Raw genomic sequence first — 57,671 nt, forward strand, 5'->3', positions numbered from 1 at the left:
AGGTAGTAAGGGCTACACTAAGGAGGAAGGGGGGGGCTCGGCGTGGCAGGGGAACCATTAAGGGCACTCAGGCAATAAGGGGGGCTACATTAAGATTGCTTTAAGAACCAATCCAAGGCCGCCGGGTTCCGAACCGCGTCGCGGTTCAGACTTTTGCTAACGTCCATTCCGAGGAGGATTTTCTTGACGGGGACTTCCATTTTTTTGCCGCTTAGCGTATACGGGATGTCTGGAGCCAGGATAATCTCATCGGGAACGTGTCGGGGGGAACACTGGGTTTTGAGTTCATGATTGATGGCTGTTTTGAGTTCGTCGGTCAATCCATCGGGGGCAACGACGTAAAGTGGCATGTGGTCAGAGCCGTCGGGGCGCTCGAGGTTGAGGACCAGGCTGTCGGCCAAGCCAGGAATTTGGTCGAGGACGCGGTAAATTTCGGCGGTGCCGATACGGACGCCTTTACGGTTGAGCGTTGCGTCTGACCGGCCCTGGATGATGAGTTGGCCGTCGGCTTCGATCTTGATCCAGTCGCCGTGGCGCCACTGGCCGGGGAAGTCGGCGAAGTAGCTGGCCCGGTAGCGTTCGTTTTCGGGGTCGTTCCAAAAGTAGATGGGCATGGAGGGCATGGGTTGGGTAATCACCATCTCCCCCAACTCCCCCTGCACCTGCGTCCCCGCCTCATCGAAAGCATGAAGCGCGCAACCGAGTGCCCGTCCCTGGATCATACCCCGCCGCACCGGCCGGGTCGGGATGCCACCCACAAAAGCCGTGCAAACATCCGTTCCACCGCTCATCGAACACAACCAGATATTTTCCTTGACGGATTCGTACACCCAGTCGAAAGCCTCCGGCGGGAGCGGCGCACCGGTACTACCGATGGACCGCAGCGCACTAAGGTCGGCGATGTTTTTCGGTTCCAGCCCCTGCTTCATACAGGCCGTGAGGTAAGGCGCGCTCGTACCAAAGTGGTGCATCGGAAGCTCCCCGGCAATCTCCCAGAGGCGGTCAAGTGAGGGGTAGCCCGGGCTGCCATCGAAGAGCACCGGGACGGCCCCCACCAGCATACTTGCCTGCAGAAAATTCCACATCATCCAACCCGTAGTGGTAAACCAGAAGAAATTTTCTCCGGCCTTCGCGTCATTGTGGAAGGCCATGTATTTCAGATGCTCCAGCAATACCCCGCCATGACTGTGGGTGATCGCTTTGGGCCGGCCCGTGGTACCTGAAGAGTACAGCACCCAGATCGGATGATCGAAGGGAACCGGGGTGAAGGTGATGCTTTTTCCGGCGCAGTCGCGGGTGCAAAGTTCGGAATAAAGTGCTGTGTTGGGGATCGTGGCCTCAGCATTGAGGTAGGGAACGAGGGCAACACTTTGCACCGTAGGCAGTGCCTTGCGCAACTGGCTGGCTACCGCCAGCCGGTCGTGTGGTTTACCGTTGTACCGATAACCGTCGCAAACGATCAGCACCTTGGGTTCAATTTGGGTGAAGCGCTCAATGACCGTTTCGACACCAAAATCCGGCGAGCAGCAGGACCATACTGCGCCGAGCCCGTTGGCAGCGAGGAAGCAAACAATTGCTTCGGGGATGTTGGGTAGGTAGGCTGCGACCCGGTCTCCCTGCCCTACTCCACGGGAAATCAACCAGTTCTGGACAGCGATCACCCGTTGCTCCAGATCGTTCCAACTCAGGTCAAGGTTCCCGGTTTCGTTGTAGAACCGGAGAGCGGGCCGATCGTCCGTTTTATTACGAAAGATGTGCTCGGCGTAATTGAGGGTGCCACCGGCAAACCACTTAGCAGTCGGCATTTCACCGGTCAGGGTTTCTGTTGGTTGATGGTAAAACTGAACCTCGAAGTATGCCACTATGGTTTCCCAAAATTTATCGGGATGCTCCGTCGACCATTCCCAAAGGGCGTGGTAATCTGGAAAAAACAAACCATGATTTACCTCTAGCCAGCGTTGGTAGGCGGCCAGGTTGGAGTTGTTTTGGAAGGCGGATGAGGGGGTCCAGAGTGTGGTGGTGGAGGGCATGATTGAAAGTGATTGGATTTAAATAAACTTTTTGTTTAAAATTAACTACATTTACCATATAATAATTTAAACGAAATACGCATCAACCTGGGTAAAGGTAGCGTCCCTGACGCAAGGCCTGGTTGGAACATTTTCAAAAACATAAATTACCTTACTATGGCCAGGTCCAAAGGTTATACCTTTCACTCCTCAAACTCAACCGCCCGCCGCAAATACCCCAAAAACGGAGCCATCTCCACAAACCCCCGTTCCACCGTATCCACAAAATCAGTCGCGACAATTTCTTCCTGGGTCAGCGGTCGGACGATGGTAAAGTTCTTGTGTCGAAGCAGCTCGATGTGTTTATGATCTGAGGAATAGCCCTGCGGACTGGTCTTCAAAGCTTCAGTATCGGGTTCCAGTCCACCAAAAAAATCCTGGAAGGATTTCTTCTTAACTATCCTCATCAGTTCGTCCCCGTCATAGTCGATGGACTCCCGCATCTTCTTCAGCGCATCGGGATCAGGCCGCCAAAGCCCGCCGTACAGGAAACTACCGCTGGGGCTGAGGTGAACGTAAAATGCCGGACGATTACGGCCTTTGTAGGGGTCAAAGCCAAAACTATCCTTATAGGTCGGCTTGTCCGGGTGAAACATATTATTATTGTTGATCCGCATGATCGTCTTTTTGGGCGGCAGCTTTTCTATTGTCGGATCGTGTTGCGCCAGGCGTTTAAGGTACCCGGCTACTTCTTCCAGCCAGATGTCCTTGGCTTCATGGTATTGCTGCCGGTTTTCGTCCATCCATTCTTTACTATTATTCTCGCGCAGGCCTCGGAGGAAATCGAATATTTTACGTTTGCTCATGCAGGCATAACGGTAAAAAGGGGCCAGCGTTCAACATTTTTTCGGGCGCGGACGCAGGTGCAGAGAAAAGTGCGAAAGGAGCAAGGAAGTAAGGGCCAGCTAAGATTAATTCATCATGAACTTCTTAAGCTCTATAGCAGCGACGCTAGCGCACTACTTCTAACTACGCTGTAGGCCTTCAACGGCCTCTCCTTCTCACATTCCATTATTCACTCATTCTCTCACCGTATCTTACCCGATATGAAGTCCTTCCTCCTCTACCTCTGGCGAATCGTTCTCTTCCTCGTCGCCTTTATCTTACTCTACGTTGCCTTTTCATTTTTACTTTCCTGGATCCCGGTCAACACGGATCAGCCGGAGGAGGATCAAAATAATCGGCTTTATGCCTTTTCCAATGGTGTACATCTGGATTTCGTCATTCCCGTCAACCTCCTCCCCACACAATTAAGCGCTCAGCTTCGCACCGGGCCAGACACCAAATTCGTCGGCATCGGCTGGGGAGACAAAGGTTTTTACCTAGACACTCCCACCTGGGCCGATCTCAGTGCCAAAGTTGCCATAAGGGCCATGTTCCTACCCAGCCCCACCGCGATGCACGTAACGGAACATCGGGTCGTAAACCGCACCTGGTCGCAACTGAACCTCAATGACGCGCAGCTGGAAGAATTATTCGTTTACATTATGGCATCCTTTCATACTGATGCTTCCGGTAAGATCACCGAGTTAGTGGGCGAAGGCTACACCCCGCTTGATCGGTTCTACGAAGCCAACGGAAACTACTCCTGCTTCAAAACCTGCAACACCTGGGTCAACATCGGCCTGCGGCGCATTGGCGTAAAAACTGCGATCTGGACACCGATGGACAAAGGTGTGCTTCGCTACCTGCCTACACTAGGAACAACTGCCCCCTCCCCCACTTCCTGATTCGCTAATTTGGACTATTTGGTTTACTGCCCAATAGTCCTACTTATCCTCAGACCCCGGAGGGATCAAACCGCTTTAACCCCGGATGGAGTAGTCGACGAAGTCGGCAACGTAATCCGGGAGCCACACACCACCCAGANCCCNGAGGGATCAAACCGCTTTAANCCCGGNTGNAGTAGTCGACGAAGTCGGCAACGTAATCCGGGAGCCACACACCACCCAGATCCCNGAGGGATCAAACCGCTTTAATCCCGGCTGAAGTAGTCGACGAAGTCGGCAACGTAATCCGGGAGCCACCCAGATCCCCGAGGGATCAAACCGCTTTAATCCCGGCTGAAGTAGTCGACGAAGCCGACAACGCAATCCGGGGGAAAGCCTACCGCTCATACTCCCCGGCAACCCATTCCTTCCCTTCCATGGCCGCCGCAGCCTCCGGTGCCACCCCACGTTTCCAGCGCCGGTGGGTCCACAACCAGGGGGTTGGGTCACGAAGAATTTCCTTTTCCAGGATGCGCGCAAACGTTTCCGTAATAAACCCAGGTTCGGTTTCACGTGGTGCATCCGTTACCGGGTGAAGTCTGGCGACGTAGTGACCCCGCTTATCCATCCGTAAACTCATGTAATATACCGGTCGGTTATAACGAACAGCATAGCGCTCCGGGCCCATCAGGAAGCTGGTCGTCCGGTGAAGGAAGCGCGTCCAGTGGACCTTTTTCCAGGAGTGGTTGCTGGGCGACTGATCGGCGATGAAGAAGTCGATAGCTGGCCGTACAGGGTCCTCTTCATAATACTGATCCACTACACGCCGAGACACCAGGTAAGTCCCAGTACGGCTACGGTTAGCGGAGGTGAGCTTATCCATCACCATGTTCTTCAGCGGGCTGTAAATCCCCATCACCGTTAACCCTGGGAACTGGGCAGGGAACGCCAACGCAGCCATTTCCCAGTTGGCATAATGTGCCCCATAACCAATGAAACTACGCCCCTCCCTGACGAGGTGGTCCACGATTTCCGGATTCTCCACCCGGCACCTGCGCGCGGCTTCCGCTTCGCTCATGGAGAACAACTTGATGGATTCTGCCAACGAGTCAAAGAAATAGCGATAGAACTTACGTACCTGCATCTCAACTTCAGCTTCACTCCATTCCGGAAAAGATCCTCTGATGTTGTCAACCACTACGCCTCTTCGGTACTTAAACACCCGATACCCCAGAAAATAAAACAACCGCCCAAGTCCGTACAAAACGGAGATGGGGAGCCAGCTCAACGGCAACAGGAGCAGATAATAAATCAGGTAAGCCATGAAACACGAAGGTAATACAGAAGATTAGTCCTCCTTAAGTAATTGCGTCAGCCGCACCCGAACCTCCCGCAGCCGGTCAATCATCTCGCCCTTATCCGAAGCTTTGTTCTTCCCGGTCGCAATTTCCTTCCGTGCCCCCTCGATAGTAAAGCCACGTTCCTTGAGTAAATACTCAATTTGTTCCAGCTGACGGATGTTATCCTTCGTAAACCGCCGCTCTCCCCGGCTATTTTTATTGGGTTTGATGTGAGCGAACTCATTTTCCCAAAACCGTAACTGCGAAGCATTTACACCGAGTCGCTCAGCCACTTCCCCAATGGAGTAGTACAACTTAAGATCGTCATCTGTTTTACCTTTGGCCATGGAATACTGCATTGTTTTTGCAGCCAAAAGGTAGGGTTTATTTCAGGGAGTACCGAACTTCCATTCCAAATGGTGCCTGAGCATGGAAATTGCCCCCCAAATTCTCCCACAAAAAGGCCCCGGCGGAGATCCGGCGGGTTAGCTGATATTGCAGGCCTAAAGTAACCGCCAGGTCAGGTGCTAATGCAATAAACTCCTGGTCGTGGCGCCTGCTCACCAAGCCCTCCTCGGCGGTTGCTCCTTCCGTAAAGTACGACTCATCAACCCCCAGATAATTCAGGTACCCAACCAAATGGATCCCAACGTAGGGTTTCACCCGACGGCGCCGAAGAAAAGTATACTGCAGCCCCAATTCTACCGGAACGATGGTTTCATTCTTTGCCGTTTTCACCTCTACTTCGTCAGCCATCAGCTCCCCATCTGGTCCAATCTGAAACGATTTACTGCGGAACACCCCAATGGAAGACCGAAACAAAAGACCGGAACTCGTTTGCCGGTTGACCCCTGCCTTAAGGTAAATCTGTTCCAACCGGTTTGAATTACCGCGTACGGCATCGGGCTCTACGTGGATAAGTCCTCCGCTGGGCCGTACGAAGAAGGTTCCAGAGCTGCCAACCGGAGCCACGTTGTAAGCTAATGTTCCGTCATAGTCCTCCCCAACGAAGCCGCTTACGGAGCCATGAAATTGCCATTCTGACCTTGCCCTTAATCGGCGAATTTTAAACAACCCCCGGTTTCCGGAAGCCACCGGCGGTAATGGTGTTGACCATTGCTCCGTTGGTGATACAAGGCTGAACAGAAGTGACGGCAACTCAACCGGCAGGTAAACTGATCGGTTAACGGCAGTAGAGGTCCCGGACTTTGGCTCAGGACCAACTTCTTCCCGATCTGCTGTATCAATGGCCGTTGATTCCGCCTCGTCAACACTGGTAACGGGTAATGTTATTCCACTTTGAAGATCAACCGTCACAGGTACTTCACTCTTTCCAGCTACTTTCCCCGTTAACTCGTTACTGCCCGAACGTTCCTCCCGCTGTTCTTCTGCGACCTTTTGTTCGGAAATATTTTCTTCGCGTTGCTCGACAAACGTCCTCTTACCTGCTGGTGCAATTATTTCATCCGGCTTCACAATATCGTAGGAGTCCGTTGTTTTACTGGTCCCGGTGCCTCTTTCCTCGTTCCGTTGCACCTCCCTTTGTTCAGGTATCCTGGATACTTTCTCCACATCAGCCACTTTATCCAAAGCCGACGCTTGCTGTGCCCCTGTAACTGCCTCTTGTTCTTCAGGCACGTTCATGCCTGGAGGCATGAGTACCGCAACGATAACCAGGAGGAGGATACCCATTCCACCGGCGCCCAATTTAACCCAGGCAGGTAGAACTGTCGAACCAACTCGTGGCTGCTCTCCGATAGGATCTTCGTTGAGTGCTGCATTAATCGATTCCCAGCCTCCGGGGGGAGGCGTCAGGTCAGGAATTTCCCGGCCACGGCTGGCGCGTAATTGTTTTTCGAGCTTATTCAAAATCGTAAGCTTCATTTAGTTGGTAAAAATCCTTGGCCAACTGCTTCAGTTTTTTCCGGGCCTTGGATAAATTAGATTTAGAAGTTCCTTCGCTAATACCAAGTTTTTCGCCAATCTCAGGGTGAGTGTACCCTTCCAGTACGTGTAAATTAAAAACCAAGCGATACGAAGGGGGTAACATTTGCAGCAGCCGGTAAATCTCCGCTTCTTCCAGCCGGTCGCTACCCAAATTACGGGAACGGCCTGCCTTATTCAAATACCGGTCTGTTATTTCTTCAGTAATCGGTTGCCGCTTCCGCTTCCGGATCAAGTCAATCGAGGTGTTGATGACAACCCTGCTCATGTAGGCGCGAATAGATCCGGTAGGCACCGTTTTTCGCAGTTGATAGAAAAGCTTTACGAATGAATCCTGGGTTATCTCCTCGGCCTCCTCCCGTTGCCCTGCATAATGGAGAGCAATACTCATCACGTAGGGATAGAGCCGCTTGTACAGACCACGCTGTGCCGCCACCTGCCCGGTTGAACAGGCAACCGCCATATCTTCCAAGGTGACAGTCTTGTCTGACATCGAGAATAATAAAGGATTCGTTATGAGCTCCAAACTACGGTCTTATTGTAACATCACGTAATTATTACTTGTACCGTTGCCCACAGTTTAAGGAACTGCCGCACAACATCCCCCTGCACCTGCGGCCCCGCCCACGTAACGCTCCTCTTCTGGTCATATTTCCGGTCAACCCGATCTGACAAATGTGTTAGTCCCCTCACTTGCTTATCTTGTCCGCAAGGGGAACCCAATTTTTATAGTTTATTATACATGCAAGGACTCTGGAGAAGGCTGGTAACGGCCGTTATTTTTGTAATCATTATGGCGGCCGGTCATTTCACCGGCCCCTACACCTTCGCCGCTTTATTCCTCATTATTGCAGCTGGCTGCCTCTGGGAATTCTTCGGTCTCACCCTTGATTTACACACCCGTAGAGATAAAATCCGAAAGGTGTTCGGTGTGGTATTGGGCCTCATGCCCGTAGCCTTAGTCACCGTACTAAAGCTACAGAACGTAAGTGATCCGGAGAATTTTATTTCAATTTCCGCCATCATTTTTTCCCCCCTCGTTTTCACCATCTTCATCTACGAGCTCTACAGCAATAGCAAAGAACCCTTTGCCAACATTGCGTTCATGATCCTTGGCCTCTTCTATATTGGCCTCCCTTTTGCCCTCGTGGACTTCATCGCATTCGATGGTCCTGAATTCCGGCACCGCATTGTTTTCGGACTACTGGTCCTTACCTGGGTCAACGACACCGGTGCCTACTTAACCGGGAGCCTGATCGGGAAAACGCCACTATTTCCACGCATTTCTCCGAAGAAAACCTGGGAAGGCAGCACCGGAGGACTTGTGACTACTCTTCTATTCGGATGGCTGCTCAGTTTCATCTTCGACGAAATTCCACTTGCTCAATGGCTTGGCCTCGCCGTTATCGTCGGCGTTTTTGGTGGTCTTGGCGACCTGGTGGAGAGCATGCTCAAACGCAGTGTCAACGTCAAGGACAGCGGTAACCTATTACCCGGCCACGGTGGTTTGCTTGATCGGTTCGACGCGTTTATTTTTGTCGTCCCCTTTGCCACGGCCTACTTACTTTACTTTCGGTAACTTAGAAGGAGAATAGGAGCTTTTTCCTTGACCATCTGGCCAGGCATATGGCGCGGACGCAGGTGCAAAAAAAGCTTTAAAGAGCACACTCTCCTTCCACAGCCTGTCTCCCTCGCCAATAACCTGACGTCTGAAACCTGACGTCTGAAACCTGCCCACTGAATCCAGATGCCTGACCACTGAATCCTGTCCCCCTGAAAACTATCTCCTCCCCCGATGATCTACTCCGCCTAGCGTCCGACGCTAAAACCCTGGAGGCTGGCCGGAAGCTCTTCTATAGCCGCCGCTGGCGGCTGGTTGGCGGCGACGGACAGTGGCTCTGGGGGGAGTTCGTCTACGGCCCCAACCCGCAGGGTAAAGCCATAGAATCTGCCGTTAAACTCACCACGGGGAAATACGTCTGCAGCTGCCGGGCACGGCAGCGCCCCTGTGCGCATGGCCTGGCGCTGGTGCTAATGCTCAAGAATGCGCAGGAACGTATTGCCGTAGCCCAACCACCTTCCTGGGTCCGGTCCGTACAGTTTCAGGCAGAGAAGTCGTCAAAACCAGTCATCGATAAAATTGCTGCCGACGACCGGCTGGAGGCCCGGTTACAGCTAATGACCGAAGGTGTCGGGGAATTGGAAGTTCGGTTGCTCGACATGGTCCGCCGGGGAATCGCCGACACCCTGGCCCAGGGACAGGACCAGTTTCTTGCCGCCGCGGCCCGCCTGATCGATACAAAACTTCCCGGCCCCGCCGGGAAACTCCGACGCCTGGCCAGCCTCGGTGCCGATGGCACCGAAGCCGAAGTCGCCCGGACCCTGGGCGATCTCCACCTCTTCGTCCGGGCCTGGAGGAACCGGGAACAACTTCCACCAGACCGACACCAGGAATTACTGCAATTTGCCGGCATCAACACCCGGAAAGAAGACATTCTCGCACGCCCCGGGCTAAAGGACCATTGGCTGGTTCTGGGACTTGTAGAAGGGCAGGAAGACAAACTTCGTTTTCGCCGCGCCTGGTTACGAGGTGAGCAAAGCCGTCGTTTCGCCTTACTACTCGACTATACCTTTGGCGACCGGCCATTTGAACGCACCTGGCCCCTTGCAGCATCCTTTACCGGAAAACTCCATTTCTACCCCGGCAGCTATCCGCAACGTGCAGTTTTCCCAACGCCAATCCCCGGCGGCCGGCCTTACGATGGCCTTAGAGGCTACACCGCCTTCTCAGATTTGCGCGAAAATTATAAAAAAGCCATTAGCGTTAATCCCTGGCTGTTTGCCTACCCCGTTTATCTGCAGCAGGTTCGTCCTGTAAAAGATGCCCGTCAAACATTCTTAGTTGACAGCAGTGGTGAGACGATGCCAGTTGGGGAGAACTTTCAGCATGTCTATACCCTACTCGCCATTAGCGGCGGTGGTCAGATGTCCCTATTTGCTGAGTTTGATGGGTACCAAATAACGCCGTTGAGCGTGGTTACTGGAATGGGGTTGGTTAGTCTTGCTACCTGATTTCAATGGCCGTCGCGGTGCCTGTTTCGAATCGCAGATTCTAATTAATGGATACCGTCTTCTCCCACAAAATACAAAGCCCCTCAACTTGAAAGTTGAAGGGCTTTATTTTTTTCTTAGCAGTTGTTACTCTACCGCAGCACTTCCACTTTCCGATTCACCACACCATCATCGGTAGTGATTGTCAGGGTGTAGATGCCATTGGGCAGGGTGCCAAGCGACAGTTCCCGATGATTGGTGTCGAGTCCTTGTTCGTTGCGGATCGTCCGGCCAGTAAGGTCGGTGAGTTGCAGGGAGTTAAACCGCTGCTGACCGTTGAGGTGTACCACCAACTGATCGGCCGTGGGGTTAGGGTAAGCAAGCAACTTCCCATCCAGGTAATCGGCTGCTTCCGCAGGAATGAAATCTCCTACTTCGGTGGCGGGAGTTTGTTTAATTTTAAGCTCGAAGGGGTTGACCTTAACAGCGTCAAGGTGGCCAGCAGAATTCATGGTCGTGGCTGCCTCTCCACCGAAGGAAGTTGTGATTGTAGTTCCCTCGTCCTCATCAGTGGTGCTTAAAGGGCTGTCTTTAAATCCGGCCAGGTCAATAATGACTGCATCCAGCCGACCAATTAGTCCGAATCCACTTGCGGCGTCACTACTGGTACGAGTAACTGCAGCATCAAGCCTTCCCTTTATAACATCATTAGTTTTTACAGAGAGAATAGGACTATCGTAGCTAATCCAGCTATCCTCCATGAAGGCAATATCGATTTGGTTTGGATCTACTACCGAGTTGTCGTACACAAAAGGCATTCTAAATCCGGCAAGATCAATAATGACAGCATCGTAACTACCCGCTAGAATTTCAAGAGAAATCATATCACCGGGTTCCGCAACAAGAGGGCCACGGAAGCTGATCTCGAAAGGAGCAAAATCTAATGGAGCAGAACGCAGGCGGTGCTGTAAACCAAGGTTTTCCATCACAACCTGGGTATCCAGGGAACTGATGATTTGGTCACCGTTCGCATCAATATGTTTGAGGTTTAGACCGTTGATGTCATCATCCCAGTCTTCACCATACTGAGCAGACCAACTCGCTGGGTCTGCCGAAAGGCGAGGTGTGCCAGTGCCGCCCATTGCAAGGCCAATTGGTAAAAGGTCTCCAACATCAACAACACCATCATTATTTGTATCACCGGGCCAGACACAATCTTCGTCAATGCAGGCATTCGGGTTCTCAGCCGTGATGTTTACAGAAAGTGTCACCTCTGAACTAAAGGCACAGTTACCGTTCTCGTCTATATTGAGGCAGTAACGCAGCGTCAGCTGGTCCGTTTGCCCGGCAGCCGCCGGATTTGGGGTGTAGCTTAATTTACCCGTAATTGGGTCAGCAATCACAATACCTTGAGTTGGCTGTTCAACGACGGACCATGCTGCCACTCCTCCTGGAGTAGTATAGGTCAAATCGATTGGAGTACCTGCAGGAGTAGTCAAAGTAGTTTCTTCGACTGCCGGTGCAAAATTAGATACGAAAACGTAAACAGTTTGTACTTCAGGTTCACCATCACAGCCAGGAGCCATGGAGGAGTAAGTGAACTTGTCCACACCAGACCAACCAGTTGGTGGCGTATAAATCACTTCCCCTTTGCGGGTTGTTTGTACAATGCTACCAAACTGTGGCGCACCGAAAGTGATGCAATCGGCAAACACATCGTAAAGGTCGTTGCGCAGTACATTGAGTTTGGCTCTATGTCCAATTGCGGTGTAGGCACGGTCTTCAAAAGCAAAATCATTCGTCTCTACATCCAGTACCGTAATGTGGTAAACGGTAGGAACTGAGGCTCCCGGAGAAGTGTAGGACAGGAATTCATCTCCCACGAAATCAGCATCTGGCTGGTAAGCCATTACCCCATTGACGGAGACCATAGAACCTGAAGTCGGTTCACCGGCAGGTATCGCATCCTCTGGAGCGAAGATGTATTGCGGCTCATCCCGTTTGGTAAACACCCGGATGGTGTCCGAAACGGTGCTTCCGGCTTCGGGGAGAACGATAACGGATACGGTGCCTAAGTCACAAACGCCGGCTGAAGAGCAGACTACGTAGTTCAGGTCCGTAAGTCCGGAGAATCCAGGTTCCGGCGTAAATACAATTTGGTTATCAATTACCTCAGCACTGCCGGCATTTACCGTAGGAGCAGAAGTAACCATCATGTAACCTACATTGGTAGAGTCATTGACGGTAACATCCACAGTTACCGGTAAACCGGCTCCGGTAGTTGCATAATCATGACGGGCTTTCATCTCTGCTTTAGCGACGGTAACATCGAACTCGGTAAAGGCAACGTTGACGGTAAAGGGGAAACTAACGAGCAGGAAATCATCGTCCCCAAGGTAATTAGCGTCCGGTGTATAAGTTAGAACATAGCTGGAGGGAGCACCTGAGTCTTCTTCGATGGTAACGTCACCATGTTCGGGAGAACGCCCCACTGCAGGTTGGAAACGAGACAGAAAATTGAAGGTGTACGATTCGTTTTCCAAAACAAAAACCTCCTCAACCCCCTGTGCAGACACCCCAAAAGAGATGGCCACCAAGCAGAACAGCAATACCAACTTGTGTAGCCGTAGATTCATGAGGTAGGGATTATTAAAATAGTTTGGACCGCAATATAACAAGAACGAACAACGTATAGCTAGCTTCTACTATTTTTTTACAATTTACAGGTGAAAAAATAAAACCATAACTCCTCACTTTGTTCACTGTAGGTTAAGTAGTTAAGTCGTAATTTTGTGAACAATGAATGAAAAATCCAATAAGTTAATTAGCCTTTTAGCCAGCCTGGACCGTGCACAACGGCGCGGATGTCGCAAACTGATCCAATCCCCATTCTTTTCAGCAAACGAAGATTTACTGCTCTTTTTTGAAGAAATAACTAAACGACTGGACCGTAAAAAAACACTAAATAAACAGGAAATATGGCAAGCGGTCCTTGGCAAAAAAAAGCCTTACAACGATACCCGGTTTCGCAAATACACCTCCGATCTTTTCAAATTGATCAAAGAGTACCTGATGCAGGAAACCTTGCAGCAAGAGCCCGAACTGCGCCGGTACCTCTATTTCTCAGCGCTGGAGAAACAGCGGTCAGAAAAACTGATCAAAGGCATTGAACGGAACTGGGACGACTTAATCTCAGCGTCCAACTCAAACGATTCGCTACGCTACCTCTACTTGCACCTCCTTGAGTTCAAAAAGCACTCGCTGCTCAACTTTGACCAACGACGAAATGAGCGATCAAACGTTGAAGAGATTAGCCGTGCGCTTGATATTTACTTCATTATTTCAAAGTTGAAAGACGCCGTAAATGCAGACAGCCGGAGCGATTTCGAAAAGCAGAATTACAGCCTTCTATTAGCGGATGAAGTTGTAAACCTTCTCGACACGCAAAGTGCTTATCTTGATGAACCACTGGTAACTACTTACTACTTGATGTACAAGATGATTACCCAGACGGACATGGACGACTACTACTACCAGTATAAGGCCATTGTCCTCGGACTGAATACGCAGTTGGTGGTTCAACCTGGTTACGCTTTCATCCACCCTGCGCTGAATTACTGCGTGATAAAGATGAACAAAGGGCAGCGGGAGTTTTTAAACGAATACCTTGATGTTTACAAGTTTGCGCTTGAGCATAACGCTGCCTTTGAAAACGATTCTATTGATCCCGGGGCTTTCAAAAATACTGTACAGATAGCCATGCTGTCGGGTGAATATAGTTGGGCCGAAAACTACGTTCACAGCTATCAGGACAAGCTTCCCGACGCAGATCGAGGGAATACGGTCAACTACAATCTGGCAATGATTTACTTCTACCAGAAAAAATTTGGCACCGCACAAGATTATCTGCGTGAGGTCGACTATCAAGACATCACCCTCAACCTCAACACGAAGATGATGTTGCTGGCCATTTACTATGAACTTGACGAAGACATGGTTCTCGATTCTTTCTTCGATTCTACCATCGCCTACCTCAACCGCCACAAAGAGTTAACCGAAAACCGGGACCAACTCTACCGAAACCTGGTCCTCTACACCCGTCGCCTCACCAGGCTGTTGCCCGGAGACCTGGCCGGCATTACCAAACTAAAAGCGGACCTGAAAACCGAGCAATACGTAGCCTCCAAAAGCTGGCTCGAGGAAAAGATTCAGGAATTCGAAAAGGTCTGATTTACCGGCTATTTGTGACTACCCAACCGGCGCGAAGAAATCAACTTAGCAGCATTTTAGCGCTTCGCCAGGCTGCGCCCCTTGTTGTTTCAGACCTCTCACGTGCTGCTCACAACGGCAAGGCAGTGCTATGTAAACCCAAACCGTGAAGGTTTGGGATGCAGTTGACCTGAGATCAATAGTTTTTGCTGGCGCTCAGCACCACTTAATTTCCCAAACCACTTCGAGATGAGTATAGTCGGTTACCGAACCGACACCGGTTCGCTAGGCTTCCTCGACCACGAATTGCTATCTCCTGCCCATGACCATCCTCCACTTCCCCCGAAGGTCCTGCCGTGCCTCCACCTTAGTAAAGCCCCGTTCTTTCAACAAATCCACCACCCGCTCATTGTTGAATTCGTTGGTTTCGAAAAACAAGTAGCCCTCCGGCAGAAGGGTGGCGGCCGCTATTTCAGTAATCTTCCGGTAAAACAACAAGGGATCCTCCTCTGGCACAAACAGTGCCAAATCAGGTTCATGGGCAAGGGTGGAAGCCCCCATCTGGTTTTTCTCTGACGGTGGGATGTAGGGCGGATTGGACACGATTACGTTGTAGTCGCCCTCGCCAAAAGACTGCGCTGAGGCCAACACATCTCCTTGATGAAAAACCAGGTCAAGTTCGAGTTTTTCGGCATTCTCCCGGGCAATGTTCAGGGCATCAGTGCTGACGTCATAGCCTTCAACTGTCCACTCCGGCCGTTTATGTTTGAGCGCCAGGGCGATACAGCCCGAACCGGTGCCGATGTCCATCACCCGCAGTTCCTGCCCCGGAGCCATTTTTTCCAGCATCCATTCCACCAGCTCTTCGGTTTCCGGGCGGGGAATCAATACGTCGGGCGTTACCCTAAGCTGCAGGCCGTAGAAGTCGGCGATTCCCGTGACGTACTGCACGGGTTCCCCGGCTTTTAGTTGATTGATGGTCGTCCAGGCAAGAATCTGCTCCTCCTGGCTCAATTGCCGGGGATAACTCCCCCGGCGGTAGCCGAAAACATCCTCCAGCACCAGGCGGGATACGGAGGCTGCTTCGCCGGGGCCTAGTTGGGGGCTCAATTCGTCGATTAGGTGTTGGGTGAGTTCTAGGGTGGTCATATTGGTCTCTTGGTCTGTTGGTCGTGTTGGTCTGTTGGTTGTATTGGTCTGTTGGTTGTATTGGTCTATTGGGTGGGTAAATGCAGTGACTTAACGCTCTAGCAGTTCCAAAAGACCAATAGTCCAATACAACCAACAGTCCAATAGCACTAAAAAGAGTTCTTCCACATCATACTCTCCATCGGCCGCACGGTCACCTTGTTATATTTAGCGTTGACCTTCTTGTTGTAGTAGTTCTCGATGTCGCCTTCCACGCCAAAGTAGATCAGCTGGCCGATGGGCATGCCGGCATAGACCCGCACGGGGTGCGTACAACTTATTTCGAGCGTCCAGTGGTTACAGAATCCGACGTCGCCTTTACCTGCAGTGGCGTGAATATCGATGCCGAGGCGGCCCACGGAACTTTTGCCTTCCAGGAACGGGACCGAACTGTGGGTCTCTGTGTACTCCAGGGTAACGCCGAGGTAAAGCGTGTTGGGGTGCAGGATTAAACCTTCTTCCGGAATTTCGTCGTGGAGGATCTCATTGTGCGCCTTTGCGTCCAGGATGTGGTCCTTATAGCGCGCAATGTACTTACCAAGATGTACGTCGTAGCTGTTCGTCCCGAGGTTCTTGCGGTCGAAGGGGGTGATGACAATTTCGCCACTGTCGATGGCGGTCAGGATTTTCTTATCGCTCCAAATCATGAGCGCGAAGGTAGGTTGATGGTTTGATTTGTGGGCACTTCCTGGCAGATTTCGGGCGGGGCCGCAGGTGCAGGGGAAGGGTTAAAGGGAGCAAAAGGGGAAGGGAACGGTCAAAATGCACAAAAAGTCCGTACCTCTAAGGGTGAGGGACTATGCCCCGAGAAGAAAGCATTGCTTTCTCAAAATTTCACTGTTGCCAGCAGCCCAAATCTTCTCGGGGCACAGTACCTTACCCTGAAAACCGAAAAACAGCCTCCTCCTTGCTCCCTCGAACCTCCCCCTGCACCTGCGGCCGCGCCCTATGAACATCCGGCTTGTATTTGAGTTTCAACCCTATCTGTCCCGGTTAGTCACCTAATTAGTAACTTGCCCGGGCTATTTATAACCACACACCAACCAAAACAACATGACGAAGTATCTGCTTGGCTGTATTTGCAGCCTGCTCCTGATGTTACCGTCCGGTCTGAACGCTCAAGGGAGCGCGGAGGATCGGCCACCGGTCACCAGGGCATTCTTTCTCAACAATGCCTTTGTGGTCCAGTCGCCCGGAAAGGTGATTGACCTGGGCGGCGTCCTTATTCGCGACGGACTCATCCAGGCCGTAGGTAAAGACCTGAAGGCCCCAGCCGATGCCAAGGTCCTCGAGGCCGATTCCATGTACATCTATGCTGGCTTCATCGACGGACTGTCCAATCTTGGTGTCCCGAAGCCCAAGGACGATGAAAACGCCAACCGGGGCCGAGGCCAAAGAGAATACAACCCTTCCTACGAACGGGCCGGCATCCAAACCGAGCGAAGCGTAACTAAAATGCTTTCTGCAGAAGACAAAGATTTGTCCGAAATGCGGGCCATTGGTTTCACCGCCGCCCACGTAGTTCCTCACGGAGACATGCTCCCGGGTCAGGGAGCCGTCATCCTGTTGGGCGGAAAAGATGCCGGTAAAATGGTCGTCAGCGAAGGCAGTTCTTTGTTCGCTCAATTTCAGGGAGCTTCTGGTGTTTACCCGAATACTGACATGGCCATCATGTCGAAGTTCCGCGAACTGTACCAACAAGCCCGGCAACACAAAATGCACGCGGCCAATTACGCCAAAAACGCACGCGGAATGAGCCGCCCTGCCCAGAACGACGTGCTGGAAGCCTTCGGCCCCAGCATCGACGGCGAACGGCCTATTTTCTTTGCCGTCGACGGTATAAAGGAAATGTACCGTGCCATCACGTTGAGCAAAGAACTTGGCTTTCCACTGGCCCTGGCCGACGTAACAATGGGCCAAAAAGCCATCCCGGCAATTAAGGCCTCAGGTGCAAGTGTTTTCCTTACCCTTGACCTTCCCAAAGCCCCAAAAGAGGATAAAAAGGAAGAAGAGACCGACGCTGAAAAATTAAAGCTGGAAGAACATCGTGCCGCCGCCATGAAAATGCACGAAGAGCAAGCCGCCATGCTTACCAAAGCAGGTATTCCTTTCGGCTTCTCAACCGTTAGCGCCAAAGCGAAGGAAGTTCGTGACAACCTGGGACGAATGATCAAAGCAGGACTCACCGAAGACCAGGCACTCACCGCCCTGACCACCGGGCCCGCTAAAATGCTCGGCTTATCTAACGTGATGGGTACCGTAGAAAAAGGGAAGATCGCTAACCTTTTGGTGACCGACCAGCCCTACTTCGCCGAAGGTGCCAACGTGCGTTACGTCTTCGTAGATGGTATGCCTTCTGAGTACGAAGTGAAGAAGAAAAAGAAAAAGAAGCCCGGTGACCCCGACGTCAAAGTCCTTGCCGCAGGCACGTGGAACCTCGAGATAGACGTCCCCATGGAACAGATGGCTTCTCCAACGCTGACAATCGTTGACGATGACGGCAGTTTAAGCGGCAGGCTCGTCAGCGGCATGGGTACCACCGAGATCAGTAGTATGAGCCTCGACGGCAATAACCTGACCTTTAGCTACACCACCGATGGTGGCGGGCAATCCGTCACCGTTTCCTTTGACCTTACGATTGACGGCGACAGCCTGGAAGGCTCCATGGCCGCTGGAAGCTTCGGCTCCTTCGATGTCGAGGGGGACCGGGGGCCCAAGTAGTCAGGATTCAGGATTCAGGATTCAGGATTCAGGATTCAGGATTCAGGATTCAGGATTCAGGAAATTAAAAATTTACCATTCATCCGTGGCTTAATCGCCTGGATTTAAAATAAAAATCAATGTTCAAGCAAAGCTTGATGCTGTTCTTGCTACTTACGGTGAGCGCGCTCGCCGCCCAGGTAGAGAAAGGCAGCATCCACATTAAAAACGGCACTGTTTTGACGGTGACCAACGGCATACTGGAAAATGCCGATGTCGTGATCGAGAACGGCATCATCAGCCGCATCGGCAAAGGCCTGAAGACGCCCTCCGGGGCCAAAGTGGTTGATGCGACGGGGCAATTCGTCATGCCGGGCATCATCGATGCCCACTCCCACATCGCACTGGATGCGGTAAACGAAAGCACTCACCCAATCACTGCAGAAGTGCAGACCGGGGATGTCCTTGATCCGCTCGACGTAGGTATCTACCGCGCACTGGCTGGTGGCGTAACGGCCACCCACGCCATGCACGGATCGGCTAACGCCATCGGCGGACAGTGCGAAACGATCAAACTTCGTTACGGTACCTACAACCCCAGCGACCTGAAAATGGAAGGTGCCCCACGCACCATCAAATTTGCCCTGGGGGAAAACCCCATGCGGGTACACGGTGAAGGTGGCGGACTGATGTCTCGTACCCGGATGGGCATTGAGCATACCTTCCGCCGGGCCTTCTCCGAAGCACAGCAATACCTCGCTGCGCAGGAAGCGTACACAAAAGAGAAAGCTTCCGATCCTACGGCAGTAGCTCCGATGTATGACCGGCGGTTGGAAGCCCTGGGTGACATCCTGAAGGGTGACATCATCATTCATTGCCATTCTTACCGGGCCGACGAAATCCTGATGCTGATGAATGTTTGTAAGGATTTCGGCATCAAAAAACTTGTATTCCAACACGTCAACGAAGGCTTCAAAGTAGCCCCAGAACTTGCTGAGTTCGGTGCAGGCGCTTCCGTTTTTGCTGACTGGTGGGCGTATAAGTTCGAGGTGTACTATTCCACGGCCTATAATGCAGCCATCCTGACCAGAAACGGCGTGGTAACCTCCATCAACTCCGACTCCGGTGATTACATCCGCCACCTGTTTCACCAGGCGGGAAAGACCCAACGCTACGGTAAGCTGACGGATAATGAAGCCCTCAGGCTGATCACCCTCAACCCCGCCATTCAGCTTGGCATCGACAGTAGGGTTGGTTCACTGGAAAAAGGGAAAGACGGCGACGTTGCCATCTTCAGTGCACACCCCCTATCCGTTTACGCCATTCCGCAAATGACCATCGTTGACGGTATCGTCCGGTTCGACATCAAGGAAGACAGCAACGACCAACGCCTTGATCCTGATCCTGAAAAAGTTGACATGATGATGCTCGACTACGACGAAGATCACCGGTGCATGGAAGGCACGGGTGAAGCGCTATTACACAACCACTAAAACCAGCACCATGCGTTTAATAAAAAATCCAATTCTGCTGGTCCTCGTCGTCCTTTTGACGACCGTTGCCAGCCTTTCCGCCCAGGTAGTGGGCAAAGCCTCCAAAGGGGCCTTTCTCTTGAAGAATGCCACCATTGAAACCGTTACGAAAGGGTCGGTAAAGGGCGACCTGCTGATCAAAGACGGCAAAATTGCCAATATCGGCCCTAACCTTTCCGCCGCCGGTGCGAAGGAGATCGACTGCACGGGTAAATTCATTTATCCCGGCTTCATCGATGGAGGCACCAACCTCGGTCTGGTCGAAGTAAGTTCCGTATCCCTCACACAGGATTCCCGCGAAGCGGGTGACGTGAAGCCCTTCCTGGAAGCGCTAACCGCCGTTAACCCCAGCTCCGTGGCCATTCCGGTTACCCGGGTGAGCGGGGTAACGACCGTAATCACCATGCCCGAAGGTGGCCTCATCCCCGGTAAGGCTGCCCTGATCAACCTGGTCGGCTATTCTCCCAATGAGATGTACGCTGGCTTTAAGGCCATGCGGATGAACTTCCCTTCCTCGGCGGCCCGCGGCCGCCGCGACAACCGGTCAGAAGAAGACCGGAAGAAAGAAGAGGAGAAGAAATTCAAGGAAATCACCGAACTGTGGGACGAAACGAAGCTTTTCGCAAAAATCAAGTCCGCCAGTGCAAAGGATGCCTCCATTGTCCAGGATTACAATCCGACACTGGAAGCCATGATTCCCGTAGTAGAAGGAAAGATGCCGCTGTTCATTGAAGTCAACCGATCCTCCGACATTCTGTCTGCCCTGAAGTGGGTCAAGAAGATGGGCGTAAAGGCCGTACTTACCGGTGTTTCGGAAGGCTGGCGGGTGGCAGACTCCATTGCTGCAGCAAAGATTCCCGTCATCACCGGCCCGGTCATCGACATGCCAGCACGGCAATCTGATCGCTATGATCGGCCTTACGCCAACGCGGGCCTTATGTCCAAAGCCGGAGTGACCGTTGCCATTCGTTCCAACGATACGGAGAACGTGCGCGACCTCCCTTTCCACGCCGGCTTCGCAGCCGCCTATGGCATGGGGCGTGAAGAAGCGCTGAGGGCCATCACCATCGTACCCGCTCAGATCATGGGCCTGGGTGACCGGCTCGGCTCCCTCGAAGCAGGCAAGGACGCCAACCTTTTCATCTGCGACGGTGATCCTATGGAAACCAAAACCCAGATTCAGCAGGTGTTCATCAGTGGTTGGGAAATCCCGATGAACAGCCGGCACTCGTTGTTGTACGATGAGTTTCTGGAGCGTAGCCCGGGGGTTAAGAATTAAGCGCTGCGCGCTAGTTGCAGCAGTCGCTAGCGCTCCGTTGCGGGGGTTGCAGTAGTTGCAGGGAAACGCATTAGCGTTATGCCTGCAACTACTGCAACCCCCGCAACTATTGCTTCAACTTCCAGGTCAAAATCCGTCGGTCATCCCCAGCGGTGATGAGGGTTTCCTCGTCCAGCCAAAGAAGGGTATTGACGGAGTTGACGTGCCCTCGATCACGGACGACTTCGCAGACCTTGAGCAACTCCCAGGTTTTGGCATCCCACAGTTTGACCGTTTTGTCGCGGCTGGCGGTGGCGAGGTAACGGCCGTCGGGGGAGAAAGCGAGGTCGTTGATGGTGGAGTTGTGTGCGTCCAGCGGAGACGGTAGATTTTTAGACAAGGCCAGATCGAAAAACTGTAGCCGGGCGTCCCTACCTCCAGAGACAATAAACGGATAACCCAAACCGGGCTGGAACGCAAGGCAAAACACGGAAGGCGCATTGGCCATTTGGCTATCAATCAATTCAAATGTACGTTGGTGAAGCGTGTAGATTTTACCATCACTGGCACCAACGGCAAGCAGGTCGCCAGCAGGGTAGCAGGTAATACTCCGCAACGAATTCTCGCTAACGGGCAAACTCTCTACCGTCCGCCCTGTCTTGGCGTTCCACCGGGTAAGCACGCCGTCTCCGCCAGCGGTAAAGACCTCCTCCCCTACCCTCAACACGGCAAAAACGCCTCTCGTGTGCTGCGCCACGTGGAGATTACGCTCTGGCTCCTCCGGGTAGAGCCAATGCACACCACCATCAAGTGAACCGGCAACCAGGCCGCCATCTTCAAGGGTATCAAAACTCAGGAATTTGCCACCCTCCACGTTGGCAACTGCGCGGCCAAAGTTTACGTCGTCCTTGTGCCAATGCACGAGCAGGCCATCTGCTGCTGCGGAATAAAAGCCATCCTGAGCTGGTTTCAGGGCATAGATGGCGGCATTGTGGCCAGTACGTTCTTCGGTTCGGGTCAGCATATACTGCGAACATATTAGGCAAGTTTCCGTTGCAATAGCTGAATGCTTTTCATTACCAAATGATTATGAAATATTTTTTCGCCGCCATTTTCTTTTGGATACTGGGATACGTCATTCCCAGCTTTCCGGTCTTTCTGCAGTACATCATCGGAGTGCTTGTAATACTATTCCTTAGTACCGTCCTGTTTTATTTGATTGATACGCGGGTCTATGCCCGAATGCTTCATGAACAGGGAGACGAAAGTATTCCAGATCAATTTCTTTAGCAGAAATTGATATCGACAGTGGCAAATGCATTAAATACTTTCCTTCCGTAATAGCAAGGCTTCGAGGCAAGGATTTCTCCCGTCCACCCAGAAAAGATTTCATGACCAGATCTTTCGGAGGACAACCCAGCTCCATTGTCGCGAATCAGCCGATGCGCGACCTGGTGGTTAATCCAGACATCTTCTCCCACACGTTCCGCTCAATTCCCAAAAGTCGGTACCTTTAGGCATTACCTCAGGCATCCTTTGCCGCTAAACGATTATATTCAAATTGCCAGTAGCCGTAGCTACTCACTACCAACACCTTAAATGTCCGTAATTCTCCACGAAGACTACCATCACCCCGGCGAGTGGGGCCTCTGGCACATTACGGAAACTGAAGATTGGTTAAAGGAAAACCTGGCCCTTTCTCCCGCTGAAACGGAGGCGATGAGCCTGATCAGAGGAGAAGGGCGCAGAAAAGAATTTCTGGCCGCACGCATGCTTTTGCACTACATGAGTGGAAGGAGCGTCAGGGGAGAGCTTGTCAAAGACGACGCTGGCAAACCACACTTACGGGACTCCCACTTCCACATTTCTATTAGCCATACCGTTAACTATGCCGCGGCGATTGCGCATCCGAACCTATGCGGTATCGACGTCCAGCGGATCGTTCCTCGTATCCGCCGAATGGCGGAAAAGTTTGTCGGCCCTGGTGAACGGGTTCAGCTAATCCCGGAACACGAGTTGCTTCAGCTGCACCTGATTTGGTCCGCAAAAGAAGCAATGTATAAGGCCTTCGGCCGACGCCAACTGGATTTTAAAGAGCATTTGGTGGTAGATCTCGGTCTCTTCTCTTTAGCAACGTCCACCGGAAGTGCGTTCCTGAAAAAAGGAAGTATCGAAATGCTGTTCGATCTTAATTTCCGGGTATTCGATGATTTTGTACTCGTCGGTTGTATCGAACGTGTTCCTCGATAGACTACAAAACCGGGCGATTGGTCTATTATTTTCTACTGCTTTAGTCTTGTCCCACCGGTAATATGCCGACCTAAGTTCACCCCTGCTTCGTATGGTGGTCCGCACCACATAACGTACCTTGCACCTGCGACCGCGCCCGGACTAAAATTACTATGCAACGCAGCCTTCCTATTTCCAATCTCGACATGCAGAAAAAAGATCTTCTTACGCTCTCGCGTGAAGAGCTACTGCTACTGGTCACTATTCTTTTGGAAGGGAATACCGCTGAGCCCTACCAGCTGGAAAGTATGCTGGGGCTTGCCTGCCGGGAGGTTCCTTCCATTGGCAAATGGCGCCGGGGCTCCGTTCAGCCGCTCGTCAACAGGCTGGAAAAAAACAATTTCCTCCAGGAGACTTATCGTTCGGTTACGGTTGCTACCACCTGGCGAATACCTCTTTTTTTTGCTGCCGACAACCTCCGCCCGGAAGAATTAAAGGCGCTCATTAAGATCATCAACGATAATAAGCGCTTTCCTGATGATGGCAGTCAAAATAATTCCTGGCACATTAGGTACGAAGATATCCATACCAGGATTTTACATAAAATCCTGTTGGACCGGGAGCACGATTTCCGCCGGCTTTATGCCCTCCTGACTAACCGCCGCCGATATTTCGAGCAGATTCAGGAGAAAGTCCTTAAAGAAGTTGACCGGTTAATCGCAACGCTGGATCAAAATTTCTGGGGCAGCCGAAATAGCTATTTCCAATGGCTCCATTTCAACAACCAGCAGTATAACTATACCGACTGGGAGGAACATACACCAGCACGCCTGCTGCCGCTGCTGCGGGTGCTCAACAAAAGTGATGATGCCCAGGACCTCCTTGAGGAGACCCGCTCCATCGCACTTTTAGGTCTTCATTACTTTCGACAACACCCCGGCGATTTTTCCTTCGACTCGGGCATTCGGGCCGTTATCCACTTGCTTAACGGTGAGGAGGCTTCCGCCGACCAGGCTTTTGCTAAAATGCCGGAGGTGGAAGATGAAGCGACGTTGGTCGACGTCATTGCCCTGGCGCGGAGCCTGGGCACCGGTCAGATAAATGAAAAGACACTCTTGCTCCGGTCAAGCAGGTTCAAAAAAAGTGCTTATCCAAAGCTAATCAATTGCTTCCTGTCCTTTGTGCGGGTGCGCACCGGAGATGCCCATGGAGGGGAAAAATTACTGGAACATCAGCTAAAACAGGGACTTTCTCATCCGCTGGAATGGATGGTGGCCTTGTGGTGCATAAACTGGACTGGCTTGAAGCCCCGGCAGTCTATGCTGGCCTCTCTTTTCCAGGACCTCGACAATGGCGATTTCGCCAATATTCCCTGGGTAAAAGCCGAGATATATCATTCTCTGCTTACCATTTTCCCGCATGCCCCCAATGCTGAGAACTGGCAGGCAGATATAGCAGACTTTTTGGATAATCAGGCGCGGACGCAGGTGCAAAAAACTGTTTTTCTGCAAAGTTTGCTGCCCGTCAAGGCCCCCTGGGAATACGCCTTGCGGTTACTTCAGCAAAGCAGCCTGGCAGAGCAGGAAGACGTTGAGGACGGGCCTGCCTACAGGACCATCTGGGTGGTGGACTTCACGGAAAGAGAAATCTTTTGTAAAGAACAAAAAGCCGGCGTCAGGGGCTGGACCAAGGGCCGTAAATTAAAATGGTACGAACTGATCAGCCCTAAGAATCCGGACGCCATGGACCCAGCCGACGGCAGGGCCATCAACGCCATTTCAACCTACGATGGTCGCCGTTTATCCGGCTCCTTAATTTATAATGACGACAGTCTTCGGATCGACTTCGGCCACATGCTTTACGAAATTGCCGAGCACCCCCGAATTTACCTCGATGACAAGAAGCGCATCCCCATTGAACTTAGTCGGGCAGAACCGGAACTGCAAATAACGGAGACCGCCGACGGGATGTTATTGCGGTTCGACCCGCCAGTAGAAGAGCATGGCTATGTATGGCGGAAAGAAACGCCCACCCGATACCGCATTTACCATCTGAGCGAGCGGCAAGGTAAAATCGCCTGGGCCATCGGTTCCGGCGTAGAAGTACCAGCTTCTGAACGAACCACCGTGGAAAACATGGTGGAGGACCTGCGACCAACAGTCGCCATCCAATCTACCTTTGACCTGATCAACGATGACCTGGAGCAGGTAGCGGGCAGTTCTTTACCCTGCTTCCACCTTCTACCCTTTGGCGAGGGCTATCAGGTGGCCATTTACGTTAAGCCTATCCCGGAAGAATCGATTTATTTCAAACCGGGAGACGGAATGCCCCGCACCGTGGTCGTCCTGGAAGAAGGACGAAAATTATTGCTACGGGACCTGAATGAGGAAATCGCCGAGGTAAACGCAGCGCTGGCTGCCTGTCCTACCTTAAACCGCATCGAGGGAAGCTTTCATGAATACATCATCGAGGATACGCAAACAGCCTTGCGTATTCTGCTGGAACTGCGCAGCCTGGTCAGCGAACAGCTGATCTCCATCGAACACCCCAAAGGAGAGAAGCTAAAGATTATAGCTACCGCTGGCTCCAACGAACTGGCCATTAAAGTGGGTAAGAACCGGGATTGGTTTGAGGTGGACGGAAAGCTTACCGTCGACGAAAACCGGGTCCTTGACCTGGAGATGCTGCTGGAGCAGGTACGAAACCGGAAAGACAATCCTTTCGTAGAACTGAACGAAGGCGAGTTTCTCGCACTGACGGATGAGCTCCGCGACCGTATCCTGGAGATGGAAGGGCTCCTGCACCAAAAAGGCAAAAAACTTCAACTCCCCACCCTGGCCGCCAGTGCCTTTGCTGAAATGGCCGACGGGCTGGAAGACATGGCGTTTGATGACGCCTGGAGCGAGAGCCTGGAGCGGATAAAATCGGCAGATAAAATCCGTCCACGGGTACCTAAAGATTTCAAAGCGGAACTCCGCGACTACCAGAAAGAGGGCTTCAAATGGCTGATGCGGCTGGCCGAATGGGGCGTAGGTGGTTGCCTCGCCGACGATATGGGTCTTGGTAAAACCATACAGGCACTGGCCATGCTCTGCGCCCGGTCTGACAAGGGGCCGGCACTGGTCATTGCCCCCGCCAGCGTAACGAGAAACTGGCAGGCGGAGACGGAACGCTTCGCGCCCGGGTTGATCCCGGTATTAATCGCCAGCCGGCAAGAAGCCGTGCAGTTACCGCAACTTGGCAAAGGTGACCTGGCCCTCGTCAGCTATGGCCTCCTATCCTTTATCGGGGACGAGTTGCAGGCCATTGATTGGGCTACCATCGTACTGGACGAAGCCCAGGCAATCAAGAACACGGCGACCAAGCGGGCCAAGATTGTCCAGAACCTAAGCGGAGATTTCAAACTGGCGACGACCGGTACACCGATCGAGAACCACCTCGGCGAACTGTGGAGCCTCTTCCGCTTCCTGAACCCGGGGCTGCTGAGTGGAAAATCTGCCTTCAACGAAAAATTCAATCGCCCCATCGCCCGGGACGGTGACGAGGATCGGCGCCGACAGCTGAAAAATCTCGTTAAGCCCTTCATCCTCCGGCGACGAAAAGATGAAGTGCTTACCGAGTTACCGCCGAAGACAGAAATCCAACTCAACGTAGACCTCAGTGAAGAGGAAAAAGCGCTTTACGAAGCCCTGCGCCGCCAGGCGCTGAAGGACATTGCTGCGGCCGACGAGCAGCAAAAACGCTTCACCGTATTAGCGCAACTGACAAAGCTCCGCCAGGCTGCCTGCCACCCCCGCCTTGTGCGCCCGACTTCAAAAATCGGCAGTGCCAAGCTGGAACTCGTAGGCGAAACACTGCTGGAAATTCTGGAGAACGGACACAAAGCCCTGATTTTCTCTCAGTTTGTGAAGCACCTTAAAATTGTGGAAAACTGGGTTAAAGGCCAGGGTATCGCCTACCAATACCTTGACGGCAGTACGCCGGGGAGCAAACGGGAAGAAGCCGTCAATGCCTTCCAGGCCGGGGAAGGAGAGGTTTTCCTCATCAGCCTCAAGGCCGGTGGCACGGGCCTGAACCTTACGGCGGCCGACTACGTCCTCCACCTCGACCCGTGGTGGAACCCGGCGGCCGAGGACCAGGCCAGCGACCGCGCTCACCGCATCGGCCAGCAGCGACCGGTCACGGTGTACCGCTTCGTCAGCCAGGGCACCATTGAGGAGCAAATCATTGCCCTCCACGCGGAGAAGCGGGATTTGGCGGACCAGATATTGAGTGGAACAGGGAATGCTGGGAAGCTGGGGGTTGCGGAGATATTGGGGTTGATCCGGGAGGCTTAATTTCATTGAACAAAGGTGTTGTATCGTTAGTCTCGGATTTTGAAAACTTAATTACCTATGAAACCTAAATATCACAGAGCAACGGTTATCGAGATAATCGACACCCGGAATATTAAGGTCTTGATTGAAGAAGGGGAGGAAATGACAGCCTCCGTTTCTGGTAAAATCCGAATGGGCTTACATAGTAAAATAAGAGTAGGAAATGAGGTTACCATCGAAGTAAGCCCTTACGATAATACACGTTGCCGACTTACGTACCAGAAAATCTTTGACTAATCGTCCTTAGAATTCCCCAATGAAACTAAGCTAACAGGTCACTTTACATTTTTTTTAAAATCTGAGTACCTAAATTTATGCGGATTGACTATCGGACTAGTCAATCCGCATGAATTTATAGCAAATTGACTAGTTCGGCGTATATTGCAATATGATAACCCGACATATTGAACAAGCCATCAAATCTCAGATAGGTAAATACCCTGTCATTACGATTACGGGGCCGAGGCAAAGTGGTAAGACCACATTGATTAAAACCCTTTTTTCAGACTTGCCATATTTTTCTGTTGAGAATCCTGACACCCGAGAGCAAATCGAAGATGATCCGAGAGGTTTTTTTCAACTATACGGTCATCGCTTAGTACTGGATGAAGTACAACGGTTACCTATATTGCTCTCCTATATTCAGGGGATCGTAGACGATGACAAAGAAGCATGCTTTGTACTGAGCGGTTCTCACAACATGCTCATGATGGAAAGTGTGAGCCAGACCTTAGCAGGTCGAACCACTATTTTCTACCTTCAACCACTGTCTTATGCCGAGATTAGAAAAGATTACCCTAACACTACCGCGTTAAACCAGATGTGGCGTGGGGGATACCCGAGAATATATGATCGGGATATAGACCCAACAGAATTCTACTTGGCTTATGCAGAGACTTATGTTCAGCGTGATGTCCGGGAAGTTAAGAATATAGGTAACCTTAGGTCCTTTTCGCGCTTCCTCGCAATTTGCGCCGGATATATTGGGCAAACCATAAATTACAGCACCTTGGCGGAAGCTGCTGATGTGAGTCGGGACACGGTAAAGTCCTGGTTGTCCGTACTAGAGACCTCTTACGTACTTTATCAGGTTTCGCCATACTTCAAAAATTTTAAAAAGCGCTTGATAAAATCGCCTAAACTTTATTTTCGGGATACAGGGTTGGCATGTTCGCTCCTGGGCATTAATTCCGCAGAAGAATTAAACACGTATTATCAAAAGGGGGCAATCTTCGAAAATTTTGTTTTCAATGAATTAGCAAAAGGTTTTTATAACGCCGGCCGTAGACCACCTTTTTACTTTTGGAGAGACCGAAGCCAGCATGAAGTAGACCTACTTTTGAACAGGGGGATATCAATCGACCCGGTGGAGATAAAGAGTAGTGCTACTTTCAGGATGGACTTCTTTAAACAGCTAGACTGGTTTCGCAAAGTGGCCGATATCCCGATTGGGGAAGCTACCGTCATCTATGGTGGGGAAGATGAGTGGCGCTCAGACTCCCGCCGGGTACTCAGCTGGAAAAACATAGACCAATTAGTAGCGCCTTAGAAAAAATCCTATCTCGAACACAAATCACCACAAAAAAGGGACTTGCTAAAAGTGCCTACTTGAACCAGGAAGCATACTTCAAATAAGCCGCCGCAATCCGCTCAATCGTATCCGCCCGTTGGGCGGGATCCAGGTCTTTGATTTTTTTAGCGGGAATACCGGCGTAAACGGAATTAGCCTCACAGCGCATCCCGGCGGGCACCACCGCTCCGGCTCCAATGATGACATTCGATTCTACCACCGCATCATCCATCACGATCGCTCCCATGCCGATTAGTACCGAATCATGGATGGTGCAACCGTGCACGATGGCCCGGTGGCCGATACTGACGTCGTTGCCAATGATGGTAGCTGCCCGCTCGTAAGTACAGTGGATACAGGCACCATCCTGAATGTTGACGCGGTCGCCGATAGTGATGGCATTGACGTCGGCCCGAACAACAGCGGTAAACCAGACCGAACAGTCATTGCCCATGGTCAATTCTCCGATGAGCGTTGCGTTCTCGGCGATGAAGCAATTTTCTCCGTAGGTGGGGGTGTGGCCGCGAACTGGGATTATTAATGGCATGGTCAATGGTCAATGGTCAATGGTCAATGGTCAATGGTCAATGGTCAATGGTCAATGGTCAATGGTCAAGAAAAGCGTCATAGCGTTGGGTTCCTAATTTCTATACTTGTTTTTGAAAAAAAGTCCCGCCAATAGTCCAAAATACCAATCAGGCAACCTCGTGCCCCGTAGCTGCCTCCAGAATCGCGAACCAGTCCTGCGTCTCCATGTCCAGAGCGAGGGCCAGGCGGGTATTGTCCAGGCGGCTGGTTTTGGTGGTTCCCACTACGGGAATGGCACCTACTGGGTGTTTGAGCAACCAGGCCAGGAGAATGACATCTTCACTGACGTTTCCATATTTCCGGGCGAGGGTTTTGACAACATCGCGGAGGCGAAGCACGCCGGTACCTTCGCTTTTGAAATATTTGCTTCCGCCAAGCGGGCTCCAGATCATGGGGCGGATCTTCGCGGTAATCAACTCATCAAAAGTACCGTCGTAAAAACATTTTGGATGTAATGGATGACACTCGACTTGATTGGTCACCAGTTTGGTGCAGCCTGCCAGGAGGTTGAACTGGCTCGGGGAGAAGTTACTAACGCCAAAAGCTCTGACCTTTCCATCTTGTTCAAGGCGGCTGAAGGCTTCGGCCACTTCGGAAGGATCCATCAGGGGGCTGGGACGATGAATGAGGAACAAATCGAGGTAATCCGTCCGAAGGTTTTGCAGACTCCGCTCAGCACTATTGATGATGTACTTCCTGCTCAGGTCGTAGCTTTTAATCATATTGTCCGGTCGGCGGTGGGTTTCCAGGCGGATACCGCATTTGGTCACCAGTTGCATTTGGGCGCGGACGCTGGTGCCGAGCCCGGTCAACGCTTCGCCAAAGGTGGATTCTGTGGAGTAATGGCCGTAGATGTCCGCATGATCGAAGGTGGTAATGCCGATATCCAAGCAATGCCGGATCATGTCAGACATCTGGTTCGGGGCATAATCAGCCCCCCACTCTCCCCAGGTCATCACGCCGGCTACAATCCGGGAGAGACTGGGCCCGTTGGGAGTAATATTTATTTGGTCGATGGTCATAGCGTAAAAGTAATTCACCGGCGGTTAAAATCCAGGGTACATGCAGTGTAGCTTAACTTTGTTCTGCTTAAGTTGGTCTTACCTGCATTCCACCACAGCGCCCGGGCATTAAAAAAACCTCCTCTGCCTAAAGCTTCCCTGGCAAAACGTATAATTAATGGATAAATTTATTTCTTTCTGCCTCTTATTTATCTGCTGTTCTTGCCTGTTGCAAGCACAAAACGTCCAGAAACGCCCCGTCTCCGCCGCGCCCTTCTTTATTGATGCGGACGTTGGTACTTTGTTGATAATCGATGATTATGGAGCCATCTTTGCACACTGGTCATTGGGGGCGGGCTACCGGATCAACCCGCGTAAGGCCATCGGGTTGGAATATCGCTGGGCGTACTCCAGCGCCAGTTACTATAACCCCGAATATGGGCGTGGTGTGGGCATAACCTATCGTTACACGAACAAGGGGCTCTTCGTCAAAACTGCCATTGGTTTGGAGTTGAACGCTAAAAAGGAGAACTACGAATCACCGATCATATACGATGCGGTGGGTGGCAGTTTCTACCACAACCTAACGTTGGGCTGCCGTTTCCGCAGCGGTATCTTCTTGGGGATTTCGGGAACCGGTTTTTTCAATCGGATTTTCAAACGATCAGAGTTTATTCTTGCCCCGGAGTACGCAGCGGAGTATGATGAAACCGGCGAGTTCCCATTTTTTGATGTCCGGCAGGCACCGGAGGGTGCGGGTAACTTTGTATCGCGCGGAGAGCGAACGTTTAATTTGTACGCGCCGACCCTCACGATCGGCTACGCCTTCCCGGGGCGGGGAAAGAAAAAAGACCAGAAGGTACAACCGGCTGGCAGTAAGGAGAAAAGATAAGCGGGCCATGCCCGACAGGGCTTTTCCCCTCGTAACCGCCAACCTCTCCGGACATGATTTCTAATACACCAGCTCGTGTGCCTTTCCTGTCCGGCTAATCATCCACTTTAGTGGCCGGTTAGTACCCTGTTGTGCTGTGGCGAATTTCCGGTCAACCATCATCAGGCCGATGCTGGCGATTATATTTGCGTCCAATCAAGTCATCGCCATGAAATACCTCCACCTGGCCGTCGCCGCCCTCTTCGCTCTTTGTGCCTATTGGCAATTAAACGACCCTGACTGGAATAAGTGGGTAGCGGCCTACGGAGTAGTGGTTTTCATTGCTCTTCGTACATTTTTTGGTGGCTTACGCCCCATTGTACCTTTATTACCAATGCTGGTGCTATTTGGCTGGTGGACGACCTACGTGCCCGAATTTGCCCAATGGATCAGCGACGGCATGCCCACCATCACCGGTTCCATGAAAGCCGAGTCTCCACACGTGGAGTTGACACGGGAATTTTTCGGACTATTGATTTGCTGGGGCACTTTGGCTGCTTATGCGTGGGGAGCGTGGAAAACTGGAAAACGTAAAGCCTAAGTAAATTCCTTTTTCAACCTTTCATCTTACTTCATGATCCGCTACCTCATTTTCCTTTGCTTATGTTTAGTTCCGTCTTTAGCTAAAACCCAATTCAACGCCAACTGGGTAACCCACCCCACCCTGAAAGGCAGCGAGCAAGCCGTGGTCCTCTTCCGCTCCACCTTCAACCTGGAGACCCTGCCAGATAGTTTCCCCATAGACATTACGGCGGACGCCCACTTCCGCCTCCACGTCAACGGAAAATGGGTCACCTGGGGGCCTCAATTAGGAGATATTCAACACTGGCGGTACGATCATCACGACTTACTCCCCCATCTCAAAACAGGCGAAAACATCATCGGGATAGAAGTTTTCAACTGGGGCCACTACCGCCTCTTTGGGATGGAGAGTGAACGGACCGCCCTACTAGTACAGGGCTATGGGCCGTCCGGATTCCTGACCACCCAACGCAATAGAAAAAACTACCAGTGCGCCCTCGATCCCGGCGTCCGGGGTAAACAAATTCGTTGGCGTTACGACGATCGGGACATCATCGGCGGTCTTTATGCCAACAACCCGACCGATAGCCTTTTAGCAACTGACCATCAGTGGAACTGGCAACAAGATGGTTTCCCCGCTGGCACGTGGTCTTATCCCTCTTTCGTAGAGTGGGGGCAACTCCGGAAAAACGGCGGTGCCTTCCTGTGGATGCTGGAACCACGCACCACGCCGCCGCAAAAACGTACCCCCCAGGCATTCAAGGCGCTGCGGCATTCCTCAAAAGGTGTTGGTCTGCCCAAGGGCTGGCACCTCGGTCGGCAGAACGTAGAACTTCCGGCTAACGGCGCCTACCGTTTTCTATTGGATATGGGCGAGGTCACCTTCGGCTTTCCTACCCTCCGCTGGAGTGGTGGTAAAGATGCCACCATCACCTATACCTGGGCAGAGAACCTCTTCAACCCCGATAAAACAAAGCCGCACCGCGACGAAGTGGAGGGTAAAATTGTCAAAGGTTACTTCGATACCGTCGTCGCAGATGGAGGTAAAAACCGCAGCTATATCCCCAGTTGGTACCGCACCCTGCGTTACCTCGAAATCCAGGTAACCGTAAAGGAGGAGCCTCTTCAACTCCGCGCGCCCACTTTCGACCGCGTCACCAGCAGCATCCCGCTGACGGCCAGCTGGGAGAGTGACGACCAGGCGCTGGACGACATTGTGGACATGAGCGTCCGGACGGTCGAAATCTGCACCCAGGACTATTACCTCAGCGATGCTTACTACGAAACGATGCAGTACATCGGCGACACCAAAATTCAGGCGCCGGTATGGGAACTCTACACCGGAGATCGGCGGCACACCCGCAACGCCCTGATGGATTTCCACCGTGGCCGAAACGAAAATGGCGTACTTAAATCTGCCTACCCCAACCGCTACCAATTCTATCATTCGACCTATTCCCTGGTTTGGGTAGATATGGTTTACGATTACTTTCAGCGGTCAGGAGACACAGCGTTTGTGCGTCAATTCCTACCGGGCATTACCCATACGCTGAGTTATTTTGACGCCCACTACAACCGAACGTCGGGTTATCTGGAGGGCATCCCCTATTGGCCGTTTATCGACTGGTACGTCGGGGCGGAGCAGATGGGAATTGCTCCTGGTTCCGATGCCGACGCCTCCACGCCCGTCAGCCTGCATTATGCACATGCCCTGGGCAGTGCGGCCTCTCTTTTTGAGGCATTAAATGCCAAAGGCAATCAGGCAAAAGATTGGAAAGAACAACAACGGGGCATGATTGCCACGCTCAGAAAACGCTGTTATAATTCGGGGCGTAAACTCCTGGCAGAGCGGCCAGATCAAAGCTACTACGACCAGCACAGCAGCATTTTGGGTATTTTGCTCAATGTCATTCCGGAAAAGGAACAAGAGCAAGCCCTCGAAGCTTTGCTGCGCGACGAAGACCTTGGCCAGGCGACCTATTACTATCGCTACTACCTTTTTACCGCGCTGGAAAAACTGGATCGGGCCGACCTGTTCCGGGAGGTCCTGCAACCCTGGCTCATTCTTCGTGATCAGGGGGCGACCACCCTGGTGGAACGTTTTGAAGACGTCCGCAAGCCTACCCGTTCTGAGGCCCATCCATGGGGGGCTTCGCCGGCACTTTTTGCTTATCGGTTGCTGGCTGGCATTGATACGGAACATCATAGTGACGGTATCCGTATGGCTCCGGCATTCGGCCACCTGAAGTACATGCAGGGCTATTGTCCGGTGCAAGGAAAGGATGCAGGGGTCGGTTTCGTGCTACGCCTGGATGGCGATAAATTAAGCGGAACGGTCAGGGCAGAAACCCTGCCGATCGATTTTAGCTGGGGTGGGCATCGGGTCAGGGTGGCTGCGGGGGAGACGGAGGAGATTGGACTGAAGCGGAAGGAGTAGGTAGTGTTTTTTTGGCGCGGACGCTGGTGCAGGGAGAGGATATGGAGCAAGGAGCATTTGGGCCTAACGAAAACAAGGCCGTTCACCCCCGCGTTTTCGTTATAAAGCCCACCATGCAGTAGTTCCAAAGCGCTAACTTTACTGATAAAGCGCAGAAACCTCCCGCCGGTACGTCTGCCCAACAGGCACCTTGCTTTCCCCCAATACCAGTACGTTACCCTGGATGCGGTCAATCTTAGCAACGGCAACCACAAAGGACTTGTGTACCCGCATGAATTGGTCTTTAGGCAAAATGTCGGCGTAGGCTGAAATGCTCTCGTGGCAAAGCAAAAAGTCGTCCGCAAAAAACATTTTGGTGTAGTTACCAAAAGCTTCTATGTAACGTATGTCGGCAGTATTCACCTGATGGTAGGTCTTGTCTCCCTTGATGAAGAAACGCTGTTCAACTGTTTCACCACTTCCGGTAGCATTTGGTGCAGTACGGATAGTAGCTTTATTTACTGCCTGGACTAACCGGTCGAAGCCAAACGGCTTGAGGAGATAGTCCACCACATCGAGCTCAAAGCCCTGAAGGGCGTGCTCGCTGTATGCGGTGGTTACGATTACCTGGGGTGGTTGGCGCAAGGTTTTCAGAAAGTCAAAACCGGTAAGTTTGGGCATATTCAGGTCCAAAAACATCAGGTCGACAGTATCCTTGCTAAAAAAGTCAATGGCCTCCATCGCGTTGTAACAGTGCTTCTTCAACCGCAGGTGCGGGAGTAAGGAACAGTAATCTTCCAGTAAGTCGTGGGCCAGTGGTTCGTCGTCAACAATCAGGTAATCAATCATGGGGCGTTATACTTAGGGAGGCAAAATAGGTGTCGTTCTGTATCCGTAAATCCAGCTGGTACTGGTCTGGGTAGGTCAACTCCAGGCGTCGGCGTAAGTTTTCCAGGCCGATGCCCGGGTGTGTACTGGTTTCTTCTACGTCAAAATTATTCTCTACCGTAAAATCGATTCGGTCCCCGGTAGAGGCAAGCACTATATTGACGTAAGCACCGTTCATTTTTTTCTCTACGCCGTGCTTAAAAGCATTTTCCAGTAATATGATGAAGAGCAAAGGCGCTACGGTTGCTCCTCGCTCAATCTGGTGGTAAAAGTCCAGCGTAACCGTCTGGCGATAACGAATTCGATTAAGCTCCAGGTAAGCATTCAGGTAATCAACTTCCTCGCTAAGGGAGACTTTATCTTTCTTCCCTTCATATATCGTGTACCGCATCATATCCCCTAGCCTTAGGATTAAATCTGGTGCCTCTTTAGCACCCCTTACCGTCAGGGCATGCAGGTTATTGAGGGTATTGAAGAAGAAATGGGGATTAATCTGAGATTTGAGCATCGCCAGCTCCGCCGAGGCCTTCTCTCGCTTGAGATCCTGCAACCATTTCCACTGATCATAGATGAGGGTAACTACGACAAACGGTATGGGCAAGAAAAACAGCGGCAAGATGAAATCCTTATGTACCGTGTACGCCGAAAAATCGCCAATGAACAGCCGGGCCCCAAGGAAGTAACAGAAGAGAAGCGTGTAAAAGGCTACGATGCCCTTACCATATCGTCGAAAAAAGGAGGGAGCCAGTATGGCAAAAGCCCCCAGGCTCAACGCCGTCAAAGACAGGAAGGTAATGGGGTTATCGGGGATCTGCATCTTCCCATCGGCAAATACCGTCAGCCAGCAAAAAACGATCAGGATCAAAACCTGTAGGAAGAATTTTCGATATTGCTTCAGTTCCTGCCAATGATGAATGGGCAGGGAAAACATCAACCACCAAAAAGAGAAGATCAAGATATTCTCTCCGTACGCACTCGGGTTAATCAGAATATACCCTAGCCAACTGAATATCACCGTGGCCAGTGCGACCAACAGGAGGCCAATAATATAGGCACGGTACCGGAGCAAAAACACTTTCATACTACAAAATTAGGCCAGAAGCGGGGCCGTAAAAATTTTATCGCCGAACCATGACGGAACTTTCACGAACGCCTTTATTTTCAGTATAAACCGGCTTCCTGCTGAAAACCAGGTATTGTAAGGCAAAAACCAGTTGGGATGTCATCCTTATTTTTCTCGCCTTACGCCTACGATTAGCTTCGGCGCTATGCTATACGACCTCCTCCGTTTTGAATTCGGCTACCAACTACGTCAACGTTACGTCTGGCTGTTCATGCTTTTGTTTTTGAGCCTTGGCCTCCTGGTCGGACGCCAGGACCAGGTGGGCGTGAACATCGTGTTTAACGGGAGCTACCAAATGTCTTTCATACTGGGACTTTTCAGTCTGTCTACCGTGTTCATTGTAATGTTTGCTACCGGAAATGGCCTGCACCGCGACCAACAGTATAAGTTTGAAGAGATACTTTTCAGTTCCGGCCTCAAAAAATGGCAGTTTTATTGGGTCCGTTACATCGGGGTACTCGGCACCAGCGCGCTGGCTTTTGGGCCCCTGGTGATCGGTTTGATTTTGGGACAGTGCTTTGCCGATGTAGCCCCCGAACGCTACGGCCCCTGGACCTGGGGCAATTACCTAAAGCCATGGTGCTGGCTGGTATTACCCAATATCCTGATTTGCTCCTCTCTGATCTTCGTGGTTAGCCTGTTGTTCCGCAACACCTTCGCCGCCTACGCCACGGCGGTACTGATTTATGCGGGTTACTGGCTGGGCGCTATTTTTCTCAATTCTCCGCTCCTGGCACAAGGGGTGCCCACCAGCCCGGAAAACATGGCAATTGCCGCCATCGCCTCCCCCTTTGGGCTGGCTGCCTTTTTTGAACAGACGCAGTATTGGACACCAACGGAACACAGTTTTCGACAACTGGCGTTTACGGGTTATTTAGCCTGGAACAGGGTCTTATGGTTTGGTATCTCCATAGCCGTGCTACTCTTTGGGTACTTCCGTTTTTCTTTGCGACCGGAGGTTGGTAGGGGGAAGAATCGCCAGGGCCAGCCGAGCAAAGCCTTCGCTCTTCGGCCGAGGCGGGAGGTACGACCTGATTCGTCCGACCAGAGGAGGTTATCCGGTAATTTACGACCCGATCACCCGGCGGACGAGCCAGCTCCTATCGTCGCGTCCCGGCCGCCGAGCGATCTCCCTACACCATTCCCCATCGTAACCAAGACCTTTGGCGTATACCATGAATGGCGGGCCTTCCTCCGTAATCTCAGCCGGGAGCTACGCTTCGTCTTTGGCCATCTCGCATTTTTGGGCATTTTTGCCACCTGGTTATTCATCGTCATTTCAGAGGTACACAGCCACCTGCGTATCCGTGGGGATTACGGAGAGGTCTTATATCCTTACCTCGCCGCACTAATCGAACAGTTCGCCGGTGTACTCCCTTATTTTTCACTTATCCTCATTGTCTTTTATGGCGGCGAGTTGGTGTGGCGGGAGCGCACCCTGCGTATTAGTGACATCATGGATGCCATGCCCGTCTCTAACGCTGCAATCTACCTGGCGAAGCTGGCCGCCTTGACCATTTTACCACTGGTCCTGCTAAGTTCCGGTTTGTTGGTCTGTCTTGGTTATCAATTAGGATACGGTGGCGTTTCCATCTCGCCAATTTCTTACCTCCTTGTCTTTTACCTGCTCGCCGGTCGGCTGCTTTTCTTTGCCACGCTTACCATCATGCTGCAAAGCCTTGCGACAAATAAGTACTTAGGCATGTTGCTAAGCCTCGTCCTTTGCCTTGTTCTGGCAACACCTCTTAGCGTTCGATTAGGATTGGAACATCCCTTATGGCGGCCGGGCGACCTGACCCAGGTTCAATTTAATGATATGAGCGGATTTGGCGTGGAACTGGGAGCCTACCATTTACGTGTAGCCCTGGTCGTTTTCCTGGGAGGCTTCTTTTCCCTGATCGGTTTTCGGGCCTGGAAACGTGGAACTGACGAGAACCTGGCCTCTCGCCTGATTCGGCCCCGCCCTGGCTCCTCCCGCTTCGAACGCCTGCTTTCTGCACTTGCCCTTATCGGAACCGCAGGCTGCATCTTCGCCATTTTCTATCAGGTAAACATGGTGGAGCCCTACATCAACGCCAGTCGAAGTACCGACTTGTCAGAAGAATACGAGCGACGCTTTAAGCAATACGATCAACTTCAGAAACTCTACCCCGTTGACCTGAACTACACGATAGACCTGTTCCCCGAAGAGCGGCAGTACTCCGTTACTGCCAGGCATATTCTGAAGAACAAAGGAAATTCCCCCGTCGATAAAGTCTTCCTTTCTGCCCGCTTAGCCTTACAGGAGGTACGACTCAGCGGAGGCCATTTGCTAAGCCACGACAATAAACACCTGACTTATCTCTATCAATTTGACACCCCGCTCCAACCCGGAGATAGCACGACCTTAAATTACTCACTGGAAGTTGAGAGCACCGCCTTTAACCCCCGACTTGACATCGCCAACAACGGAACGTACATCCTTCCGGCACGCTTCGAACCCTCCATGGGTTATCGCCCATCGCGGGAAATAAGAAACGATCGAGAAAGAGAACGACGGGGCCTGCCTCCACGTGGAGAAGAACTCATTTCTTCCGACCACTTTGCGCTTCCGACAGAAACTGGTTTGGGCCGGGTAAACTTCGAATGCCTGATCTCCACCAGCGCAACGCAGACAGCGCTTGCCCCAGGAACGCTGCAAAAAGAATGGACCGAAAACGGCCGCTATTTTGCCCACTTCAAGGCGCAAGAAAAAGTAGTGCCCTTTCTGGCTTTTTTCTCGGCTGACTATGAAGTTCGCCGCGAAATTTACCAGGGCATTACCATTGAGCACTACTTCCACGCCGAGCATGATATGAACATCGACGCTTCCGTTCTAGCCGTAAAACGAGCACTTGATTATGGCCAGGAGCAGTTCGGGCCTTATCCATATGATTACTTACGCATTGCCGAAATCCCCGGCCACTACCGCTTTGGCGGCATGGCCATGCCGGGCTTGATCAGTATGGTTTCCAATCGATATTATTTGGTGGATCAGCGAAACACTACGGCCTTCAACCTGGTGGCAAAGCGCGCCATTCATGAGGTTGGCCACCAATGGTGGGGCCACGCCCTGATGTCAAAACCGTCTCCAGGCAGTGGCCTGCTCATCGAAGGCCTGGCCAAGTACACAGAGGGCGTTGTCATGGACAAATATTACGGCAAAGGCAGCCTCTGGAACCTATCGGATCAGGCCCAACGCAGGTACTTCCGTGAACGGGCTTATGACCCTGCCCCGGAACAACCTTTACTCCTCGGAGATGCGCCCCATCTCCTTTATGGAAAGAGCTACCCGGCGCTCATGGCTACCAGGGACCTCTTGGGTGAACAGCGGATAAACGCCTTGCTGCGTGAGTTGATCGGGAAAGAGAAAGGGCAAACCGAATTTACGGTAACCTCTCTGGATTTGATCAACGGCCTTAAAGAAATGGCCAACCCAGAGGAGGAAAAGCTGCTGGAACAATGGCTGGAACGAATCATTATTTACGATATCGCACTGGAGACCGTCGCCTTGCGCAAAGAGGAGGATGGCTTCCTTATTCAAGGTCGGTTCAAAGCTCATAAAAGGAGTAACGATGCTGAAGAAATCTCCTGTGAACCACTACCGCTTGGGGTATTTACGGTACCCCCGGGTGAAGTCAGGGATACCTCCCAAATCCTGCATTGGGGCTACTACTCCCCCGGAGCACCATTTGAGTTGAGGGTAACGGAAAGACCTTTTTACCTAAGTATTGATCCTTACGGGACTCGGGTAGAGGAAAAGCGGCATGAGAATACGGTTGGGTTGGAGCTTATTGAAGAGACGGAATAAAGGGCTTACCGGGTTTATTTACGGATCGTTTTTGGGCGGGGCCGCAGGTGCAATATTGGGTTACCCGGCCTTCAGGCCGTCCTGTTCTGAGGCCTTCAGGCCCGGATACCGCCTAAAGGCTTTAAACCTTCACGGCCTGAAGTCCGGGCAACTTTGCACCTGCGGCCCCGCCACCAAAATCACTGTATCAGCGAGGTTAAAAACACCGACGAATTCCTCCAGCCCACAGCAACCAATTGCTCCCACCAAAACATTATCTTTGCGCGCCCAAACGGTAGTCTTGTGGTCTGGTAGTCTTGTAGACGGGCCACCTACAAGACTACCAGACCACCAGACTAAAAGACTACCTATGACTTCCGCTCAAATTCGCCAGGCCTACCTAGACTTCTTCCGTTCCAAAGACCACAAGATCGTGCCTTCGGCCCCGATCGTGAACAAGGACGATCCCAGCCTGATGTTTACCAACGCGGGGATGAACCAGTTCAAGGATTACTTCCTGGGCGATAAAACGCCCGACCGCCGCCGGATTGCCGACACGCAGAAGTGTATGCGCGTGAGCGGCAAGCACAATGACCTGGAAGACGTGGGCCGCGATGGTACCCACCACACCATGTTTGAGATGTTGGGAAACTGGTCGATCGGTGACTACTTCAAAGAAGAAGCCATTGCCTGGAGCTGGGAGTTTTTGACCGAAGCCATGGGCCTCGACCCCGAGTGCCTCTACGCCACCGTCTTCGAAGGTGCGCCCGACGAAGGGGTACCGCGTGATGATGAGGCCGATAAGTACTGGCGCAAAGTCCTGCCCGCCGACCGCATTCTGGAAGGCAACAAAAAAGACAACTTCTGGGAAATGGGCGACACCGGCCCCTGTGGCCCGTGTACTGAGATTCACTTCGACACCCGTAGCCGGGAAGAACGCGCTAAAGTCTCTGGTCGTGACCTGGTGAACGTTGACGACTCCGGCGTCGTCGAGATCTGGAACAACGTATTCATCCAGTTCAACCGCAAAGCAGACGGCAGCCTCGAAAATCTGCCCGAAAAGCACGTCGACACCGGCATGGGCTTTGAGCGCCTCTGCATGATCATGCAGGGCAAGGAAGCGACTTACGATACCGACGTATTCACCCCACTCCTCCGCGAAATCGAACGCCTTACCGGCAAGACCTACGGCGGCTCTTACGCTGACGATGCCAAAGCAGACATGGCCATGCGCGTCATCGTTGACCACCTACGGGCCGTTGCTTTCACCATTGCCGACGGGCAGCTGCCGGGTTCCGGTGGTGCCGGCTACGTCGTTCGTCGCATCCTGCGCCGGGCCGTCCGCTACGCTTACTCCTTCCTTGACCAAAAGGCACCGTTCATCAATAAGCTGATGAAGACGCTGGTGCAGGAAATGGGCGATGCCTTCCCCGAACTGAAACAGCAAGAGCAGCAGATCACCCGGATCATTGAGAGTGAGGAAAAATCGTTTCTCAATACCCTGGAGAACGGATTAACCCGCTTCGCCAACCTCGACTCCAAAGAAGGCGTCATCGGTGGTCAGGACGTCTTCGAGCTCTACGATACCTTCGGCTTCCCGATCGACCTCACCCGCCTGCTGGCAAGTGAGCAAGGGCTGACCATTGACGAAGACGGTTTCAACACTGCCCTCGCCGAACAAAAGGCCCGCAGCCGCAAAGACGCCGCCAAAGAAGTCGGCGACTGGACCGTCCTTTCCGACGAAGACAGCCAGTTCATCGGTTTCGACTACCTCTCCGACGCCGGCGCGAAAATCACCAAGTTCCGTACCGTGAAGGTGAGGGACAAGCCACAATACCACGTCGTGCTGGACCGCACGCCCTTCTACGGAGAAAGCGGCGGCCAGGCCGGCGATACCGGTAGCCTCAACGTAGGCGGAGAGACCGTTTTCGTGACCGACACCATCAAGGAAAACGACCTGACGGTACACATCGTCAATAAGCTGCCGGAAAATCCGGACGCTGACGTGTTCGCCCAGGTAAAGGAAGCTGAACGCCAGGCCACCAGCCAGAACCATACAGCGGCTCACCTGCTGCACGCGGCGCTGCACGAAGTGCTGGGTAAACATGCCATTCAGAAAGGCCAGGATGTCCGCGCTAAGCGCGTCCGTTTCGACTTCAGCCACTTCGATGCCGTTACGGCAGAGGAGTTGGTGAAAATTGAGAACCTGGTGAACGAGAAAGTTCGGCAGAACATTCCCCTGATCGAACGTCGGGATGTGCCGATCGCCGAAGCCAGGACCTCCGGTGCCATGATGCTCTTCGGAGAAAAGTACGGCGATGCCGTACGCATCATCACCTTTGATCCCGACTTCAGTTCGGAACTTTGTGGCGGTACGCACGTAAAGCACACCGGCGAGCTTGGCCTGGTTAAGATTACGGGAGAGAGCAGTGTCGCTGCCGGCATCCGTCGGATCGAGGCGGTAACGGCCGAGGGTGCGCAGGCTTACGTAGATGAGCGCCTTGGAACACTTTCTGAAATCCGCGAATTGCTTAAGGGTTCCAGCAATCCCGTCAAGGCAGTTGCGGCTCTGCAGGACGAGAACCGCAGTCTGAAAAAAGAGATTGAAAAGATGCAGGCGGCCCAGGCCGGCGACATAAAAGGTGACCTACAAAAGGCCTTCGAAGTCGTCAATGGCGTCAACTTCCTGGCGGCCAAAGTGCCGCTGTCGGATGCTGCGGCCATCAAAACCCTGGCCTTCCAGCTGACGGGAGAGCAGGAGAACAGTTTCGTCCTCCTCGGCTCCGAAAACGATGGCAAGGCACTGCTGACGCTGGCCCTATCCAAGGACCTCGCCGATAAAGGTGAGCTGAATGCCGGAACTATGATTCGTAGCCTCGCCAAGCACATTAAAGGTGGTGGCGGCGGCCAGCCGTTCTTTGCTACTGCGGGGGGGAAGGATCCTGGGGGGCTGGAGGCTGCTTTGGCTGCTGCTAGAGTTGAGTTAGTGAAGTAGTGAGTCACTGAGTTGCTGTCGCAACTGCCGTTCGCGGCGCTGCGCTTACTCACCTCAGGTGAACGAGCGCAGCGGCTATAAGCTGTACCGGAGACCAAGACCAGTTGACCAGGCCCGATCTTCCAGGTTGATGCCAAAAAGAACCTGAGCGTTCAGCGTAAGGATAAGACGATCACTTATCGCCCGCTCCAGGCCTGCGGAGACGGGAATGAACATTGCCGATTTTTTCTCCGTCGTGAACCGTTCAATTACGGTTTGCGCCACACGGTCAGCACCGAAGTCGACGTCCAACTCGTAGCGGTAAAAATGGCTACGGGTGGTATAAGCTACACCGGTGCCGAGGTAAAACTGGTTAGCGGCAACGTTCAGTAGCCGGTAGCGCACGTTAATTCCTGCGGTCAGTACCTTCATTTCATTATCAGCGGGTGCGGTAAATGTTTGCTCTACGGGATTGACATCACTTACGCCAAAGCGGGTAAAATCGTTTTCGTAGAGCGTCCCCTCGCCAAAAAGATAGTGTAGGACAGGGTTGATCTGCCAGCGTTCGCTCAACTGATAATTGAGTCCGAGCGACAGGTAGGGCAGCAAATCACTTTCGGCTACATTCCCATAGAAGCGGTTGAAATCACGGCCCTCAATGGAGTAAAAGACTTCTTGAAAATCTGAAAAGGTAGTGTAAGAACCAGCCCCAGCCTGCACCTCAAGAGAGAATTTGTCACCGTTTTGAGCCGTAATGAAATTTCCGAAGCAAAAGAAAAGAAGAAATAGAACAATTGGCTTATGCATGGCAATGGGTTTTGATGTAATTACAGGTTCTGACTCCCATAATAAGATACTCCCTAAAAGCCTGGCAAAAATTTAGCATAGTTTAACGACGGTCCGGCATGATTCTAAAGGTTTTTTAAGGGAAATGACCTGTCGGATCTAGGGTAGTTACCCCATCCGCCCCTCATAATCCTCGTAAGTAAACGACCGCCGGTGGGTCACCTCCCCGTGCGCATCAATGATGCAGATATCCGGGTGCGGCACGCCGTTAAACATCGTTGTTTTCACGGTGGTGTAGTGGGCCATGTCCTCGAAGAGAATAGTATCTCCGGGGCGGACGGGCTGTGGGAAGTAGTATTCCGCCAGGTAATCGCCAGCCAGGCAGCTCATACCGCCGAGACGATAGGCATAGGGGAACTCGGGCTTGGCCTCTTTGCTGGCACCACGGATGTCCGGACGGTAAGGCATCTCCAGGGTATCTGGCATGTGGCAGGTGAAGCTGACGTCGAGCATCAGGGTACGGTAGCCGTAGTTATCGACAATATCCAGTACGTTGCTCTCCAATGTACCCGTTCCCCAGAGGTGGGCGCTGCCGGGCTCCAGGATGACCTCCAGGTGTGGGTAGCGCTGGCGAAAATCCTGTAGGCTTTTGATCAATAAGTCTGTATCGTAACCATCTTTGGTCATCAGGTGACCACCGCCGAGATTGAGCCATTCCACTTGCTCCAGATAGTGGCCAAACTGGGCTTTGACGCGCTCGATCAGGGTGGCAGTATTCTCTGCCGTGGATTCGCAAAGGGTGTGAACGTGGATTCCTTTTAGTCCCTTGGGCGGCTTAGCCGGTAGGTTGGGCAGGGTTTCCCCCAGTCGGCCGTGTGGGTCGGCCGGGTTGTAGAGGTCCGTCTCTACCGGACTGTACTCGGGGTTGACGCGCAGGCCAACGTTGGTGCCGAGGCGTTCCCAGGTTTCGCGGTGGCGCTCCAGCTCCGTTAGCGTATTAAAGGTGAGGTGGCCGGACATCTCAGCAATCTCGGCAAATTCATGCGGTCGATACACCGGCGCATAAACATGAGGCGGTTTTCCGAAATGGTTTTTGATTAGTTTCGCCTCGTTCAGGCTGCTGGCCGTAGCACCGGTCAGGTACTCCGCAAAAATGGGAAAGGCCGGCCAGTAAGCAAATGCTTTCAGGGCCAGGATGATGGTGACATCAGCAGTACTGGCAACGTCGGCGATGCGCTCCAGGTTTTGGCGAACTTTGTCTTCGTAAATGCGGAAGGTTGATCTATTGGTCATTGGGGCTAATTGGTCGTATTCGACTATTGGTCTCTTGGTCTATTGGGGTCAGTTAAGACGGTCATGCAAAGAAACACCCAAACGGGCCAATAGTCCAATAGTCCAATAGTCCAATAGTCCAAAATACTAATAGACCAATCTACCTTCCCAGCCATTCCTTAAAACTCTTCACCCGCGGCCGGCTGACGATATTTTCCAGTTCGCCTTTGGGAGAAAGCGCCAAGACCAGGCGGTGATTGAAGTAAGGCTGTGCCTTCAGAATCCCTTCTACGTGCACGATTTGTGCGCGGTTGATGCGCGACCAGTCCCGGGGGTCGACTTCTTCCTCGATCCGATCGAGGGTTTCGTCCAGGAGGACGCGCTGACCGGTGGCGGTCAGGGCGAAAGTCAGCCCGTCGGAAGAATAGATTTGGCGAAGGTCGGCGACCTTTACCGGCAGCCACTCCTGCCCTTTTTGGGCCAAAAATCGTTCGCGGTAGGTGGGCTGTTTTTGGTGAATGAGATGGGCAAGTTGCCCCCAGTCGGGTTGTAGCGCAGGGCGTTGCAGGTGCTCTAATTTGGAGAGGGCGCGTTCCAGTTCTATCGGATCGATGGGCTTCATCAGGTAATCGATGCTGTTGACGCGGAAGGCGCGGACGCCGTACTGATCGTAGGCCGTCGTAAAAATGATCGGGCACTCACAGGCTACCTGTTCCCAGATACTGAAACTGAGCCCATCGGCCAGGTGGATGTCGCTGAAGATTACGTCCGGATGTGGCTTTTCTTTCAGGGCGCGGACGCAGGATGCAATGGAATCGGTAGAGAAAGCAATGTTTAACTGAGGCCGCACCTCCGCCAGGAGCTTAGTCAACCTGCGGAGGGCTGGTGGTTCATCTTCTATTATCCAGGCAGTCATTCAGATTTGCAATTTTAAGATTCAATATTTAGAATTTATCATTTGCCCGGAGGACAGGCTTCCGCACGTACGCAAGGAGCAGAAAACAGGGGTAAGCAAATTTTAAACATTGAACGTTAAATCAAACATGTTCAATTGCTATGCCGTAGCTGCCCGCCGCACTTGCTTGACCGGGAACACCGGAATACTCACTTCAAACCGTTCGTCGGTTTCGGTGATTATTATGGGGTCTTCGGTCACCATTTCGTAGCGGGCCTTTAGGTTCTGGTGGCCCCAGCCGGTAGAGTTTAGCTGTTGGCTGGTCCGCAGTTGTAATTCATTGCTAACGGTGATGCGGTTTCCCGCCAGCACGATGTCGATTCGCAGCGGAAATTCGTGACTTACTACATTGTGCTTGATGGCATTCTCTACCAGTAGCTGTACGGAGAGTGGTACCACCCGGTAGTTACGAAACTCAGCCGGCAGGATCAGTGCCTGCCCTTCTCCTTCACACTGCACCGGCGTCCCCGCCCCGAAAGTCCAGCAGACACTCAATTTATCTTCAAAGCGCGTTTGCATCAGGAATACATAGTCCTGCAACGCCCGCACCTCTTCCTCCAGCGTGATCAACTCCTTGTGCCGCCACTCGAGGATGCGCCGGTAAACTGACGACAGCCGTTGGGTAAACAGGGTTGCCTTCCCGGCATCTTCGGGGATAATGTTGACCAAAGTATTAAGGCTGTTAAACAGAAAGTGGGGATTCATCTGCTGCTTCAGCACCGAGAGTTGTGCTTGCATGTTGTCCTTAGCCAGGCGTTCCTGCACCAGCAGGCTTTCCTTGAATTTCGTGAAGAAGTAGATTCCCTCATACATCGCCAGTACCATGACCACCAGAGTATAAGCCATCACGATTTTATAAGAAAGTGGCGGATCCGGAATTCCCTGCTCCGGCAAGACATTCTTTAACACAGGCTCCACCAGTGCCGACATGAGCACCACTATGATCGCCAATACTCCCAGCGTAGCGACGATACGCTGGGCCGTTTGGTGTTGCTCGGGCAGCCTGCGACGAAAATTTAAAGTCGCGAGCCGGCCAACAACCCAGTATAAGGTCGTGAAGGTTAGAGATATTCCATAACAATTGGCGCTCTCCCACATGCTGATTCCCGGAGTGGCACCTCCGAAGAGGACGTTGCCAATACCCGCCAATGGAAAAATACCTACCAGCATTACACACAGGTCATCGAAACCCAGGTATTTGATGCGTTCGGCCTTGGTGAAGAATAGTTTCATACGGGTTGCAAGTTTCAGGTTGCAGGTTGCAGGTTTCAGGTTGCAAGTTGCAAGTTGCAGGTTGCAGGTTGCAGGTTGCAGGTTGCAGGTTGCAGCCAATTTTAAACTTAAAAGTTTGTTTTTAAAATAAAAACTATATTTACACAGCGACAGCACTTATCAAATCTTTTTTTATAATCTCCTTTCACTCTCTGTCGTGTTCTCATAATATCCAATTTCCAAAAAATGGCACGTTCATATCGTGACCTTGAAGTGTACAAAGTCTCCATCGAGTTATTTTACAGAACGCATCAACTTTCATTAAGACTACCAAAGTACGAGCTATTCGAATTAGGAAGCCAACTTAGGAGGTCTTCTGACAGCATTAATTCAAATATCGTAGAAGGTTACGGTAGAAAAGAATACAAGAAAGACTTTCTCCGGTTCTTATCCATAGCACGTAGCAGTCATGATGAGACCGTTAATCATTTGGTGAAGATTTGCAGATTGTATCCTGAGTTCAGCGAGGAGACTGACACGTTGATTGCAGAATATGAAACGCTTGGTAAAAGGCTTTATAGCTTCCATCAATACGTCTTGAAAGATTGGCGATCTTGACTGTCCCAACCTGCAACCTGCAACTTGCAACCTGCAACTTGCAACCTGAAACCTGCAACCTGCAACCTGTTAAAACTGAACCCGGTACTGAAAATCCGGAAAGAACCCTGATTGATACACCGTATTCACTTGTCCGGTGACTGGGTTAAACCGTTCCTGAAAGACGTTCTCACGATTCGTCAGGTTCTGAAAATCAATGAAGAAGCTCTGGCTCAATTTCTTTGTGGGGCTATTTAGCTGGAAGCCAAACTTCAGGTCCATCCGGAAGTAATCCGCGTACCGTTCGCTGAAGGCGAGGCTTTCGTCCCGAATATCCGTCTGAAATTCCCGACTTGTCTCCAGGTCAACCGGACTATAATAACGGCCGCCGCTCCCCGTAACCCTGGCATTGATGGTAAACCGGTGCTGTTTATTTTTTCCGAAGGCCCATTCCCGGCCAGCCAGGAAGTTAGCCACGTAGTTGTTATTGAAAGCCGTATTGCGTTCTACACCATCGCTGCCTTCATACCTACTCTCGAAGAGCGAGCTGGTAAAGAGCAGGTACCAGTTTTTGGCAAAATAGTGTTCCAGGGTAACTTCCACACCGTAGTTACGTCCGCTGCCTTCGTTGACCAGGCTTCCCCGCTCGGGGAAGACGAAATCGGCACCAGCGTTCAGGACGGAAAAGGAAGAAGAAAAGTTATCAACGGGGATATCCGTAAGGTTTTGGAAGTAAACTTCCGTCTTCAGGCGCCAATTAGGCGCAAAGGCCAGGTCACCGCCCAGGACGAAGTGATCTGCCAGCAGAAAACCCAGGTTTTGGTTGGCATCCGGGCTACCGGTGGTTACGTCGCGGAAGAAGAAGACGGGCAGGGCAGGCGTCTGTGCGTGCCGGCCATACCCGGCGTTAAGGGTCAGTTTATCGGTTGCCTGGTAGCGGAGACCGAGGCGGGGTTCTGCGGCAAAGGCTTCGGATAAACTAAAGTACTGCAGGTGCAGACCGGCATTCAGGGTGGTTTTGGTTCCGATCCGGTACCGGGCTTGCCCGAAAGCCTGATACAAACCGAAAGCACCGTCAAAGTCACGGAGGCGATCCAGGTCCTGCACCCCGTCTTCGTCGCGGTCGGGTTGCCCGTCCCGGTCGTCCACCAATGTCGTTAAGCCGATGGATTCTGCCTGCAGACCAGTCCGGATGGTAAGGCGGTTACTAAGCTTACTGTTCAAGTAAGATTTGATGCTGTAGCGGGTGGTGTTATCGTCCACATCGGTAAAAAGCAGGCCATCTCCTCCTTCGTCGTTGAGGGCAAATTCCTGAAATTCGTTTCCTTGTACCGAGCCGCTGATGATGGTCCGCAGGTAGGTATTGTCCCCCGTGATCAGGTTGTGGCGCAAACCCAGTACGCCGAAATAGCTGTCGGCGTAGGCGTTCCGATCGGGGTTGGCGAATAAATCGGTTGAATCGATCTCCGTACCCCGGAAATCAATATTGCTCGTCCCCCCGATGCCGAAGAGGGAAAACTTACCTGCCTTGGAATTTCCAAAATCGATGTTGAAAGTAAGGTCGCGATAGTCTGGCGTAGCGGCGGTCCCGATGGGGATACCGATGGCTTCGGCGAAGCCGACAAAGCTGTTGCGGAAGCTGACGACAAAGTTGCCCCTCCTTTTGTTGAGCGGACCTTCGGCCATGGCCTCCAGGCCGGAGAAGGTGCCAAGTTGGGCCATAAACTCGTAGCGATCCCGGTTGCCCTTGCGTAACTGGAGGTCGAAGACCCCACCGATCGCATTGCCGTATTCTGCGGCAAAAGCAGAAGTAGCGAAGTCAGAATTCCCGAGCATATTTGGATTCAGGGCGGAGACCGGGCCGCCGGTAGTTCCCAGGGTAGAAAAGTGGTTCGGGTTGGGGATCGGTATACCCTCCAGTTGCCAGAGCAGGCCGGTGGGAGAGTTACCACGAATAACAATGTCGTTGCGGCTATCGTCGGAGGTCGCCACACCCGCCAGGTTGGTGGCCATTCGGCTTACATCTGCCCGACCACCGGCGAAGCGGTTGACGCTTTCTGCGGTAAAGGTCTGGCTGGAGACCGTCGCCATCTCATTCATCGCTTCCCCGGGCCTCGTTTTCGCCGTCACGGTTACGGCGGCCAGTTCAGCGATGCTTTCTTCCAGACTCAGGTTCAGAATCACCTCCTTGCCCGTCGTCACCATCACGTTCGGGAGGTTCCGACCTTCGTAACCGAGGTAACTCAGCCGGAGGGTATGGCGACCTGGTGGGATGTTCTCCAATCGGAACTGGCCATCGAGATCAGTCGTAGTACCCCGGGTAGGTTCCACCGTCAACAATTCAACGGTAGCGCCAATGAGGGGCATTTCCGATTGTGCATCGGTGAGGTAGCCCTTGATGGTTTGCGCGGACAGGCTGACGGCCAGCGCCAGCATAAATATAAGGGTGAGAATAAGTTTGCTGATCAGGTTGGCCTGACTAATGGAGTTGAATAGTGGCATCTTTGGGGTTTTCGTTGCCACAAATAAGCAGGGGGCGGGGCCGCAGGTGCAAGGAGGGGTTGGGTGAAGCGTCGTTATTACGGGGTGAGCTGTTTTTTTAACCACTAAGGCTGTCAGGGCACTAAGCGCTACACTAAGGAGAAAAGAAAGGCAACGTAGTTTTTCAACCATATAAGGGCATTAAGAACACTAAGCACTACACTAAGAAGAAGGAAAAAGAAGCTAAAAATATCAAGCTCGAGTAGATCCAGTAGCAATCAGATAAACTTTTGTCCGGCTTCGCCAGACCAAAAGAATTTGTTGGACGGCCTTACCGCCCGTCCGACGGATGCTTTCCTGTTTGCGACGTAGAAACAGAAACGGGAAAGTCCGTCTGACGGGTCTTGGGACCTATATCTCGTTACCTGCCTGCTGAGTTTGACAAGTACTCCAGTTCCTTCAGTTTCAACTCCTCCAGTTCTTCCTGTTCCAGCTCTTCCGCCGTTGGCGGGAGCAATCGAAACTGCTCCCGTCCAACCTCAATCGGCCAAGTCTTTTCGTGCATACCTCCGGTGATCGGATTGGGGACCAGCAAAAAAACTTCCCACTCGTATCCAACACGCCCACTTATCCCGGTGGCGGGCAGATCGGTTTCCGGCCAGGGCAAAACAGCTTCATACAGGTGCCCCTCTCGACGGGATACCTCCCCGAAAGGAAATATTTTCCGATACAGGGTCTTTCTTTCCTTTGCCTCCTGCTCTCCATTCTTAACTACAAAGTGCTCTATAAACCGGTATCCTACCATTGCTTTTTTCAGCTGGCCGTTCCCCCGGTCAAGAATCCGGAGTCGTAACCGGCCGTCTCTCAACGGCTGAATTTCCATCGGCGTCATTTGGAAGACACTCAGCCGAACCAATAGCCAGCCAATGAACACCACTAGTATAAGCAGGGGCATTACCAGCCAATCTTCAAAATCTTTGCCGATCGCTCCGGCGGCCATAAAGGCAATCGTAAAAATAAAAGGAACCAGAAAAGCCACTGTCAAAAAAGACGAGACATCAATCAAATCAATGGGCAACTCTTGCGGAGCCACCACGTAGGTACCTTTACCGTATTTAACCCAGATCTCAAAAGAGGTGCCATGCCTTGGATCTCCGGTAAATACCTGGGAGACCTTTGCTATAAAGCTCTGGTCATATTGCCCAGCGTCGTAATCCAGGAATACCCTCAACCTCCAATAAGAATTTAAGGCCTCTCCCTTATAGCTGGGCCGGGGAAACCTATAATTTATTTTTACCGGAAACTTATACAATTTCCCTTCTTTGAGGGTTTCCGGCGTCGGAAAATGAATTGTCTTTGCCTTTATCGTAGCCGTCTCCAATACACCTTCTATAATGTAGTCCAGATGGAGGACGATATGCCTTAACTCCATGTCTTTCAGAGGAGCAACCAATATTTCTCCCTCCAATCGGTCTCCCAGAAGGTAAAAACCGCCCGCTGTCAACCCCGACAATCCCAGACCTACCTCAGCTTTTGCCTGGTCTCCGGTAAAAGCATAAGGAGTTTGAGGAGTCATACTAGGTTCTCAGTTGTTGAAGATAGGCTTTTGAAAAAAGTTGCTTTATCTGCTTCCATTTGTAAATATGTATAAGTACGACAACTACGGCAAGTGTTCGAAAACTATTTTTTTACGCTGGTTTGTAAATATGTATAAGTACGACAAAAGCGATAAGTATCGGCAATTTACTTTTCCTCCAAATAACTCTAAGAATCATTCGTCGAAAACCTCCTGACCATCCCGGTCATCCTTTCCATCTTCGGCATATGCAAATCTCTAACCGCACCCGCTTATATGAAATCATCGCCGCCGCACTCACCGGAATCGGCAAAGTCGTCTTTATCAACCTAATCGACTTGCGGCTCCCCTACATCATCCTTACCATAGCAGGCTGGCTGGGCTACGTCATTTACCGGTACCGGCAGCAGCCGGAGGTCATAAAATACTGGGGCCTGGGGACAAATAACTTCCGTAAATCTTTTCTTCAACTCCTGCCCGTTGCCTTGGGCTGCATCGCGCTATTCGTGGGCATCGGCTTCTATTTCCAGACGGAGGTACTCGATTGGAGCCTGCTGCTGATCCTTCTCCTCTACCCCATCTGGGGCATCCTGCAGCAGTTTCTGGTGCTGGGCATTTACAGCCGTAACCTGGCCGACGGCTGGGGCGGGCAACGGTCTGAAGCTGTGGTCATCGGCCTCACGGCGGTACTTTTCGCCATCATTCATTATCCTTCCCCGATGCTGATCGGGGCGACCTTCCTGCTGGCCATCGTTTATACCTGGCTGTTTTTGCGGGGGAGCAGCATCCTGGCGCTGGGCATTTACCACGGTTGGCTCGGCGGGGTATTCTTTTATACGGTATTGGGTCGGAATCCGTGGTTGGAGGCTTTTGGGTAGGTGATAGTTGGGGCGCGGCCGCAGGTGCAGTGACCGACTTTAACAAACAGCCAACCGGGACAACCATTCTCACTGCTCCTTAATTCCCCATCTTTGCACCTGCGGCCCCGCCCCGAAAACATTCTACCCAAAAACCAATTATTACGATATGAAAAAAATATTACTCCTTCTTCTGGTTTGCTCCACGGCCTTCGTCTCCGCCCAGGAGGTAATTTCCGCCGAGGTACAGACGCCAACATTTGCGGCAGTTCTCAACATCGTTCTGCCCATCAACGTAACTTATAACGTAAAAAACTATAAGATAACTTACACTACCGTTGACGCGCTTGGACAACCCGATACCGCAACCGGTCTGTTGTGCGTACCCGACAACAACGACTTCGTCTGGCCACTGGTCATTTATAACCACGGCACTATTGCCAGCCGGGACCTCGCCCCAAGTGTGGAAGGCGTGTTGGAACGCATCCTTATTCAGGGCTTTTCGGCCAGCGGCTTCATCGCATTAGCCCCGGACTACCTCGGTCTGGGCGGCAGCGACGGCCCCCACCCTTACCTGCACGCCGACTCCGAAGCCAGCGCAGGTAAGGACATGATCATCGCCGTAAAAAAGTGGCTCGATGCAGAAAACATCCGGGAAAACGATCAGCTCTTCATCACCGGCTACAGCCAGGGCGGGCATGCCTCCGCTGCCCTTCACCAGCGCCTGGAAATGGATACCGACGGGGAACTGCAGGTTACCGCTGCCGCACACCTATCGGCACCATTTGATATTTCCCCGCCGTCTCCGCTACTGCTTGGACTTACCAACGTACCCCCGGTTTCCCTCTCCTTTTTTACCCACACCCTCATCAGCTACAACAGCGTTTACGGCCTGTACGGTAATGGCAGTGCAGACAGCCTTTTTGTGGAACCTTACCTGACCGAAGTCAACCGTTTCCTTACTGAGGAAATTGACCTGTATGAGATGGGCAATGAATTGGATGCCCTGTTGCGTGAGAACAGTCACGTTGCTGGTCAGATGTTCGTCGAGCAATTCGTAGAAGATGTTCTGGACGCTGACCCTGCGCTGTTCAATGCTTACAACGCCAACGACGTTTTCGACTGGGCGCCGCAGTCTCCCACCCTGATCTACTACTGCAACGCCGACGAAACCGTTAACCCCGCCAATTCGATTCTCGCCGATGCTACCATGCGCGCCAACGGTGCTACCGGCATTGTACTGGAAGACGGTGGGGCACTCAACCATGGCGACTGCGCCGTTCCTGCTGCCGTTCGTGCCCTGATGTTTTTCCAGGCGGAGGCCAATACCTACCCCGTCAGCCTCGGCACTCCGGCCTCCCGGCCGGAGCTGAAACTCGTCCCTAACCCGGTGGCCGCAGGCCACGCCATCCAAGTACAAGGGCTCTCCGCTACGCCCCGGCCATATGTTATCTACGACATCTCGGGCCGCCGTGTCCTTGATGGCTCCACCACTTCTTCTGGCAACATCAACCTACCTGAAGCGCTGCCTAAGGGATGGAATGTGCTTCGCGTTGGATTGGAGGACGGGACTTCCGTTGTTCGGCGGTTTTTAGTTCAGTAGTTCATAGTTCAATAGTCGGCTGCCGCAAGGAAGGAACGAGCGGAAGCGAGCATTACCGTGCGGCAGTCGACGATTAAACTATTCAACTACAGACTATGAACTAACAAGTTACACCCCCGCACATCACTGGCATCCATTCTGCCCAGCACTTCAAAGGTACCGTCGGCGTTTACTCGTCCGAGATCATCCGTGGCGATGAAGCTGATGGTGTTCAGGTTAGCGAGGTCGATGAGGTTCAATGCACCGGTTTTGCCGGGAGCGGTTGCGGTTAGCGGATCGGTAATTTCCCGGGTTGTTGCCCGCAGCGTTGGTGCGGGATAGAACAGCCCTGCCTCAGGCGCATAGGCCTGGCTCAGCAATTCGGTCATTCCGTATTCGGAGTGAATATTTTTCACGTTGAAGGCTTCGGACAAAGTACCGTGTAATTCTTCTCTGGTCATCTCCCTGCGGCGGCCCTTCATGCCCCCCGTTTCCATGATGATGAATTTACTAAGATCACCGGGGTAGGATTCCGCCAGGTCCAGCAGGGCAAAGCTGACCCCGATCAGCAGAGGTGCCGGCCCTTCATGGTGCGCCTGGATCCAGGTCAGTCTTTTCTGCAATGCGGTTAAATCGTCAAGAAAGAACCCGGAAAGTTCGTGTCCTGACTGGCGGATAAAATCGTCGGCCATAAAGACGAGACTGGAGCCCGTCCGCTCGAGGTACGCGGGTAGCAACGCTAATACGGGGCGATCTTTCAGCGGTCCATATTGAGTATTGAAAGCTTCGCGCGCATTAGTCCGGTACCATTCCTCGTTACGCAACGGATGACGACTCGTGGTACTACCCGTTGTCCCGCTGCTGCTGAACGTCCGAACCGGTTCCCACTCCCCGCTACGCAGGGTGTAGCGTTTAAATAATGCGATGGGTAAGTACGGAATGTCTTCCATCCGGCGAACGGATACGGGGTCTACGCGCAACAATTCAAGGAACTGCGCGTAAATAAGGTTGTGCTTTGCCTGGTACTGAAAAACATCCAACGCAATGGTTGGGAAGGTGGCCGGGCTGACGGCACGGATGCGTTCCGGTAATTCGCCACGCTTCATTTACAATGATTGTTGAACTGGTTAGGTAATTTAGAGAAACCTTGCATCTAAATACCGACAAAACTTCTTAAGGTTGCTTTCCCACCAAACAAACTAACCGACTAACCATGCGCCCTATCCTGCTTTTTCTCCTCCCGATGGTTTTCTTCGCCATTTCCTGCGTTAACCCGCCGGAGTTTCCGAACGAGCCCGTGATCACTTTTGAGTCGTTGAGCAAGACCCAGATCTATCAATTCACCAACGGGCCGCTGGACAGCATCCAGATTCATTTTTCGTTTACTGACGGGGATGGCGATCTTAGCCAGCTCGATTCCGGTGCCGTTGATGTGTTCCTGACGGATAGTCGGCTCGGCATTGCAAATCCCTTCCGTATTCCCGCGATCCCCGCTGAAGGCACCGGTAATGGCATCAGTGGAGACATTTTCCTCAACCTGATCAATACCACCACGATCTGCTGTATTTTCAACAACTTCTTTTGCGCCGAAGATCCTGCTTTGCCGATCGATACCCTTTCCTACACCATCCAGATTAAGGACCGGGCGGGGAATATGAGTAATATTATCAGGACGGACGTGATTGAGATACTTTGCCTGGGGCAATAGGCTTTGCGGGACCGTAAACGGGAGCATTTGGGCGGGGCCGCAGGTGCCAGGGAAAGGGCGAAGCAGCAAGGGACCAAGGCGATGTTCCTCCGGGGCTGGCCAAGGAGGCGCTACTGTGGCGCATAGGTCTCCTGCCTCTATTTCCTTGCTCCTATCTTCTTTTCCCCTGCACCTGCGCACCCGCCCAAAAACTGGGCTACTTCTTCCGCACCGACCCCACCAAACATCCAACGGCCACTATCCAGGTGTGTCCCGTCGGGAATACACAGGAGGTTAGCGGCGGCGTTCTTTTCAAGCAGTTGCTCGTGAAATTTTTCTGAATGTTGGAAAGCCACCGTTGCATCCGCCGTGCCGTGCAGTAATTGCCACTGCAGGGAAGAGGGACTTCCTTCCCTTAGTCGGGCATAAGGGTCAAGATGGGGATACCGGCCAAAAACCTTGCCTGGCTGCAAATCACTCAGGCAAAGCGGTCCCGCACAGAGCAACGCTTTTTCCGGACCACTTTGCCAACCTCCCTGTTTCCACCATTCCGGATGTAAGGCCATCAGTGCCGCCAAATGTGCTCCGGCGCTGATTCCGCCTATGTGGAGGGCCTTTACTTCGTTAGGATCGGCTGGCACCAGTTGGGTGATGGCCGCCCGGCAATCTGCCACGATCCGGTCAAGGCCCACCCTCGGTGGCCGGCGATAGGATGGCAGCACGACGGTAAAGCCCAACTTCAACCAGGGGATGGCCGCAGGTATGAAGGTTTCCGGGCGGCCAAACGTCCAGGCACCGCCATGAAAATAAAAAGCATACTTGTCGGGGCCAGAGTTGGCTCCCCGAACAACCACGGCATATTGGCGCCGGTGTTTGCCGTAATGCACTTTTTCTTCCGTGATGTCCATCTCTGCCCGTGCGGACCTACAGGCCGACCAATAGGCCGGCAGACCGAACGTATTAAAAAGCAATGTGTTACGATAATTCATGCCCCTGAATACCTTAGCTTTACGCTGCCCTACGCTATGAAGTTATCTTCACTTTTACAACGCTTCCCTTACGTAACCCTGCTCCTACTGTTTGGTTGCTTGTTCCCTTCGATATCCGGTCGGGCGCAGACTGAAGTGCCTGCTGAGGAGCGTTTATCGGAATTAAAAAATTTGTACGCCGAACGGGCCTATACGGAAGCCGTCGCTGCCTTTCCCGGCCTACTATCAGCACTAAACAAGAGCTCCGACTT

Annotated in this window: 46 protein-coding genes (1 of these 46 running past the window's edge); 23 read left to right on the forward strand and 23 right to left on the reverse strand. The window is 52.3% G+C overall.

Translation table 11 applies throughout. From position 1 onward, the window contains the following. Positions 1-89 precede the first annotated feature (89 nt). Complete coding sequence (locus B036_RS0113080) at positions 90-2,030, reverse strand: acetoacetate--CoA ligase (RefSeq protein WP_020569173.1); 1,941 nt, start codon at positions 2,028-2,030, stop codon at positions 90-92. 182 nt (positions 2,031-2,212) lie between these two features. After that, entirely contained in the window at positions 2,213-2,875 is a 663-nt protein-coding gene (locus B036_RS0113085; protein WP_020569174.1) for a DUF2461 domain-containing protein, read from the reverse strand. 240 nt (positions 2,876-3,115) lie between these two features. Here B036_RS0113085 and B036_RS29255 point away from each other — a divergent pair, with 240 nt between their 5' ends. Beyond that, positions 3,116-3,799 (forward strand): TIGR02117 family protein, encoded by a 684-nt coding sequence (locus tag B036_RS29255; protein WP_020569175.1) that lies wholly within the window; start codon positions 3,116-3,118, stop codon positions 3,797-3,799. A 376-nt stretch (positions 3,800-4,175) separates the two neighbouring features. On the opposite strand, the gene B036_RS29260 is transcribed toward B036_RS29255, so the two are convergent. Genes B036_RS29260 through B036_RS29265 form a run of 4 tightly spaced genes read right to left on the reverse strand, consistent with a single transcriptional unit; the run spans position 4,176 to position 7,555 of the window. Continuing rightward, positions 4,176-5,102, reverse strand: coding sequence for a lysophospholipid acyltransferase family protein (locus tag B036_RS29260; protein WP_020569176.1), 927 nt, complete (start codon positions 5,100-5,102; stop codon positions 4,176-4,178). A gap of 24 nt (positions 5,103-5,126) precedes the next feature. Beyond that, the gene (locus tag B036_RS0113100; RefSeq protein WP_211217399.1) at positions 5,127-5,492 is read right to left on the reverse strand and encodes a MerR family transcriptional regulator; all 366 of its coding nucleotides are present in this window, start codon (positions 5,490-5,492) and stop codon (positions 5,127-5,129) included. Positions 5,493-5,502: 10 nt separating this feature from the next. Beyond that, positions 5,503-7,002, reverse strand: coding sequence for a hypothetical protein (locus B036_RS0113105; protein WP_020569178.1), 1,500 nt, complete (start codon positions 7,000-7,002; stop codon positions 5,503-5,505). Continuing rightward, positions 6,980-7,555 carry an RNA polymerase sigma factor gene (locus B036_RS29265; protein WP_020569179.1) on the reverse strand — a complete coding sequence of 192 codons (576 nt, stop codon included), beginning with the start codon at positions 7,553-7,555 and terminating at the stop codon, positions 6,980-6,982. Before B036_RS29265 ends, B036_RS0113105 begins: the two co-directional genes overlap by 23 nt. A 249-nt stretch (positions 7,556-7,804) precedes the next feature. On the opposite strand from B036_RS29265, the gene B036_RS0113115 reads away from it, so the two are divergent. Next, positions 7,805-8,641, forward strand: coding sequence for a phosphatidate cytidylyltransferase (locus tag B036_RS0113115; protein WP_020569180.1), 837 nt, complete (start codon positions 7,805-7,807; stop codon positions 8,639-8,641). Between the two features lie 230 nt (positions 8,642-8,871). Here B036_RS0113115 and B036_RS0113120 read toward each other — a convergent pair whose 3' ends face one another. Further along, entirely contained in the window at positions 8,872-9,078 is a 207-nt protein-coding gene (locus B036_RS0113120; protein WP_020569181.1) for a hypothetical protein, read from the reverse strand. A gap of 18 nt (positions 9,079-9,096) precedes the next feature. On the opposite strand from B036_RS0113120, the gene B036_RS0113125 reads away from it, so the two are divergent. Then, positions 9,097-10,134 (forward strand): hypothetical protein, encoded by a 1,038-nt coding sequence (locus tag B036_RS0113125; RefSeq protein WP_020569182.1) that lies wholly within the window; start codon positions 9,097-9,099, stop codon positions 10,132-10,134. Positions 10,135-10,265: 131 nt separating this feature from the next. Here B036_RS0113125 and B036_RS0113130 read toward each other — a convergent pair whose 3' ends face one another. Then, positions 10,266-12,749 carry a T9SS type A sorting domain-containing protein gene (locus B036_RS0113130; protein ID WP_020569183.1) on the reverse strand — a complete coding sequence of 828 codons (2,484 nt, stop codon included), beginning with the start codon at positions 12,747-12,749 and terminating at the stop codon, positions 10,266-10,268. Between the two features lie 163 nt (positions 12,750-12,912). On the opposite strand from B036_RS0113130, the gene B036_RS0113135 reads away from it, so the two are divergent. Continuing rightward, a complete protein-coding gene (locus B036_RS0113135) occupies positions 12,913-14,343 on the forward strand; it encodes a hypothetical protein (protein WP_020569184.1) in 1,431 nt (476 codons plus the stop codon). Positions 14,344-14,631: 288 nt separating this feature from the next. Here the strand turns inward: B036_RS0113135 and prmC are convergent, their stop codons facing one another. Together prmC and dcd are read right to left on the reverse strand one after the other, a co-directional pair. Then, positions 14,632-15,471, reverse strand: coding sequence for a peptide chain release factor N(5)-glutamine methyltransferase (gene prmC / locus B036_RS0113140; RefSeq protein ID WP_020569185.1), 840 nt, complete (start codon positions 15,469-15,471; stop codon positions 14,632-14,634). 149 nt (positions 15,472-15,620) lie between these two features. Next, the gene (dcd, locus tag B036_RS0113145; RefSeq protein WP_020569186.1) at positions 15,621-16,157 is read right to left on the reverse strand and encodes a dCTP deaminase; all 537 of its coding nucleotides are present in this window, start codon (positions 16,155-16,157) and stop codon (positions 15,621-15,623) included. A gap of 406 nt (positions 16,158-16,563) precedes the next feature. On the opposite strand from dcd, the gene B036_RS0113155 reads away from it, so the two are divergent. From B036_RS0113155 to B036_RS0113165, 3 genes are all read left to right on the forward strand, one after another. Beyond that, complete coding sequence (locus tag B036_RS0113155) at positions 16,564-18,231, forward strand: amidohydrolase family protein (RefSeq protein WP_020569187.1); 1,668 nt, start codon at positions 16,564-16,566, stop codon at positions 18,229-18,231. Positions 18,232-18,350: 119 nt separating this feature from the next. Then, positions 18,351-19,703 carry an amidohydrolase family protein gene (locus B036_RS0113160; RefSeq protein WP_020569188.1) on the forward strand — a complete coding sequence of 451 codons (1,353 nt, stop codon included), beginning with the start codon at positions 18,351-18,353 and terminating at the stop codon, positions 19,701-19,703. Positions 19,704-19,713: 10 nt separating this feature from the next. Next, entirely contained in the window at positions 19,714-21,021 is a 1,308-nt protein-coding gene (locus B036_RS0113165) for an amidohydrolase family protein (RefSeq protein ID WP_020569189.1), read from the forward strand. Positions 21,022-21,127: 106 nt separating this feature from the next. Here the strand turns inward: B036_RS0113165 and B036_RS0113170 are convergent, their stop codons facing one another. Beyond that, positions 21,128-22,024: a WD40 repeat domain-containing protein gene (locus B036_RS0113170; protein ID WP_020569190.1), complete on the reverse strand. Its 897-nt coding sequence runs from the start codon at positions 22,022-22,024 to the stop codon at positions 21,128-21,130. A gap of 65 nt (positions 22,025-22,089) precedes the next feature. On the opposite strand from B036_RS0113170, the gene B036_RS0113175 reads away from it, so the two are divergent. From B036_RS0113175 to B036_RS0113195, 6 genes are all read left to right on the forward strand, one after another. After that, positions 22,090-22,290 (forward strand): hypothetical protein, encoded by a 201-nt coding sequence (locus B036_RS0113175; protein WP_026231952.1) that lies wholly within the window; start codon positions 22,090-22,092, stop codon positions 22,288-22,290. Between the two features lie 101 nt (positions 22,291-22,391). Then, positions 22,392-22,517: a hypothetical protein gene (locus B036_RS34435; protein WP_264758372.1), complete on the forward strand. Its 126-nt coding sequence runs from the start codon at positions 22,392-22,394 to the stop codon at positions 22,515-22,517. Positions 22,518-22,599: 82 nt separating this feature from the next. After that, positions 22,600-23,250 carry a 4'-phosphopantetheinyl transferase family protein gene (locus B036_RS0113180; protein ID WP_020569192.1) on the forward strand — a complete coding sequence of 217 codons (651 nt, stop codon included), beginning with the start codon at positions 22,600-22,602 and terminating at the stop codon, positions 23,248-23,250. A 152-nt stretch (positions 23,251-23,402) separates the two neighbouring features. Further along, positions 23,403-27,566 (forward strand): DEAD/DEAH box helicase, encoded by a 4,164-nt coding sequence (locus B036_RS29270; RefSeq protein ID WP_020569193.1) that lies wholly within the window; start codon positions 23,403-23,405, stop codon positions 27,564-27,566. A gap of 57 nt (positions 27,567-27,623) precedes the next feature. Further along, on the forward strand, positions 27,624-27,842 hold the full coding sequence (gene infA / locus B036_RS34555; protein ID WP_020569194.1) for a translation initiation factor IF-1: 219 nt from the start codon (positions 27,624-27,626) through the stop codon (positions 27,840-27,842). A 151-nt stretch (positions 27,843-27,993) separates the two neighbouring features. Next, positions 27,994-29,154: an ATP-binding protein gene (locus tag B036_RS0113195; RefSeq protein WP_020569195.1), complete on the forward strand. Its 1,161-nt coding sequence runs from the start codon at positions 27,994-27,996 to the stop codon at positions 29,152-29,154. 55 nt (positions 29,155-29,209) lie between these two features. On the opposite strand, the gene B036_RS0113200 is transcribed toward B036_RS0113195, so the two are convergent. Then, positions 29,210-29,722, reverse strand: a complete 513-nt coding sequence (locus B036_RS0113200) for a gamma carbonic anhydrase family protein (protein WP_020569196.1) — start codon at positions 29,720-29,722, stop codon at positions 29,210-29,212. A gap of 148 nt (positions 29,723-29,870) precedes the next feature. Then, positions 29,871-30,785, reverse strand: a complete 915-nt coding sequence (locus tag B036_RS0113205) for an aldo/keto reductase (protein ID WP_020569197.1) — start codon at positions 30,783-30,785, stop codon at positions 29,871-29,873. A 157-nt stretch (positions 30,786-30,942) separates the two neighbouring features. On the opposite strand from B036_RS0113205, the gene B036_RS0113210 reads away from it, so the two are divergent. The 3 genes from B036_RS0113210 (at position 30,943) to B036_RS0113220 (ending at position 34,654) form a co-directional block, all read left to right on the forward strand. Continuing rightward, positions 30,943-31,656 (forward strand): hypothetical protein, encoded by a 714-nt coding sequence (locus B036_RS0113210; protein ID WP_020569198.1) that lies wholly within the window; start codon positions 30,943-30,945, stop codon positions 31,654-31,656. 208 nt (positions 31,657-31,864) lie between these two features. Continuing rightward, on the forward strand, positions 31,865-32,236 hold the full coding sequence (locus tag B036_RS0113215; RefSeq protein ID WP_026231953.1) for a transmembrane 220 family protein: 372 nt from the start codon (positions 31,865-31,867) through the stop codon (positions 32,234-32,236). Between the two features lie 33 nt (positions 32,237-32,269). Continuing rightward, positions 32,270-34,654, forward strand: a complete 2,385-nt coding sequence (locus B036_RS0113220) for an alpha-L-rhamnosidase-related protein (RefSeq protein ID WP_020569200.1) — start codon at positions 32,270-32,272, stop codon at positions 34,652-34,654. A gap of 138 nt (positions 34,655-34,792) precedes the next feature. Here the strand turns inward: B036_RS0113220 and B036_RS0113225 are convergent, their stop codons facing one another. Continuing rightward, entirely contained in the window at positions 34,793-35,482 is a 690-nt protein-coding gene (locus tag B036_RS0113225; protein WP_020569201.1) for a LytR/AlgR family response regulator transcription factor, read from the reverse strand. Beyond that, positions 35,475-36,602 carry a sensor histidine kinase gene (locus tag B036_RS0113230; RefSeq protein ID WP_020569202.1) on the reverse strand — a complete coding sequence of 376 codons (1,128 nt, stop codon included), beginning with the start codon at positions 36,600-36,602 and terminating at the stop codon, positions 35,475-35,477. The genes B036_RS0113225 and B036_RS0113230 overlap by 8 nt, the downstream gene beginning before the upstream one ends. 187 nt (positions 36,603-36,789) lie before the next feature. On the opposite strand from B036_RS0113230, the gene B036_RS0113240 reads away from it, so the two are divergent. Together B036_RS0113240 and alaS are read left to right on the forward strand one after the other, a co-directional pair. Further along, positions 36,790-40,473: an ABC transporter permease/M1 family aminopeptidase gene (locus B036_RS0113240; RefSeq protein ID WP_020569203.1), complete on the forward strand. Its 3,684-nt coding sequence runs from the start codon at positions 36,790-36,792 to the stop codon at positions 40,471-40,473. A 349-nt stretch (positions 40,474-40,822) separates the two neighbouring features. Continuing rightward, the gene (alaS, locus tag B036_RS0113245) at positions 40,823-43,447 is read left to right on the forward strand and encodes an alanine--tRNA ligase (RefSeq protein ID WP_020569204.1); all 2,625 of its coding nucleotides are present in this window, start codon (positions 40,823-40,825) and stop codon (positions 43,445-43,447) included. A gap of 75 nt (positions 43,448-43,522) precedes the next feature. Here the strand turns inward: alaS and B036_RS0113250 are convergent, their stop codons facing one another. From B036_RS0113250 to B036_RS0113265, 4 genes are all read right to left on the reverse strand, one after another. Further along, complete coding sequence (locus B036_RS0113250; RefSeq protein WP_020569205.1) at positions 43,523-44,233, reverse strand: porin family protein; 711 nt, start codon at positions 44,231-44,233, stop codon at positions 43,523-43,525. A gap of 147 nt (positions 44,234-44,380) precedes the next feature. Further along, on the reverse strand, positions 44,381-45,505 hold the full coding sequence (gene nspC / locus B036_RS0113255) for a carboxynorspermidine decarboxylase (RefSeq protein ID WP_020569206.1): 1,125 nt from the start codon (positions 45,503-45,505) through the stop codon (positions 44,381-44,383). A gap of 139 nt (positions 45,506-45,644) precedes the next feature. Beyond that, positions 45,645-46,400: a LytR/AlgR family response regulator transcription factor gene (locus B036_RS0113260; RefSeq protein WP_020569207.1), complete on the reverse strand. Its 756-nt coding sequence runs from the start codon at positions 46,398-46,400 to the stop codon at positions 45,645-45,647. Positions 46,401-46,538: 138 nt separating this feature from the next. Continuing rightward, the gene (locus tag B036_RS0113265) at positions 46,539-47,672 is read right to left on the reverse strand and encodes a sensor histidine kinase (RefSeq protein WP_083926202.1); all 1,134 of its coding nucleotides are present in this window, start codon (positions 47,670-47,672) and stop codon (positions 46,539-46,541) included. Between the two features lie 225 nt (positions 47,673-47,897). Here B036_RS0113265 and B036_RS0113270 point away from each other — a divergent pair, with 225 nt between their 5' ends. After that, a complete protein-coding gene (locus B036_RS0113270; RefSeq protein ID WP_020569209.1) occupies positions 47,898-48,269 on the forward strand; it encodes a four helix bundle protein in 372 nt (123 codons plus the stop codon). A gap of 69 nt (positions 48,270-48,338) precedes the next feature. Here B036_RS0113270 and B036_RS0113275 read toward each other — a convergent pair whose 3' ends face one another. Together B036_RS0113275 and B036_RS0113280 are read right to left on the reverse strand one after the other, a co-directional pair. Then, positions 48,339-50,750 carry a TonB-dependent receptor gene (locus tag B036_RS0113275; RefSeq protein ID WP_020569210.1) on the reverse strand — a complete coding sequence of 804 codons (2,412 nt, stop codon included), beginning with the start codon at positions 50,748-50,750 and terminating at the stop codon, positions 48,339-48,341. Positions 50,751-51,150: 400 nt separating this feature from the next. Continuing rightward, on the reverse strand, positions 51,151-52,305 hold the full coding sequence (locus B036_RS0113280) for a hypothetical protein (RefSeq protein ID WP_020569211.1): 1,155 nt from the start codon (positions 52,303-52,305) through the stop codon (positions 51,151-51,153). Positions 52,306-52,553: 248 nt separating this feature from the next. Here B036_RS0113280 and B036_RS0113285 point away from each other — a divergent pair, with 248 nt between their 5' ends. Both B036_RS0113285 and B036_RS0113290 read left to right on the forward strand, forming a co-directional pair. Further along, positions 52,554-53,183, forward strand: coding sequence for a CPBP family glutamic-type intramembrane protease (locus tag B036_RS0113285; protein WP_020569212.1), 630 nt, complete (start codon positions 52,554-52,556; stop codon positions 53,181-53,183). A gap of 148 nt (positions 53,184-53,331) precedes the next feature. Continuing rightward, a complete protein-coding gene (locus tag B036_RS0113290; protein ID WP_020569213.1) occupies positions 53,332-54,765 on the forward strand; it encodes a T9SS type A sorting domain-containing protein in 1,434 nt (477 codons plus the stop codon). 86 nt (positions 54,766-54,851) lie between these two features. Here the strand turns inward: B036_RS0113290 and B036_RS0113295 are convergent, their stop codons facing one another. After that, positions 54,852-55,850 (reverse strand): long-chain-fatty-acid--protein ligase, encoded by a 999-nt coding sequence (locus tag B036_RS0113295; RefSeq protein WP_020569214.1) that lies wholly within the window; start codon positions 55,848-55,850, stop codon positions 54,852-54,854. A 107-nt stretch (positions 55,851-55,957) separates the two neighbouring features. Between B036_RS0113295 and B036_RS0113300 the strand changes: the two genes are divergently transcribed. Beyond that, positions 55,958-56,452: a hypothetical protein gene (locus tag B036_RS0113300; protein ID WP_020569215.1), complete on the forward strand. Its 495-nt coding sequence runs from the start codon at positions 55,958-55,960 to the stop codon at positions 56,450-56,452. Between the two features lie 137 nt (positions 56,453-56,589). Here B036_RS0113300 and B036_RS0113305 read toward each other — a convergent pair whose 3' ends face one another. Then, positions 56,590-57,420, reverse strand: a complete 831-nt coding sequence (locus tag B036_RS0113305; RefSeq protein ID WP_026231956.1) for an alpha/beta hydrolase — start codon at positions 57,418-57,420, stop codon at positions 56,590-56,592. Between the two features lie 36 nt (positions 57,421-57,456). Between B036_RS0113305 and B036_RS0113310 the strand changes: the two genes are divergently transcribed. After that, positions 57,457-57,671, forward strand: partial view of a CHAT domain-containing protein gene (locus tag B036_RS0113310; RefSeq protein ID WP_020569217.1) — the 5' portion only. It continues 2,791 nt past the right edge of the window; 215 of the gene's 3,006 nt are visible here — the first part of the coding sequence; the start codon lies at positions 57,457-57,459; its stop codon lies beyond the right edge, outside the window.

The organism is Neolewinella persica DSM 23188 (assembly GCF_000373105.1).
Classification (GTDB): Bacteria; Bacteroidota; Bacteroidia; order Chitinophagales; family Saprospiraceae; genus Neolewinella; species Neolewinella persica.

Excerpts from the sequence above, each read along its gene's own strand:
- B036_RS0113080 (WP_020569173.1), bottom strand. The coding sequence starts at position 2,030 with ATGCCCTCCACCACCACACTCTGGACCCCCTCATCCGCCTTCCAAAAC.
- B036_RS0113085 (WP_020569174.1), bottom strand. The coding sequence starts at position 2,875 with ATGAGCAAACGTAAAATATTCGATTTCCTCCGAGGCCTGCGCGAGAAT.
- B036_RS29255 (WP_020569175.1), top strand. The coding sequence starts at position 3,116 with ATGAAGTCCTTCCTCCTCTACCTCTGGCGAATCGTTCTCTTCCTCGTC.
- B036_RS29260 (WP_020569176.1), bottom strand. The coding sequence starts at position 5,102 with ATGGCTTACCTGATTTATTATCTGCTCCTGTTGCCGTTGAGCTGGCTC.
- B036_RS0113105 (WP_020569178.1), bottom strand. The coding sequence starts at position 7,002 with ATGAAGCTTACGATTTTGAATAAGCTCGAAAAACAATTACGCGCCAGC.
- B036_RS29265 (WP_020569179.1), bottom strand. The coding sequence starts at position 7,555 with ATGTCAGACAAGACTGTCACCTTGGAAGATATGGCGGTTGCCTGTTCA.
- B036_RS0113115 (WP_020569180.1), top strand. The coding sequence starts at position 7,805 with ATGCAAGGACTCTGGAGAAGGCTGGTAACGGCCGTTATTTTTGTAATC.
- B036_RS0113120 (WP_020569181.1), bottom strand. The coding sequence starts at position 9,078 with ATGCGCACAGGGGCGCTGCCGTGCCCGGCAGCTGCAGACGTATTTCCC.
- B036_RS0113125 (WP_020569182.1), top strand. The coding sequence starts at position 9,097 with ATGCTCAAGAATGCGCAGGAACGTATTGCCGTAGCCCAACCACCTTCC.
- B036_RS0113130 (WP_020569183.1), bottom strand. The coding sequence starts at position 12,749 with ATGAATCTACGGCTACACAAGTTGGTATTGCTGTTCTGCTTGGTGGCC.
- B036_RS0113135 (WP_020569184.1), top strand. The coding sequence starts at position 12,913 with ATGAATGAAAAATCCAATAAGTTAATTAGCCTTTTAGCCAGCCTGGAC.
- prmC (WP_020569185.1), bottom strand. The coding sequence starts at position 15,471 with ATGACCACCCTAGAACTCACCCAACACCTAATCGACGAATTGAGCCCC.
- dcd (WP_020569186.1), bottom strand. The coding sequence starts at position 16,157 with ATGATTTGGAGCGATAAGAAAATCCTGACCGCCATCGACAGTGGCGAA.
- B036_RS0113155 (WP_020569187.1), top strand. The coding sequence starts at position 16,564 with ATGACGAAGTATCTGCTTGGCTGTATTTGCAGCCTGCTCCTGATGTTA.
- B036_RS0113160 (WP_020569188.1), top strand. The coding sequence starts at position 18,351 with ATGTTCAAGCAAAGCTTGATGCTGTTCTTGCTACTTACGGTGAGCGCG.
- B036_RS0113165 (WP_020569189.1), top strand. The coding sequence starts at position 19,714 with ATGCGTTTAATAAAAAATCCAATTCTGCTGGTCCTCGTCGTCCTTTTG.
- B036_RS0113170 (WP_020569190.1), bottom strand. The coding sequence starts at position 22,024 with ATGCTGACCCGAACCGAAGAACGTACTGGCCACAATGCCGCCATCTAT.
- B036_RS0113175 (WP_026231952.1), top strand. The coding sequence starts at position 22,090 with ATGAAATATTTTTTCGCCGCCATTTTCTTTTGGATACTGGGATACGTC.
- B036_RS34435 (WP_264758372.1), top strand. The coding sequence starts at position 22,392 with ATGACCAGATCTTTCGGAGGACAACCCAGCTCCATTGTCGCGAATCAG.
- B036_RS0113180 (WP_020569192.1), top strand. The coding sequence starts at position 22,600 with ATGTCCGTAATTCTCCACGAAGACTACCATCACCCCGGCGAGTGGGGC.
- B036_RS29270 (WP_020569193.1), top strand. The coding sequence starts at position 23,403 with ATGCAACGCAGCCTTCCTATTTCCAATCTCGACATGCAGAAAAAAGAT.
- infA (WP_020569194.1), top strand. The coding sequence starts at position 27,624 with ATGAAACCTAAATATCACAGAGCAACGGTTATCGAGATAATCGACACC.
- B036_RS0113195 (WP_020569195.1), top strand. The coding sequence starts at position 27,994 with ATGATAACCCGACATATTGAACAAGCCATCAAATCTCAGATAGGTAAA.
- B036_RS0113200 (WP_020569196.1), bottom strand. The coding sequence starts at position 29,722 with ATGCCATTAATAATCCCAGTTCGCGGCCACACCCCCACCTACGGAGAA.
- B036_RS0113205 (WP_020569197.1), bottom strand. The coding sequence starts at position 30,785 with ATGACCATCGACCAAATAAATATTACTCCCAACGGGCCCAGTCTCTCC.
- B036_RS0113210 (WP_020569198.1), top strand. The coding sequence starts at position 30,943 with ATGGATAAATTTATTTCTTTCTGCCTCTTATTTATCTGCTGTTCTTGC.
- B036_RS0113215 (WP_026231953.1), top strand. The coding sequence starts at position 31,865 with ATGAAATACCTCCACCTGGCCGTCGCCGCCCTCTTCGCTCTTTGTGCC.
- B036_RS0113220 (WP_020569200.1), top strand. The coding sequence starts at position 32,270 with ATGATCCGCTACCTCATTTTCCTTTGCTTATGTTTAGTTCCGTCTTTA.
- B036_RS0113225 (WP_020569201.1), bottom strand. The coding sequence starts at position 35,482 with ATGATTGATTACCTGATTGTTGACGACGAACCACTGGCCCACGACTTA.
- B036_RS0113230 (WP_020569202.1), bottom strand. The coding sequence starts at position 36,602 with ATGAAAGTGTTTTTGCTCCGGTACCGTGCCTATATTATTGGCCTCCTG.
- B036_RS0113240 (WP_020569203.1), top strand. The coding sequence starts at position 36,790 with ATGCTATACGACCTCCTCCGTTTTGAATTCGGCTACCAACTACGTCAA.
- alaS (WP_020569204.1), top strand. The coding sequence starts at position 40,823 with ATGACTTCCGCTCAAATTCGCCAGGCCTACCTAGACTTCTTCCGTTCC.
- B036_RS0113250 (WP_020569205.1), bottom strand. The coding sequence starts at position 44,233 with ATGCATAAGCCAATTGTTCTATTTCTTCTTTTCTTTTGCTTCGGAAAT.
- nspC (WP_020569206.1), bottom strand. The coding sequence starts at position 45,505 with ATGACCAATAGATCAACCTTCCGCATTTACGAAGACAAAGTTCGCCAA.
- B036_RS0113260 (WP_020569207.1), bottom strand. The coding sequence starts at position 46,400 with ATGACTGCCTGGATAATAGAAGATGAACCACCAGCCCTCCGCAGGTTG.
- B036_RS0113265 (WP_083926202.1), bottom strand. The coding sequence starts at position 47,672 with ATGAAACTATTCTTCACCAAGGCCGAACGCATCAAATACCTGGGTTTC.
- B036_RS0113270 (WP_020569209.1), top strand. The coding sequence starts at position 47,898 with ATGGCACGTTCATATCGTGACCTTGAAGTGTACAAAGTCTCCATCGAG.
- B036_RS0113275 (WP_020569210.1), bottom strand. The coding sequence starts at position 50,750 with ATGCCACTATTCAACTCCATTAGTCAGGCCAACCTGATCAGCAAACTT.
- B036_RS0113280 (WP_020569211.1), bottom strand. The coding sequence starts at position 52,305 with ATGACTCCTCAAACTCCTTATGCTTTTACCGGAGACCAGGCAAAAGCT.
- B036_RS0113285 (WP_020569212.1), top strand. The coding sequence starts at position 52,554 with ATGCAAATCTCTAACCGCACCCGCTTATATGAAATCATCGCCGCCGCA.
- B036_RS0113290 (WP_020569213.1), top strand. The coding sequence starts at position 53,332 with ATGAAAAAAATATTACTCCTTCTTCTGGTTTGCTCCACGGCCTTCGTC.
- B036_RS0113295 (WP_020569214.1), bottom strand. The coding sequence starts at position 55,850 with ATGAAGCGTGGCGAATTACCGGAACGCATCCGTGCCGTCAGCCCGGCC.
- B036_RS0113300 (WP_020569215.1), top strand. The coding sequence starts at position 55,958 with ATGCGCCCTATCCTGCTTTTTCTCCTCCCGATGGTTTTCTTCGCCATT.
- B036_RS0113305 (WP_026231956.1), bottom strand. The coding sequence starts at position 57,420 with ATGAATTATCGTAACACATTGCTTTTTAATACGTTCGGTCTGCCGGCC.